46 protein-coding genes and 1 pseudogene are annotated in these 42,884 nt (G+C 41.3%); 6 read left to right on the top strand and 41 right to left on the bottom strand.

Going from position 1 to position 42,884, the window contains the following annotated elements:
- Positions 1-165: 165 nt before the first annotated feature.
- The 14 genes from FTV18_RS12480 to ureE form a co-directional block, all read right to left on the bottom strand.
- Entirely contained in the window at positions 166-879 is a 714-nt protein-coding gene (locus FTV18_RS12480) for an outer membrane protein OmpK (protein ID WP_004785842.1), read from the bottom strand.
- A gap of 121 nt (positions 880-1,000) precedes the next feature.
- Positions 1,001-2,356 (bottom strand): nucleobase:cation symporter-2 family protein, encoded by a 1,356-nt coding sequence (locus FTV18_RS12475; protein WP_180018255.1) that lies wholly within the window; start codon positions 2,354-2,356, stop codon positions 1,001-1,003.
- A gap of 34 nt (positions 2,357-2,390) precedes the next feature.
- On the bottom strand, positions 2,391-2,711 hold the full coding sequence (uraH, locus tag FTV18_RS12470; RefSeq protein ID WP_034704325.1) for a hydroxyisourate hydrolase: 321 nt from the start codon (positions 2,709-2,711) through the stop codon (positions 2,391-2,393).
- Positions 2,708-3,211: a 2-oxo-4-hydroxy-4-carboxy-5-ureidoimidazoline decarboxylase gene (uraD, locus tag FTV18_RS12465; protein ID WP_180018258.1), complete on the bottom strand. Its 504-nt coding sequence runs from the start codon at positions 3,209-3,211 to the stop codon at positions 2,708-2,710. Before uraD ends, uraH begins: the two co-directional genes overlap by 4 nt.
- Before the next feature lie 142 nt (positions 3,212-3,353).
- Positions 3,354-4,319: an allantoinase PuuE gene (gene puuE / locus FTV18_RS12460; RefSeq protein ID WP_180018260.1), complete on the bottom strand. Its 966-nt coding sequence runs from the start codon at positions 4,317-4,319 to the stop codon at positions 3,354-3,356.
- A 78-nt stretch (positions 4,320-4,397) separates the two neighbouring features.
- Complete coding sequence (locus FTV18_RS15760) at positions 4,398-5,519, bottom strand: hypothetical protein (RefSeq protein ID WP_179992542.1); 1,122 nt, start codon at positions 5,517-5,519, stop codon at positions 4,398-4,400.
- Between the two features lie 52 nt (positions 5,520-5,571).
- Entirely contained in the window at positions 5,572-7,272 is a 1,701-nt protein-coding gene (ureC, locus tag FTV18_RS12450) for an urease subunit alpha (protein WP_180018262.1), read from the bottom strand.
- Between the two features lie 33 nt (positions 7,273-7,305).
- On the bottom strand, positions 7,306-7,617 hold the full coding sequence (locus tag FTV18_RS12445) for an urease subunit beta (protein ID WP_005235571.1): 312 nt from the start codon (positions 7,615-7,617) through the stop codon (positions 7,306-7,308).
- Between the two features lie 9 nt (positions 7,618-7,626).
- Positions 7,627-7,929, bottom strand: a complete 303-nt coding sequence (ureA, locus tag FTV18_RS12440) for an urease subunit gamma (RefSeq protein WP_004785859.1) — start codon at positions 7,927-7,929, stop codon at positions 7,627-7,629.
- A 162-nt stretch (positions 7,930-8,091) separates the two neighbouring features.
- A complete protein-coding gene (locus tag FTV18_RS12435) occupies positions 8,092-8,967 on the bottom strand; it encodes an urease accessory protein UreD (protein WP_218945567.1) in 876 nt (291 codons plus the stop codon).
- A 43-nt stretch (positions 8,968-9,010) separates the two neighbouring features.
- Positions 9,011-9,577: a HupE/UreJ family protein gene (locus tag FTV18_RS12430; RefSeq protein WP_180018264.1), complete on the bottom strand. Its 567-nt coding sequence runs from the start codon at positions 9,575-9,577 to the stop codon at positions 9,011-9,013.
- Positions 9,578-9,590: 13 nt separating this feature from the next.
- Complete coding sequence (gene ureG, locus FTV18_RS12425; RefSeq protein ID WP_004785864.1) at positions 9,591-10,205, bottom strand: urease accessory protein UreG; 615 nt, start codon at positions 10,203-10,205, stop codon at positions 9,591-9,593.
- Positions 10,206-10,286: 81 nt separating this feature from the next.
- Complete coding sequence (locus FTV18_RS12420; protein WP_179992536.1) at positions 10,287-10,952, bottom strand: urease accessory protein UreF; 666 nt, start codon at positions 10,950-10,952, stop codon at positions 10,287-10,289.
- Positions 10,939-11,421, bottom strand: a complete 483-nt coding sequence (gene ureE, locus FTV18_RS12415; RefSeq protein WP_180018266.1) for an urease accessory protein UreE — start codon at positions 11,419-11,421, stop codon at positions 10,939-10,941. The genes FTV18_RS12420 and ureE overlap by 14 nt, the downstream gene beginning before the upstream one ends.
- Before the next feature lie 249 nt (positions 11,422-11,670).
- Between ureE and FTV18_RS12410 the strand changes: the two genes are divergently transcribed.
- A complete protein-coding gene (locus FTV18_RS12410) occupies positions 11,671-12,375 on the top strand; it encodes a phospholipase D family protein (protein ID WP_004785869.1) in 705 nt (234 codons plus the stop codon).
- Between the two features lie 61 nt (positions 12,376-12,436).
- Here FTV18_RS12410 and urtE read toward each other — a convergent pair whose 3' ends face one another.
- The 6 genes from urtE to FTV18_RS12380 form a co-directional block, all read right to left on the bottom strand.
- Entirely contained in the window at positions 12,437-13,135 is a 699-nt protein-coding gene (gene urtE, locus FTV18_RS12405) for an urea ABC transporter ATP-binding subunit UrtE (RefSeq protein ID WP_034705325.1), read from the bottom strand.
- An 11-nt stretch (positions 13,136-13,146) separates the two neighbouring features.
- Positions 13,147-13,965, bottom strand: coding sequence for an urea ABC transporter ATP-binding protein UrtD (urtD, locus tag FTV18_RS12400; RefSeq protein WP_005235559.1), 819 nt, complete (start codon positions 13,963-13,965; stop codon positions 13,147-13,149).
- Positions 13,962-15,035, bottom strand: a complete 1,074-nt coding sequence (gene urtC, locus FTV18_RS12395; protein ID WP_180018268.1) for an urea ABC transporter permease subunit UrtC — start codon at positions 15,033-15,035, stop codon at positions 13,962-13,964. Before urtC ends, urtD begins: the two co-directional genes overlap by 4 nt.
- Before the next feature lie 4 nt (positions 15,036-15,039).
- Positions 15,040-16,677, bottom strand: coding sequence for an urea ABC transporter permease subunit UrtB (gene urtB, locus FTV18_RS12390; protein WP_005235555.1), 1,638 nt, complete (start codon positions 16,675-16,677; stop codon positions 15,040-15,042).
- A gap of 94 nt (positions 16,678-16,771) precedes the next feature.
- Positions 16,772-18,058: an urea ABC transporter substrate-binding protein gene (gene urtA, locus FTV18_RS12385; protein ID WP_159123013.1), complete on the bottom strand. Its 1,287-nt coding sequence runs from the start codon at positions 18,056-18,058 to the stop codon at positions 16,772-16,774.
- A gap of 317 nt (positions 18,059-18,375) precedes the next feature.
- On the bottom strand, positions 18,376-19,143 hold the full coding sequence (locus FTV18_RS12380; protein ID WP_179992531.1) for an alpha/beta fold hydrolase: 768 nt from the start codon (positions 19,141-19,143) through the stop codon (positions 18,376-18,378).
- Positions 19,144-19,827: 684 nt separating this feature from the next.
- Here FTV18_RS12380 and FTV18_RS12375 point away from each other — a divergent pair.
- Entirely contained in the window at positions 19,828-20,109 is a 282-nt protein-coding gene (locus FTV18_RS12375; RefSeq protein ID WP_159123011.1) for a damage-inducible protein J, read from the top strand.
- Between the two features lie 34 nt (positions 20,110-20,143).
- Here the strand turns inward: FTV18_RS12375 and FTV18_RS12370 are convergent, their stop codons facing one another.
- The 7 genes from FTV18_RS12370 to FTV18_RS12340 form a co-directional block, all read right to left on the bottom strand.
- Positions 20,144-20,512 (bottom strand): hypothetical protein, encoded by a 369-nt coding sequence (locus FTV18_RS12370; protein WP_166135483.1) that lies wholly within the window; start codon positions 20,510-20,512, stop codon positions 20,144-20,146.
- Between the two features lie 15 nt (positions 20,513-20,527).
- The gene (locus tag FTV18_RS12365) at positions 20,528-20,893 is read right to left on the bottom strand and encodes a hypothetical protein (protein WP_034706678.1); all 366 of its coding nucleotides are present in this window, start codon (positions 20,891-20,893) and stop codon (positions 20,528-20,530) included.
- Positions 20,894-21,024: 131 nt separating this feature from the next.
- Entirely contained in the window at positions 21,025-21,627 is a 603-nt protein-coding gene (locus FTV18_RS12360) for a nitroreductase family protein (RefSeq protein ID WP_180018270.1), read from the bottom strand.
- A gap of 418 nt (positions 21,628-22,045) precedes the next feature.
- On the bottom strand, positions 22,046-22,537 hold the full coding sequence (locus FTV18_RS12355; protein ID WP_034707227.1) for a hypothetical protein: 492 nt from the start codon (positions 22,535-22,537) through the stop codon (positions 22,046-22,048).
- A gap of 337 nt (positions 22,538-22,874) precedes the next feature.
- Positions 22,875-23,048 carry a hypothetical protein gene (locus FTV18_RS12350; RefSeq protein WP_171431285.1) on the bottom strand — a complete coding sequence of 58 codons (174 nt, stop codon included), beginning with the start codon at positions 23,046-23,048 and terminating at the stop codon, positions 22,875-22,877.
- 236 nt (positions 23,049-23,284) lie between these two features.
- On the bottom strand, positions 23,285-24,679 hold the full coding sequence (fumC, locus tag FTV18_RS12345) for a class II fumarate hydratase (protein WP_180018272.1): 1,395 nt from the start codon (positions 24,677-24,679) through the stop codon (positions 23,285-23,287).
- 135 nt (positions 24,680-24,814) lie between these two features.
- Entirely contained in the window at positions 24,815-25,825 is a 1,011-nt protein-coding gene (locus FTV18_RS12340) for an NAD-dependent epimerase/dehydratase family protein (RefSeq protein ID WP_034706304.1), read from the bottom strand.
- A gap of 272 nt (positions 25,826-26,097) precedes the next feature.
- Between FTV18_RS12340 and FTV18_RS12335 the strand changes: the two genes are divergently transcribed.
- From FTV18_RS12335 to FTV18_RS12320, 4 genes are all read left to right on the top strand, one after another.
- Complete coding sequence (locus tag FTV18_RS12335) at positions 26,098-26,337, top strand: hypothetical protein (protein WP_180018274.1); 240 nt, start codon at positions 26,098-26,100, stop codon at positions 26,335-26,337.
- A gap of 117 nt (positions 26,338-26,454) precedes the next feature.
- Positions 26,455-27,096, top strand: a complete 642-nt coding sequence (locus tag FTV18_RS12330; protein WP_180003500.1) for a hypothetical protein — start codon at positions 26,455-26,457, stop codon at positions 27,094-27,096.
- A 224-nt stretch (positions 27,097-27,320) separates the two neighbouring features.
- Entirely contained in the window at positions 27,321-27,974 is a 654-nt protein-coding gene (locus FTV18_RS12325) for a hypothetical protein (protein ID WP_180003502.1), read from the top strand.
- A complete protein-coding gene (locus FTV18_RS12320; protein ID WP_180018276.1) occupies positions 27,943-28,428 on the top strand; it encodes a hypothetical protein in 486 nt (161 codons plus the stop codon). The genes FTV18_RS12325 and FTV18_RS12320 overlap by 32 nt, the downstream gene beginning before the upstream one ends.
- Before the next feature lie 71 nt (positions 28,429-28,499).
- On the opposite strand, the gene FTV18_RS12315 is transcribed toward FTV18_RS12320, so the two are convergent.
- The 14 genes and pseudogenes from FTV18_RS12315 to FTV18_RS12255 all read right to left on the bottom strand — a co-directional run.
- Positions 28,500-29,246, bottom strand: coding sequence for an N-acetylmuramoyl-L-alanine amidase (locus FTV18_RS12315; RefSeq protein ID WP_180018278.1), 747 nt, complete (start codon positions 29,244-29,246; stop codon positions 28,500-28,502).
- Positions 29,247-29,257: 11 nt separating this feature from the next.
- Positions 29,258-29,653, bottom strand: a complete 396-nt coding sequence (locus FTV18_RS12310; protein ID WP_034171137.1) for a hypothetical protein — start codon at positions 29,651-29,653, stop codon at positions 29,258-29,260.
- 86 nt (positions 29,654-29,739) lie between these two features.
- Positions 29,740-29,973 (bottom strand): hypothetical protein, encoded by a 234-nt coding sequence (locus FTV18_RS15755; protein ID WP_180011301.1) that lies wholly within the window; start codon positions 29,971-29,973, stop codon positions 29,740-29,742.
- Positions 29,966-32,053 (bottom strand): hypothetical protein, encoded by a 2,088-nt coding sequence (locus FTV18_RS12305; RefSeq protein ID WP_180018279.1) that lies wholly within the window; start codon positions 32,051-32,053, stop codon positions 29,966-29,968. The genes FTV18_RS15755 and FTV18_RS12305 overlap by 8 nt, the downstream gene beginning before the upstream one ends.
- Positions 32,054-32,071: 18 nt before the next feature.
- A complete protein-coding gene (locus FTV18_RS12300; protein ID WP_180018281.1) occupies positions 32,072-32,458 on the bottom strand; it encodes a hypothetical protein in 387 nt (128 codons plus the stop codon).
- Positions 32,455-32,721: a hypothetical protein gene (locus FTV18_RS12295; protein WP_180018283.1), complete on the bottom strand. Its 267-nt coding sequence runs from the start codon at positions 32,719-32,721 to the stop codon at positions 32,455-32,457. Before FTV18_RS12295 ends, FTV18_RS12300 begins: the two co-directional genes overlap by 4 nt.
- Complete coding sequence (locus FTV18_RS12290) at positions 32,722-33,966, bottom strand: hypothetical protein (RefSeq protein ID WP_180018285.1); 1,245 nt, start codon at positions 33,964-33,966, stop codon at positions 32,722-32,724.
- 54 nt (positions 33,967-34,020) lie between these two features.
- Entirely contained in the window at positions 34,021-35,637 is a 1,617-nt protein-coding gene (locus tag FTV18_RS12285; protein WP_180018287.1) for a hypothetical protein, read from the bottom strand.
- Between the two features lie 9 nt (positions 35,638-35,646).
- Entirely contained in the window at positions 35,647-37,611 is a 1,965-nt protein-coding gene (locus FTV18_RS12280) for a hypothetical protein (protein WP_180018289.1), read from the bottom strand.
- Entirely contained in the window at positions 37,601-38,020 is a 420-nt protein-coding gene (locus FTV18_RS12275) for a hypothetical protein (RefSeq protein ID WP_180018292.1), read from the bottom strand. Before FTV18_RS12275 ends, FTV18_RS12280 begins: the two co-directional genes overlap by 11 nt.
- Positions 38,017-41,751 carry a tape measure protein gene (locus FTV18_RS12270; RefSeq protein WP_180033307.1) on the bottom strand — a complete coding sequence of 1,245 codons (3,735 nt, stop codon included), beginning with the start codon at positions 41,749-41,751 and terminating at the stop codon, positions 38,017-38,019. Before FTV18_RS12270 ends, FTV18_RS12275 begins: the two co-directional genes overlap by 4 nt.
- An 83-nt stretch (positions 41,752-41,834) precedes the next feature.
- The gene (locus FTV18_RS12265; RefSeq protein ID WP_180018296.1) at positions 41,835-42,425 is read right to left on the bottom strand and encodes a hypothetical protein; all 591 of its coding nucleotides are present in this window, start codon (positions 42,423-42,425) and stop codon (positions 41,835-41,837) included.
- A 12-nt stretch (positions 42,426-42,437) separates the two neighbouring features.
- Positions 42,438-42,719, bottom strand: a complete 282-nt coding sequence (locus FTV18_RS12260) for a hypothetical protein (protein ID WP_180018298.1) — start codon at positions 42,717-42,719, stop codon at positions 42,438-42,440.
- 51 nt (positions 42,720-42,770) lie between these two features.
- Positions 42,771-42,884 (bottom strand): annotated as a pseudogene (locus tag FTV18_RS12255) (IS1595 family transposase); the annotation flags it as partial.

The following is a 42,884-nucleotide window of genomic DNA, read 5'->3' as shown; positions in this document are numbered from 1 at the left end:
AGTGATGGGAGAGAATGTTCAAGAGTGGATTCTAAATGTTCAGATAAAGACATAAAAAAATGAGCGTATTTACATACACTCATTTTTACTACATTTTACTAAAATTTGCTTAACTGACTGGCATTACTTATCAATAAGGGCTTTTAAATTTCTAATTTATTTTTCTTAGAAGTGATATTTCACTAAAGCACTCACGTTATTTTCATCTGCGTCCGGAATACCGTATTTGTTATTCCAGACCGAATGCTCAATACCGAGATATAAATTGGTATCTGGAGAAATGTGCTTGCCGACATTCCATTTCCACTGAGTCGTCCAGTTCATCTCGCTCGCATGATCATCTTCAGCAGTTGACCAGTCCAGGAAGCCATCTACCAGGAATTCTTCAGTACCCAATTTAAATGGCACACCATAAGTCAAGGTGAGCTGATAGTCATCTTCCATATTTTCGTTATTTACACGATAAAGATTCACGCTGGCATAATTGAATTTTGGAATAGCCAGGTCGAAACCTACACCGTACAGGAAGTTATCAAAACCTTCACCACCTTCCCAAGTCGTTGCCACCAAAACATCTTTCACTGGACCAAATGCCAGCTTTTGGCCTGAAACTTCACCCAGACTTAAACGTGGTGAAAATTCAAAATAGCTTGATTTAATATCATCGGAACCACGCATACGGTCAATGAAAAAGAAGACATCTGCATATTTAACTTTTGCAGCGTATTCAACAGTTAGGGTTGCCTGTTTTTCATCTACAACTTCATAGTTTTCCCCATAAAGCCCAGTAACGCTAAAATCCTGCCAGACTGGTTTTGCCTGTGCAGATGCTGCACCCAATGCAAGTAATGTTGCAGCAGCAACTTGAGTAAATTTCATAAATAAGGTTCCCCAATGGAATTAAAAATCTCATTCTGGATTAAGCAAGAACAAAGCCAACTTTTTTAATTTTTGATAAAAAAGCCCATGACTGGCATGGGCATATGGAGGAAATCAAACTTTAATGCAGCGTTTCTGCGACTTTTTCCGGAACCTCTGTTTTTGACTTAAACATTGGCAGATGATTAAACAGAATGTTTAAAAGGATCGCCATTAAACAGGTTGAACTGATGCCAGAATGGAACAGGGTTTGGAACCATTTAGGGAAATTGGCATAGAAAGAATAGTCAATAATCGGGATCATGCCTGCTGCAATTGAAGTTGCAACAATAATCAGATTTTTCTGCTCGTTATAATCTATTTTCGCCAAGGTGCGGATACCACTCGCAGCCACTGTACCAAATAGCACCAATCCTGCACCACCAAGTACCGGAACCGGAATTGCGGCGATTAGTCGGCCCATAATTGGAAGTAATCCCAAAACCACTAAAATCATACCGCCAGCAGCGACCACAAAACGGCTTTTAATCCCGGTAATGGCAACCAGCCCGACGTTTTGTGCAAAAGCACTTTGCATGAATGAACCAAAAATCGGTGCAACTGCACTTGAGAACATATCTGCACGCAGACCATTGGAAATACGTTCTGAATCTACTTTGGTTCCAACAATTTCACCTACAGCAATAATATCAGCCGTTGTTTCAGTCATAATCACCAGCGTCACGATCAGCATGGAAATGATTGCACTGAGTTCAAAAGTTGGCATGCCGAAAGCAAAGAAACTCGGAAATTGTACCCATGCACCATTGCCGACTTTACTAAAATCGCCAAAACCAAACAGATAAGCCAGCACTGAACCCAATACGATCGCCAATAAAATAGATAAGCGACGAATCGAGGCATTTCTGCTCAAGTTTAGACAGATCACAATAGCTAAAGTCATCACGGCCAAACTGATATTTTCAACGCTTCCCCATTCAGGTGCATTTTTATTGCCCCCCATCATCCAGCGAACGGCTACGGGTAAAAGTGATAAACCGATAATCGTGATCACACAGCCGGTCACGACTGGCGGGAAAAAACGGATAATTCTAGAAAAATAAGGCGCAAGGAAGAAACCAATTAATGAAGCTATGATGACTGCACCATAAACAGCTGATAAGCCGCCACCTGTAGTTACAATCGCCACCATCGTCGCCACACCCGCGAAGGAAACCCCTTGTACCAGTGGCAATTTAGCCCCGATATATTTCACTCCAATGGTTTGTAAAATCGTAGCCAGACCGCCAACAAACAATGCAGCCGCAATCAATAAACCGATTTGTGTAGCTTCCAAACCTGCGGCAGTACCCACAATGAGTGGTGGTGCGATAATACCACCGTACATGGTCAATACATGTTGCAAGCCATAGGCTGCACTTTTGCCTGCGCCCAGATATTCATGTTCTGGTGAAATGTTTGTGCTTTGTTCTGTCATTCTTTTTCTCTCCCTTAAAGCTTGAATAAAAAAATCAGCTTCCGCGATATGTGGAGTACGCGAATGGGCTGATCAGTAAAGGAATATGAAAGTGCTGAGAGGCATCTTTCACCTGAAAATGAATGACTGCTTTAGGAAAGAAAGTTTCTAGACCTAAGCCTTCAAAATAATCAGAAGTAGCAAATTCAAGACTGTATTTACCTTCCTCAAATTCGGTTAAACCAAAATCTGTGACTCGACCATCTGCATTGGTAAATGCTTTACCGAGTAAGGCACCTTCTTCATCAAAAAGTTTGATCAAAACGTGTGCTGCAGGTTTGCCGAGATGCGTGTCTAAAATATGAGTGCTGATCATGCTTGCAGCTCCTGTGACAGTCTTAATAAAGCGATTTCCGCCAGTTGCGTATGGACAATACCTTTTTCGGTTTCCGGATCATTAACTAAACGGTCTTTCAAGGCATTCAGCACTTCTTGGCTATTTAAACCAGCCGCTTTAATCAGGAAGATATAGCCGTATTTTTTTTCATACGCGATATTGCCTTCTAGCAAAGCTTGCTGAGTTGCTTCGTCCTGAGTTATCGCAGCCTGTTCACGATTGGAAAAGTTTTTTTCAACTTCGCTTAATTCAGCCTGTGCCTTTTTTTCACCAATACGTGGATGATTATCCAAAGCTGCTTTGATTTCGTCCCAGGTCCAGGTTGTAGCCTGTTGTCTGGCTATATTCAATACATCTTCAACAGATGTATAAGGACGCTTTGCTTCAATCTGGGTCGACCAGCTCGGTATTTGCACACAGTGCTTTAAAAAGGTAATGGCCTCTTCTAGAGATGCCTGATTAAATTCAACGAGTTGCACTATTAAATCGCCTGATGATATTCATTTTTTGTTCAGTACAGGTTTTGCAATAACAGTGCCAAATCGTCTTGATCTTATATTTTTATATGATGTATAAAGCAAAAAAAGAGAACTCAAGGTTCTCTTTTTTAATATATTTTTCTCAGTTTGGTGCGTGATATTTATACCAATGTGCTGCAATATCACCCCGTCGGCAAATCCACACCTTTTCATGACCTTGCACATAATCGAGGAACTTTTGTAGGGCTTTGAAGCGTCCCGGCCGCCCTAAAATACGACAATGCATCCCGATCGATAGCATTTTTGGTTCAGTTTCACCTTCCGCATAGAGCACATCAAAGGCATCTTTTAAATATTGATAGAATTGTTCCCCGCTATTAAAGCCGCCCGGTGAGCTAAATTTCATATCATTGCTTTCTAAAGTATAGGGGATGATCAAATGAGGGCGTGTTTCACCTGCCTGATTGGTTAATGTGCTCCAGAATGGCAAGTCATCTCCATAGTTGTCGCAGTCATATTGAATCTGAGAAAATTCAGCCAGTAATTGACGGGTATTTGGACTATCCCGACCGGTATACCAGCCAATCGGTGCTTTGCCGAACAAGGTTTCCAGTACGCTAATTGCCTGATCCATATACTGGCGTTCAAGCTCAATTGGCATATCCTGATAATGCACCCAGCGCTGACCATGTGACACTACATCATAATTGGTTTCTTTAATCGCTTCGACTATATAAGGATTACGGATTAAAGCCATCCCAACCCCAAAAATGGTCATCGGCAGATTACGCTTTTTAAACTCGTTATGAATACGCCAGAAACCTGCACGCGAGCCATATTCATACATGGAATCCATCGACATATGTTTGTCTGGAAAGCTGGCTGCGCCAATAATGTCAGATAGAAACTGTTCTGAACCGGCATCACCATGTTCAACGTGGTTTTCACCGCCTTCTTCATAATTCAGTACAAACTGAACTGCGACACGGGCCTGATTGGGCCATTCTACTTTAGGTACATCACCATGATAGCCAATCAAGTCACGTGAATAAGGCTGGTTTCGAATTTGATCTATGAGTTCTTGTCCGCGTAGATAGGTACTGGTCACGTTTAATCCCTGATGTATTATATCAAACAGTAAAATTGAATAAGCGTGACAAGCAATTTATGCGCCAAAAAGGATCATTTAATTTCTTCTAAATTCACCTATTAGTTTTGCCAACTGTTCCATACCATCAAATGTAGTTGGAATCTTATCGTCAGATGAGACAAGTGGAGAAAAAATAATATTCTCAAATTTTTCAAAACCTACTGAATTTTTCTTATGTAATGTCTCTGAATCCTCAGCATAATTATGAATAAACTGGCATAACGCCATACGGAGTTCAAGTTGCATCATTTGAGATTGAATAGCACGTTTATCCTGAAGAGAGATTTTTAGTAAATATAAAGTTATTAAAATCAGAGTAATAAATGGAATTGAAACTAACCACATATTAGAAGGTATTTTTCCATCAAAATAGAAGAAAGCTGCAACCAGGGCTACAAACTCAGCAAAAGGGATTGTGAACATTGTTGTTGCAACGAATCCGTATGTATTTTTTGCTGCTTTTAATTCATCCTTTTTTTGTTCGTAAAGCTGCTGAAATCCTTTATTTAAACCTAAAAAGTCATATGTTAATTTAGTTTCTGCTAATTTTTGCTCCAATTGAAAAACTGTATTTTTCTTAATTTCAAATGACTTTTCCCATTTTTCTAACAACTCACTTGCTTGTTTTAAATTGCTATTTAATTCAGTTAAATTTTTAATTTTACTTGAATGAAATAACTCTTTAAAAATTTGAAATGGTAAATCTCTTTCCGCAAATTTTACATATCTACCGAATTTGGGATGTTTTAAATATTTTTCACTTACAAAGGTGCTAACGCTAGATACTTCTATGGATATAGAACCATTTACTCCGCCTAAGATAAATGTAAGCTCAGAAAAATAAATATTGATGAGATTCAAACTCAGTTCAAATAGATAAAGGAGATCGCTATCTTGCTTAGTGTCTTTATAAACCTTAAGTGCTTTACCAATTTCTGATACGAAATTTGATACTGGTTGTTTTCTACTATATTCAATTATTTTATCGAATTCACTAAGATCAGTATTTATATTTAATACCTGCGCAGCAGACAAAAAGTGGATAGCTATATTTACAATTTCATTAGAATTATTTTCAGTTTCTATTATCTTCTTTGCAATTAATTCGACCTGTTCAAAGGTGGACTTAAATTCCTGACTTTCGAATTTAAAAGTCATCTTCACCCTCATGATATAGTAGTAAAGATGACATCTTGATCTATTTATTCAGTTAAAACAAGAAATAACGTTGAGCCATTGGCAGCACTTCCGCAGGTTCACAGATCAGATGCACACCATCTGCACGAACTTCATAAGTTTCTGGGTGCACTTCCATCACAGGGCAATAACTATTATGTTTCATATCCTGTTTAGTTACCTGGCGCGTCGCCTTACATGGTGAAATCAACTTTTTCAGACCTAATTTTTCATGTACGCCATTCTCAATTGCAACTTTCGACAAGAACGTAATACAGGTGTTATGTACACCACGCGGATAAGCCCCAAACATCGGACGGTAATGCACAGGCTGTGGCGTTGGAATAGACGCATTAATATCACCCATCGGCGCTGCTGCAATCATCCCGCCCTTAATAATCATGGATGGTTTGACTCCAAAGAATGCAGGTTTCCACAATACCAGATCAGCCAATTTACCTTCTTCAACAGAGCCAATTTCGTGGCTCAAACCATGAGTAATGGCCGGATTAATCGTATATTTGGCGATATAACGTTTGACCCGGTTATTGTCTTTATAGGCAGTGTCACCTTCCAAAGGCCCACGTTGCACTTTCATTTTATGCGCCGTTTGCCAAGTCCGTAAAATTACTTCACCGACACGTCCCATCGCCTGAGAGTCTGATGACATCATGGCAATCGCGCCCATATCCTGCAATATATCTTCTGCAGCAATGGTTTCACGGCGGATACGACTTTCTGCAAATGCCACATCTTCTGCAATCGCTGGATCGAGATGATGACAAACCATCAACATGTCCAGATGTTCATCAATGGTATTGACGGTATATGGACGGGTGGGATTAGTTGAAGATGGCAATACATTCGGTTGACCAATGGCTTTTAAAATGTCCGGCGCATGTCCGCCACCTGCACCTTCGGTATGGTAAGTATGAATGGTTCGATTTTTAAAAGCTGCCAAAGTTTCTTCCAGAAAGCCACTTTCGTTTAGTGTGTCAGTGTGGATGGCGACTTGCACATCGTACTGGTCGGCTACAGTCAGACAGCTATCAATCGCTGCTGGTGTCGAGCCCCAATCTTCATGCAATTTTAAACCCACTACACCAGCTTTAATTTGTTCTGCAATTGGCTCTGGCTGGCTCAAGTTACCTTTACCCAATAAACCAATATTCATTGGTAAATCATCAATCGCTTGTAGCATTGTGGCAATATGCCAAGGCCCTGGAGTCACGGTTGTCGCAGAAGTTCCAGCTGCCGGACCTGTACCGCCGCCGACCATCGTGGTTGTGCCAGACATCAGTGCCGTTTCAACTTGCTGCGGACAGATCCAGTGAATATGGGTATCAATTCCGCCAGCTGTTAATATTTGTCCTTCGCCAGCAATGACTTCTGTAGCCGCGCCAAGTGGAATAGTAATATTTGGCTGAATATCCGGATTACCGGCTTTACCGATTTTCCAGATTCGACCATTTTTTAAGCCTATATCTGCTTTAACAATGCCCCACCAGTCGACAATCAGCGCATTTGTAATGACAGTGTCAGCCACTTCAGATGACAAAAGTTGTGATTGACCCATACCATCACGAATGACCTTGCCGCCACCAAATTTAACTTCTTCACCATAAGTGGTGAAATCCTGTTCGACTTCAATGAATAATTCAGTATCAGCTAGACGAACACGATCTCCTACAGTCGGTCCAAACATTTCGGCATAAGCACGACGTGACATTTTCATGATTTATAAACCCTTATAATTCTGCTGCAATTTTTATGAATCGAGCTTGCCCATGATTCGCCCGGCGAAACCGTAAACCTCACGTTTACCTGCTAGTGCAACCAATTCCACATCACGTTTTTGCCCTGGCTCAAAACGAATCGCCGTACCAGCAGCAATATTTAAGCGAAAGCCTTTGGCCAGCTCACGATCAAATTGCAAGGCATCATTGGCTTCAGCAAAGTGAAAGTGTGATCCGACCTGAATCGGTCGATCACCAATATTAGCAACAGTTACCTTCAAAACTTCCCGACCGACATTCATTTCAATATCGCTCTCAGGCGTAAAAATTTCTCCTGGAATCATGTACTGCTCCTATACGATCGGTTGATGGACAGTGACTAGCTTTGATCCATCTGGAAAGGTTGCTTCAACCTGCACTTCTGCAATCATTTCCGGAATGCCTTCCATGACATCATCACGTGTCAATAAGGTCGTACCATAATGCATTAATTCACTGACCGTCATGCCATCACGCGCACCTTCAAGCAGTGCCGCAGAAATATAGGCAATGGCTTCCGGATAGTTCAACTTTAAACCTCGGGCTTTACGACGCTCTGCCACCAGACCCGCAGTAAAAATCAGCAGTTTATCTTTTTCTGTAGGGTTGAGTTCCATAACTGGTTCCTCATTGATATATATGTATTTCTAAGCAAAATATGTGCAAGATTCGATATTTGGTGTTCTCTCTCCCTTTGGGAGGGAGTTAGAGGGAGGGTTTTAATAAATGTTTAATCACCTCTCCCTAACCCTCTCCTATAATGAGAGAGAATTAAAGGATTACGTCCGCCAAATTCTCGGAAATGCTTCATCCAGATCGAACCAATATCGTCTTAAACGAGCGCGAATCGCGGCAAAGCCATCATGGCATTGACGAACATCATCTCCCAGAAAACGTGCGCTAACTACATCGCCAAGCAAGGTCAAGGTAATCGGAACATCCATCCGCATAATGAGCTCACGAATCAAATCGAGATGCTGTTCCAGATAAAAACTCGCACGGTATTTTTCAGGCGGTACAGCCCAGAAGCTGCCCATCACCGCATGTCCATTCATGCCTAGACACGAACTGAGCCAGCGGTCATTGCCTTTAAAATTCAAGGTATCTGCAACCAGCAATTTGTCTTTACGCCAAAGCTGAAAACGGTTTTGATAAGCCCCCTGTGCAAACTGTTCATCTCGTGCCTGACGGCCGATCACCAGCATATCCCAACCGATAAAACTGGCTGCCGCATCTAAATGGACGATTGTTTCGGAACTGGCATTAGCCCCATCAAATAGCATGGTTTCTTGAGGTAGCCATTCAAAAATCGCATTGTCATTTAAACGGATGTGAATATGCTGAAAAGCCTGCTTGCCATTGGTTCTATACCATTTACCTGCGCCTGGTGTGGTCACCAAGGCATGAGCATTGGCATCTACCTGCATATCAAAAGTGAGATGATCCCCACTGGCAATCCCTGCTGGCGGATGCACGATAATGGCATGACAGATTCCGTTAGATTCAGGCCATAACATTTTCTGGATGCGTACCGGACCATGATGCTTGCGGTGCTGCAAAATGGTTCGCGTAGTCTGTTGCTGCGCCTGAAATCCCATTTCCAGACGTGCATACCATAAGTTCTGCTGTGTGCTTTTTTCTGCCAGTTCATGCATCAACAAATCAACTCAATTTCATCTGAAAATGATTTTCCAGGCATTAAGCCAGGCCAATGACAGCAACAACTGCAGCTAGACCACCAACGATCTGCTTGCCATAAGGCACATATTTTTTTACGAATGCACCCAGAGCCAAGCCTGCGCCATAAATCAAAGCCATTGCTGAAACCATGCCAACGATTAATAGAGATACATGTCCGCCTTGTCCCAATTCACTTCCATGCGCCACGCCGTGGAAGCTGGCCAATAAGATTGCAGCGACAGGCAAAACCTTATTCGATTTAGTCCACAGCGCAACAGCTAAAATGACCAGTGAAGCGATGATGCCTGACTCAGCCAGTGAAGTTGAAAGCAGACCCTTGCTACCGAGCACAAAGCCTGCAACCATCGCTACTGCCAGACCGATGAGACCCGAAATTTTCCAGCGTTGATTTGCAGTCCACATCAATACACCAAAAGCAATTGCCATCATCAGGTGATCTAAACCGGTAAAAGGATGGACAAAGCCAGACCAGAATCCATTGTGATGGTCATGTCCCGCGTGAGCCATTGCCAACATAGGTAAAGCAGCAATACCTGCGACCAGTAACTGTTTGAATAGACGCATGATGAATTTCCCCTTAAGACTTAAATAAACCTTGTTTTTCGATAAAGCTGATAATCTCGTTCAAGCCATCTTGTGTTTTCATATTAGAAAATAAAAATGGTTTATCGCCACGCATCCGCTTCGCGTCCTGATCCATCACCTCCAGGCTGGCACCGACCATTGGCGCCAAATCTGTTTTATTGATAATCAGCAAATCCGACTTGGTAATTCCAGGACCACCTTTACGTGGAATCTTCTCGCCACCGGCAACATCGATCACATAGAGAGTTAGATCGGACAATTCGGGACTAAAGGTTGCCGCAAGGTTATCGCCACCACTTTCAATAATGATCAGCTCTAGTCCATCAAACTTTTCACACAAATCATCAATCGCAGCCAGGTTAATGGACGCATCTTCACGAATCGCAGTATGTGGACAACCACCTGTTTCTACACCGACAATGCGGTCTGGTGACATCGCTTCATGACGGGTTAAAAAGTTCGAGTCTTCTTTAGTGTAGATGTCATTGGTCACCACTGCCATATTGTATTTTTCACGCAGTGCAAGACATAAATTCAGGGTTAAAGCCGTTTTACCTGATCCAACCGGACCACCAATTCCAACGCGTAATGGGCTACGTTCTGACATGTTGATTTCCTTTTTTACAATTTCTTGGCACCAGTTTTAATGATGCTTTTCAATCTTTTTACTGCTGCTCTGGTCTGAAGATTACGACCGAAATAAGCGTGAATACTGGGTTTCATGCGACATGCTCAACATGGCATATTGCGGTAATGCGCTGCTGATTTCATAATCGTTCAAAGCTAATGCAGCCTGTACAGCTTCAGGAATTTCCTGATGTAATTGCCAAATAATCCGCTGCCCGCTCATTTGCCCGAGTGGAATGGTTTTTACTGCTGCCAGCACCTGATTTTCCAAAACCGTAAAGCTATAAGCAGTTAATACATCGGCAAGATCTAAACCCAGCTCACCACATAAATGTGCGTACACCGGCACAAACCCTAATTGCTTTTTTACGCTCGGCGGCTGTTTTAAAACATCCCTAATCCATGCATTCAAGGAAAATGCCAACTGCTGAGATTCAGCCAGTAATTCTTTGGATTCTCGGCTGGCCCGATAGAGTTCTGCCCAATACTGAAACTGTTCTGCATCATCAAAAGTCTCTACCAGACGCTTGAGTACTGGAAGCTCAAAACGCACCAGCAGCATTTCCAATACTTCTTGGAAATAGCTCACACAAGAGGCTTCATCATGCACCATGCCTTTTTCGATAGCGCTTTCCACCCCTTGTGAATAACAGTACGCTCCAATCGGCAACGCCGTTGAAGATAGAGTCAGCAAGCTGAGCAGCTGAGACGCATTAGTGATGGACATGATGTAACGCCTTGATTGGGCTTAAACGGTGGTCATGCTGATGCTGTGCATAAGCCCCACTTTCAGGTTCAAATGGGTGCATGACTTCCTGAACTTCAAGGCCTAAACCTTGTACCATTTCAGCCAGTACATGATCTGGTTCAAAGTACAATGCAGTAGGTGTGAGCATTAGAGGAACATGACGATTCCCCAGATGATAGGCTGCTTTTAATAAGTCAAAGCTATTGTCCGTAGTCACCTGAATCAATTTTTCAGGCTTCGCATCGACCCGAAGAATGTCGCCCTGTTCAGTTGCTATAAAAGAACCACTACGCAAAATTCCTGTACGTGGTAAATCTGCACCAATATCAACACCATTTTTTAAAGTTGCACGAAAACGGCTCTTTTGTCGTGTATCGAATGTGAGTTCAAGAGACTCAAAATCACTTTCTGGTGCAATGTTTTCCAAACGTTGCGTATAAATTTTCATAACTACCCTACTGATGCTGATAAATCCTGTATTTGTTCCAAATTGAAACCAAATAATTTTTAGCATTTAAAATTTGCATCAAAATAAAGCAGTTATCGTGCCAACTTGGTTTTTTAAAGATTCTAAAATTGAATGAAAGATAAAATCTCAAATTTTTTTGTTGAGCTAATACGTAAGTTAAATTATTTTCTTGATTCAAAAATTTAAGCTAATATCTCTACAATGATTAAATAAGAATATGAGAAATAAATGGCAAAATTTTTAAACACAAGCGGAACAAATTTCTTTCTAGAAGAACTTATTAAAAATGCCAAAGAGCGTTTAATTTTAATTAGTCCATATTTGCGTCTCAATGATCGTATTAAAGAGCTATTGGAAGACAAAGATCGGCTAAAAATTGATATCCGTATTGTTTACGGTAAAAGTGATCTGCATCCTGATGAAATTAAATGGATGCAAAAACTGGATTATGTGCGTCTAAGTTTTTGTAAAAATCTACATGCAAAATGCTATTTGAATGAATCAGAGTGCATCATTTCAAGCTTGAATCTCTATGAATTTAGCCAAGTGAATAACAATGAAATGGGGATTCTAATCCGCAAGTACGAAGATAATGATGTATTTAAAGAAGCTTATGAAGAAGCACAACGGATTATTCGAATTAGTGATGAAGTCCGTATTACTTTAGATGAGGTAAAAGCAGAGACCATCCCAACTGAAGAGAATAAATCAGAAGAAAATACAGCGTTCACGAAGCTGACCACAGCGAAGCTTGCAGCAAAACTAGGCTTAAAAACAGCAGACACTTTTGAGAAATTGATTGCCAAAGGTTATCTAACACTCAATGAAAATGGAAAGCATTTTTTAACAGATGAAGGTAAATCTGCAGGTGGAGAATTCCGAACTGGACAATATGGCATGTATTTTTTATGGAGTGAGAATACAGAGATTTAATTATATTTATAAATCCCTCCAAACCTCCCTTTGTAAAAGGGAGGCTTTAAAAGCAGTATGACTAAATTGCTACCAGATCCCGAATACCTTTTTCCGGCATTTCGCTTCCAATACCTTGAGCAATCACTTGCCCACGTGCCATGACGGTATAACCATCTGCCAGTTCTTCAGCAAAGTCATAGAACTGTTCCACCAGAACAATTGCCATTTCACCGCCATCAGCCAGCTTACGAATTACCCGACCAATATCTTTAATGATAGATGGCTGAATCCCCTCAGTCGGTTCATCCAAAATGAGCACACGCGGTTCAGATGCCAATGCGCGAGCAATCGCCAGTTGTTGTTGCTGGCCACCGGATAAGTCACCGCCGCGTCGATACTTCATTTCTTCTAATACCGGAAAAATCTCATAAAGATGTTCCGGAACTTTACGGGTTTTGGCTCCTTTAAATTTCGCCATGCCAATCAAAATATTTTCTTCTACTGTTAGGGTTGAAAAGATATCTCGTCCTTGTGGCACATAAGCCAAACCTGCCCGTACTCGCTGTTCAGGACTCAGTTTGGCAATATCTTTGCCATCTAAAAGGATCTGACCTGATTTGATGGGCAATATCCCCATCAGACATTTCAGTAATGTCGTTTTACCAACACCGTTACGACCCAAAACCACTGAGCACTCACCGACAGGCGCATTGAAAGACACATCACGTAAAATGTGACTACCGCCATAAAACTGATTTACATCTTTAACTTCTAGCATCAGTCAGCCCCTTAACGTCCAAGATACTTTTCAATGACCTCTTCATTGGCCTGTACTTCTGCCAATGTGCCCTCAGCCAGAATCGCCCCTTGTGCCAGCACCGTTACTTTTTCACTAATGGTATCGATGAAGCTCATATCGTGTTCGATGACCACCAGCGTATGATTCTTTTTCAGTTCCAGACACAGTTCAGCAGTCCGTTCGGTTTCGGCATCGGTCATCCCTGCCACTGGCTCATCCAGTAAAATGAGTTTTGGACGTTGCATGAGTAACATGCCGATCTCAAGCCATTGTTTCTGACCGTGAGATAAAAGTCCTGCAGGTTTGTGAATAAACTCCTGCAAGCGGATTTGCTGTAAGGATTCATCCAGCGCATTTTGTGCATCCGGATCGAGCTTGCTGAAAAAGCTTTTTTTAACACGTTTATCTTTAGGTGCAGCCAAGAGCAAATTTTCCATCACGGTGAAATTTTCAAACACCGTTGGTTTCTGGAATTTACGCCCGATGCCAGCTTCTGCAATTTCTTCAGTACTCATTTTCGCCAGATTATAGGTTTGGCCAAAAAATGCAGAACCTTCAGTAGGACGGGTTTTCCCGGTAATGACATCCATCAACGTGGTTTTACCCGCGCCGTTTGGCCCAATGATGCAGCGCAATTCACCTTCTTCGATATACAGCGATAAATCATTTAAGGCACGGAAAGCATCAAACCAGACACTGACTTTTTCCAGATAAAGTGCGATCCCATGGCTAAAATCTGGCCCTTGCTCTTTTGGTCGGCCATAGCCTTCAGAAGCATGGCCGCCATGAGGTTGTAAAATTTCACTCATTCGCTACGCTCCTTTTTAAAACGGTCAAATAATCCAATCACGCCTTTAGGCAGGAAGATGGTGACCACAATAAATAATGCCCCCAGAATTAATAACCAGGCTTCTGGATAGGCCACAGTAAAGTAAGTTTTAACTGCATTAATTAAGCCTGCACCCAGGATCGGACCGATCAAGGTACCGCGACCGCCAGCCGCTACCCAGACTGCCATTTCAATCGAGTTCACCGGATTCATTTCGCTCGGATTAATAATCCCGGCTTGTGGTACATACAGTGCACCAGCGATACCTGCAATCACAGCAGATAATACCCAGGCTGAAAGCTTGTACCATAAGATGCGGTAACCTAAATATTGCAGACGGTTTTCACTATCACGAATCGCGCCAAGCACACGACCATAAGGTTTATTCATTAAATGGCGTAGACCAACAAAGCACAGCAATAACACCAGAGCCGTGATAAAACATAGGCTGGCACGCATTGGTGCTGATGTGATGTCCATGCCTAAAATGGTTTTGAAACCGGTAAAACCGTTATTCCCGCCAAAGCCTGTTTCATTGCGGAAGAATAAAAGTGCTGCCGCAAAAGTCATCGCCTGAGTAATAATCGAGAAGTAAACGCCTTTGATTTTTGAGCGGAAAGCAAAGAAGCCGAAAATAAAGGCAATTAGTCCTGGTACCAAGACCACAAGTATCATGGCCCACCAGAAATGATTAGTCCCCACCCAAAACCAGGGTAATTCAGTCCAGCTCAGAAAACGCATAAAGTCAGGCAAACCATCACCTGCTGATTGACGCATTAGATACATCCCAAAGGCATAACCACCCAAGGCAAAGTACAGGCCATGACCTAAACTTAAAATACCGGCATAGCCCCAGACCAGATCAAGTGCTAAAGCCACCAACGCCAGGCACATGATCTTGCCGATCAAAGTGACCCAATAAGCAGACAGATGCAGGCTCGAATCCGCTGGCAATAAATGTAACCATGGCAAGGCCAGTAAAATAACAAAACAGATCGCAATTGCGAGTGCGCTATAAGGTTTATCTGAAAGTAATGATGTGATTTTCATAGGCTTACTCCACAAAGCGTCCTTTAATGGCAAACAAACCTTGTGGACGTTTCTGAATAAACAAAATCACAAGAACCAAGAGAATAATTTTTGCCAATACTGCACCCATACCAATTTCCAGTACGGTACCACTGACACCCAGTCCCAAAGCGGCAAGAACTGCACCCCATACCTGACCAACACCACCGACAACAACCACAAGGAAAGCATCGATAATGTAGTTCTGGCCCAAATCTGGCCCAACATTACCCACTTGAGCCAAGGCACAGCCGGCAAGACCGGCAAGACCTGAACCCAGACCAAATGCCATCATGTCAATCCGGCTGGATCGGATACCGACAGCACGAGCCATTTGACGGTTTTGCGTTACGGCACGGACAAATAAACCAAAACGGGTTTTATTCAGTAGATAAACAAGTAGCAGCAAGACAGCTACAGTAAAGACAATAATTGCAATACGGTTATAAGGCAGCATCAGGCTTGGAGTAATCGAGATCCCGCCTGAAAGCCATGAAATGTTAGAAACTTCGACATTTTGTGCCCCAAAGATCATCCGCACCACTTGCATCAGGATTAGGCTCACCCCAAAGGTTGCCAATAAGGTTTCCAGTTGACGGCCATATAAAGGACGAATCACGGTACGTTCGATCAGCATGCCAATCGCTGCACTGACAATAAATGCCGCAGGAATCGCTGCGATCAGATACCAATCTACCAAACCACTAAAATGCGATTTAAAGAAACTTTGCACTACATAAGTGGTATACGCCCCGATCATGATCAGCTCGCCATGTGCCATATTAATGACACCAAGCAAGCCATATGTAATGGCTAATCCTAAAGCCGCAAGCAATAAAATACTGGCAGTACTTAAACCGGAAAATACATGTCCAGCCCATTCACTGGCCTGAATTCGGGTTTTGATACTACTTCTGGCATCGACCAGCGCTGCTTTTAAATCAGGATGCAGATTTGGCTGAGCCAGTTCATTTTGAACCAGTGCAAGAACGTCTGGTCTGTTGGAATCTTTTAAAACTTTTGCCGCTTCTATTTTGGTCAGGACATTTTCAGATTGATAATCCAGACGTGCTTTTAACTGGGCAAAACGTGATTTAACCGTATTGTTTTTTTCATTTAAATACATCTGATTGATGGCTTTAGCATCAAGTTCGGACAAGTTATTTTCCAGAATATCAATCGCCTCAAGTCGCTGAGAGGCTTCTTCTGAATTTAATTTCTTTTTTGCTAAACCAAAGGTCAGTGCTTTATTTAAGGTATTTACCAGCGTAATTTGCGATAAATCAGATGGCCAGGTTTCCACGGTTTTTCCGTCAGGATAGCTAACCAGTTTGTCTTCTGCTTCCAGAATATAAGTATTGCCTGAACTGTCAGTATAAAGCTGATCTTTTTCAACAAACTCTGCCAGCTGATCAAGTTGTTCAACACTGGCAGGCCACTGGTTTAATAAAGCACGACGAGTGGCAAAGTCCCCACGAACAAACTGCTGAATAGCATCAAGTGACTGTTGAGATGATTGCGATACGGTTGTTTCGCTAGATTGAGTTTCCGCATGCACCATATTGAGACACAAACACTGACTCAAAATTAAAAAAATGGCCGCGAGATTTAGGCGAGTGGACATGAGTGCCCTCCCTATTTATATATTTAACGTTGTCCCGTCCGGGAGATGAAAAACCAGAAAGGCCTACTGCCGGAGCAGCAGGCTTTGGAGGAAATTATTTAGGAATGTATGGGCTCCATGGCTCAGCAGCGATGGTTTTCGGTGTCTTATAAACCACATCAAACTGACCATCACCACGAATCTGACCAATCATCACCGGCTTATGTAAATGATGGTTATTAGCATCCATTTGTAACTGATAGCCAGATGGTGCATCAAAAGTCTGACCTGCCATTGCTTCACGAACTTTATCCACCTCAGTAGAACCGGCTTTTTCTACCGCCTGTTTCCACATATTGATACCCACATAAGTCGCTTCCATCGGATCATTGGTCACAAACTTGTCTGCATTAGGCAATTTGTATTCCACAGCATACTGTTTCATCTTGCCGCTGAATTCGGTATTTTTCGGATTTTTCACGGACATGAAGTAGTTCCATGCCGCTAAATGGCCGACCAACGGCTTGGTATCAATACCACGAAGCTCTTCTTCACCTACAGAGAATGCCATAACTGGAATATCAGAAGCTTTAATGCCCTGGTTACCCAATTCACGATAGAACGGTACGTTTGAATCGCCGTTGATGGTTGAGATCACCGCAGTCTTTTTACCTGCAGCAAATTTTTTCACGTTACCGACAATGGTTTGATAATTACTATGACCAAATGGTGTGTACTCTTCCATGATGTCAGCATCAGCAACGCCTTTAGATTTCAGGAAAGCACGAAGAATTTTGTTGGTGGTACGCGGATAAACATAGTCTGTACCTAGTAATACAAAGCGTTCTGCTTTACCGCCTTCTTCACTCATCAGATATTCAACAGCAGGAATCGCTTGCTGGTTAGGCGCAGCACCGGTATAGAAAATATTTTTAGACTGTTCCTGACCTTCGTATTGGACTGGATAGAACAATAAGCCGTTTAACTCTTCAACCACTGGCAATACTGATTTACGTGATACTGAAGTCCAGCAACCAAAGATGACCGCAACTTTATCCTGAGTGATGAGCTGACGTGCTTTTTCAGCAAATAGTGGCCAATCAGATGCTGGATCAACGATAACCGGTTCAAGCTTTTTACCTAAGACACCCCCATTGGCATTGATTTCATTGATCGCCATCAACGCTGTGTCTTTTAATGAAGTTTCAGAAATGGCCATCGTGCCAGATAAAGAATGCAAAATACCAACTTTAATCGTTTCCCCACTAGTTGCAGCTGCTTTCGGCTCAGAGGTAGCGGCCGTTTTATCTTCAGGCGACTTTGAACAACCTGTTAAAGTCAGTATTCCCAACATTGCAGCAACAATTAAATTTTTAGAAAACTTTTTTTGTTCGACTTTCATGTACTTCTCTCCAACCTTAGTTAGGCTTTTTTAGAAAATTTGAGAGAAGCTATTCAAATACTGTGCCACTTTTAATTTATAATTTTAACCCACTGAATTTCATTATGATTATCTATTTAAAATAAAAATAGAGATTAAATTTTGCACCAATAAATACATGTTGCTCTAAAATAGAAAATAAAATCTGAGGCTGAAAATCAATTAATTAGCCTATAAAAACCTCAAAAAAGTGCAGCCTTTTAAATCAAAATATTAAAATGCTTACTAATGATGCATAAATAAAATGAGCAGAAAATACATCTGCTCATCAATATAATTTATTTTTCATCAATAAAATTTTGCATATGCTGCAAAACTTCCGCCGTCTTTTCACCATGTAGCCAGTGCCCTGCATTTTCAATCACTGCAATCTGTGCATGAATAAACTGCTGATTGATGGCTTCAAAATGTTCAGATTTAGAGATATATGATGAATTTCCACCTCTTAAGAATAACGCTGGAAGTTCATTTTTTTCTATCTTATTCCAAGCAGTAATATCTTCATAATGATCAAACAGTGCTTGCACATTAAACAACCACTGCCCTTTATTAAATGATTTTAAAAGAAACTGGATGACCATTTCCTCTTGAATATATTCACGCATAATTTTTGCTGCTTCATTTCGTGAAGCGACTTGCGCCTGTTGGACTGCAAACAAGGCTTTAAATATTTCAGAATGATGATTTTCTTGATATTGAATTGGCGTGATATCTAATACAACCAGTTTTTCAATCAGATCAGACGCCAGGTCTGCCAGCTTCATGGCAATTTTTCCGCCCATTGAATGCCCGACTGCAATAAATTTTTTAATATTTAAACTGGCTAAAGTTTCTAAAATATCTTCGGCCATGATTTGATAATTCACTTCATCAGAATGGCCAGATAAACCATGATTTCTGACATCAATTTGAATCGTAGTTGCCTGCTCTGAAAAATGTCGGGCTAACATACCTAAATTACTTAAACTACCAAATAAACCGTGAATAAATACCATTGGGGCTAAAGTTGATGTTTCATGGGTTTGTATTTGATAATTCAGGATCATTTGAGAATTCCGTGATTTCCTATGTTAGGTGTTAATAGTGGAGTTATATTGGAAGTTAATCAATTGCCAATGACATAATTTAAAATTTTGCTTAGGCTATTTTTATGGAAATAAAATATGCTTAGGCTAAATTGCAATATCTGCTCATAATTGAGTGTCACACTAGATCATTAATAAAAAAAATATTTTAAAATTTTTAGGAAATATACGAGTTTTAGAGGTTTATTTGGTATTAAGTTTTAGTTATGGGATATGGATTTTGCGAGAATAAATATAAAGTAGAAAATTGCTTAGGCTATTTTAGCGTGCAATGATTTTACCGCCCTTCGTTTGAGTAAAAAAGAGACATATAAATATTTAATATTTCTTAATAAATTTCAAAAGTAGCTGATATTTACCCGGTAAAATTTGTATATAAATAGATTTTTATAAAGTTTATTTAATGAATAATTTAAAAAGCACTGAAATCCATATGCTACGTATCAGAGTATTTATGCATTTTATAAACAAGCTGAAAGTCGAAAAAAGGGGCTAATTTTTTGGCCCTACCCTTTTTTATCCGTCTATACCTTTATCAAGATCAACATTCCTAAATAAGATATGAATATTTAATTTCATTAGCTTCTATATGCTTCATATCTGATAGTTTAAAGTAGTGTATAAAATGTATTCTAAGGCTATCTTATGAACAATTTAGTTAAAAAAAGCATTGAATTCTTAGTGGAACAAGATGTTGTTGAATCAGCAGAATGTGTAATAGCAGAAGCGGGTTTAACTCCAGCAGAATTGATCACGATAGTTTATGGTGAAATTGTTCGAACAAGTCAAATACCTATTATTCCTCAAGTAGGAACTAAGGATTTCAATATAGCTCGATTAACAGCAGCGAGTTCCTTTATTCCAACTGTCAAAGTTTCCACTCCGGAACAGAAGGATGCATTTTTAAATGATGATGGTGGCTATTAAAACTCAAGACGATGCTCTTGCTTTTATAGCTTAATTACACTTCCCTACTCTTACAAAATACTGCGGTGGTCATACCTGAATTATTCATGCTCTGTGCTTGTCGATCCAGAAAGCTTTTAGCAATCATCGCCATTGTGGACGCCATATTGAGTTCATGATTTTCTTCAGAAACTTTTTGAATCTCTTCATAAGCCGTTAAACGCTGGCAGAATGCCTGACGTTGACTTTGTGCATCAGCATTCTGATCTGGATCATCTAAAATATGTTTGGTTTCATTGACTATTTTTGTTTGCATAGCAATAAACTGATCATAATCCGCTTGTGAAAGCTTTTCGGCAAAAGCCATATTGTTCAATTGCATGCAAATAAAGAAAGTACATATTAAAGATGAGGATTTGATCATTTCGAAGGTCTTCTTTTAGTTTTCTTCTTTCCAGACATCTTCATAATCATCTGCATCAATCATGAAGCGGTAGCCCTGCTCTAAAGCCAGATAAGGTAAAACTTCAGGGGCGATATCCTGTAACTCACGCACAGTCATGGTTTCAAAAGCATCTTCATTTGAAGCCAGTTCACCACCATAAATATACCAGCTAATATTTTCTTCTGTCTCAGGCTTTCTACGGATTCCGACAATTGGATCCTGCTTCAGGGTATGTACAGCCACTGCAACGACATCATCACCACTTACTTCTACATAAGCAGAACCGACCTCTTCACACAGCAATTTCTGCTCTGCAATCAGTTCCTGTAATGGTGATAATTTCTGCGTGTTTTTCGACATTCGGTTTGACTCATTAAATTCTTCAAATACCGCTTTAGTTTAGCCTAGTTTTAAAAAATCTAATGCGTATTTTTATAAACAACCTTGAGATCTGTCCTTAAAAATGATTAAAGACAGATCGGAAATTAAGCTTATTGGAAAACTTTGAAGCGTTGATCATCTTCCAGATAATCTTTCGCACGCGCTTCGCCTTCAACTGAACCAAATACCAGTTGAGCACGAAGTTTCCAGTTTTCTGGAATATCCCACTCTGCATGAACCTGCTCATCTACAATCGGATTATAGTGTTGTAAAGATGCACCCAGGCCTTCAGTATGCAAGGCAGTCCAGGTAGAGAACTGAGCAATAGCAGTTGAATGTTCTGCCCAGATTGGGAAATTCTCGGCATAAGATGGGAATTGCTCTTGCAAGCCTTTTACTACATTTTGATCTTCAAAAAATAAAACTGTACCCGTACCAGCAGCAAAGGTTGCCATTTTTGCAGTCGTTTTTGCAGCACTTTCTTCATCTTTGGCATAGCTTTTTAATTTATCAGCGACAAAGCCCCAGAATTTTTCATGTTCGCTATTGAATAAAATAACGGCGCGAGATGATTGCGAGTTAAAAGATGACGGACTTTGCTTAATCGCATTTTGAATCAAATCAGTTAAATATTCAGGAGACTGTTCTACATTTTTACCAATGGCATAAATAGTACGGCGTTTTGTAATTAAATCTAAAAACTGATTCGACATTCGGTTAAATCCTTGGATATATCTTCGGGAAAACTGGAACCTTCACTTATTTTTATGAAGGAATTCTAATGAATAAGAATTCTGTGATTCATTTACTCACAAGTACTGATAGCTTAAAAAAATATGACTGGAATAGCTATATTATTAAAGTAATATCTTTATATATTCTTTTGATAAAGAATATTTTTTTAATTTATTTTTTATCAAACGATAAAATAAATGCCCTTTTCTGAGCCAATTTCTGTTTTAAAATAAGTCACCATGTTCAATGATGTAGCAGAAAGTTGTTTTGATGATAAATATAGAAATTTGCTTAGGCTATTTATTGTCATAAGGGAAATGTCAATCCTTAGAAATCGCTATAAAAAATCATCCCCCAATTTGGAGGATGAAATTGAATGAATCAGCTTAAATTTTCTTAGAATTTAGCATTAAGCACTTGAGCAGAGACTTTATTTTTCCAAAGATCACGTAAGGTTGGTAAATAGAATTTTTCACCTAGTTCTACCAGTTCAGCATCAATCAAGCCATGCACATCATGCATAAATAGATAATCCAGATCCACACTAGAAAGCTTAAGATGTTTCTTCTGATATTCTCTGCGTTTTTGCTGCGCCTCTTTCACCAACTGATCTGCAAATGTCTTATCTTTATACTGGGTGATCGCATTTAAACGCAATTCAATAATGCCCCACCCTGTTAATAACATCTGAAATGTCTCAAAGTCCTGAGTGGTTGATTCCCAGGTCATTTCATCAAGATTTTCATTTTCCGGGAGAACAGGTAAAAGAAGTTCCATTACACTTGGAAAAATCTTTTTAAAATTCAGAATAAATTTAACAGGATGCTCACCTGGATAATCCTTGAATTGAATCTTTTTTTGAACATCTGTTAAATAAATATCAAGCATTAAATTTTCCTTAAACAACCTGCCACTTTATGGACGTTTATTCATATGCTATAGAAACTCATGCGGAATAAACGACAAAACAGCAGTAAAAACGAACTGCATTTTAGCAGCTATATACGCTTATTCAATGTTAATTCGGTATGAGAAGTCATGAGGATAAGCTTTAGCACTAAAAAACTTCAATAGTTATCGCTAAATATCTTTCTAATACGGTTTGACCCGTAATTTTAAATTCTTTCTTTTATTTGCTCATGGATCTATAAAATTAAGAACTCCTGATGAGGAGAATAAAAAAGCCCACTCACAGAGCAGGCTTAATAAACAATTATGAGTTGAGTTAATCTATCTCACCAGTTTTTCCGGTTCCCATACATTTGACACACTGTTTGGCTTCCACAACGTTATAGCCGGTACCGCTACAGCTGCTACACTTCTTTTTTGTATAATCTGGATATAAATCCTCATCTGGATAGGATTCGTCCAAATCAAAATCATCATCAAAGTCAGTCATCACCCTTACCTCATTTTTCTAGTTATCAGGGAATTTCTATTAGTAATCCTTCATTGCATATCTGTCAAAACCTGAACGATAGATGGTTCATAGCATTTAAAAAACAAGCTCAATTGAATGAGAATTTTCCAGCAAAAACATGTGCTTGTATTTTATTAAAATTTGTATGAATAATCCTTAGATATTATAAAGCCCTCATTTAGAGGGCTTTATTACTTAACCATATTAGAAAAGACTTATTTTACGTTTGGAGCCACCATATTTTCAGGACGAACCACCTGATCAAACTGTTCTGCAGTCACCAATCCAAGTTCTACTGCGACCTGTTTTAAGGTTTTACCTTCTTTATAGGCAGTCTTGGCCACTTTAGCTGCATTCTCATAACCAATGACTGGATTCAATGCAGTAACCAGCATTAATGAATCATGCAGGAAGTGTTCAATCTTGTCACGATTAGGTTCGATTCCGACTGCACAGTTATCGTTAAAGCTGTTACATGCATCGCCAAGCAGTTGGATAGACTGCAACAGGTTATAAGCAATTACTGGCATAAAGACATTCAGCTCAAAATTCCCTGATGCACCGGCCACATTAATTGTCGTGTCATTTCCTAGAACTTGAGCAACAACCATGGTCATGGCTTCACTTTGGGTTGGATTCACCTTACCCGGCATAATACTTGAACCCGGTTCATTTTCAGGAATACGTAATTCACCAAAACCACAACGTGGTCCGCTCGCCAGCCAGCGAATATCGTTGGCGATTTTATTCAGGCTAACCGCTAAAGTCTTTAAAGCACCTGAAGCAAATACTGCTGCATCACGGCCGGCCAAAGCTTCAAACTTGTTAGGAGCAGTGACAAAAGGCAAACCTGTTAATTCCGCTAGAGTATCCGCGGCCTTAACAGCATAGTCTGGATGGGCATTCAAGCCTGTACCGACGGCGGTTCCACCTAGTGGCAATTCATATAACCCTTGCAAAGCCTGATACAGACGAACCAAGGCATGATCCAGTTGAGAGACATATCCACTGAATTCCTGACCTAAAGTTAAAGGTGTGGCATCCTGAAGATGGGTACGACCAATTTTTACAATCTCAGCAAATTCCTGAGATTTGGCATGCAAGGTATCACGTAAACGTGTCACTGCCGGTATTAACAGTTCATTAATCTGTAAGCTGGCTGCCACATGAATCGCGGTCGGAAAAGAGTCATTGGTCGATTGAGCGCGGTTGACATGATCATTTGGATGCACAGGCTTTTGTGCGCCTAAAGGATTGCCCAGTTTCTGGTTAGCAATATTGGCAATCACTTCATTACAGTTCATGTTACTTTGCGTGCCCGAACCGGTTTGCCATACCACTAGCGGGAACTGGCTATCCCATTGACCGCTGATCACTTCATCCGCAGCACCGATGATATAGGTCGATAACTCATGAGGAATCTGGTTTAACTCGGCATTGGTGATCGCAGCTGCTTTCTTGACCAAGCCCATGGCACGAATCATGGCGCGTGGCAAATGCTCATTGCCAATCTTGAAGTTCTGTAGACTACGCTGAGTTTGTGCGCCCCAAAGTGCTTCACTCGGTACAGCGACTTCTCCCATCGTGTCATGTTCAATACGTGTTTGCATGCTCAACCTCAATTGTTATTCCATGTTTTACTCATTTAGACAGCAGCTTCAATGCTGTACTCTATTCATCTTAATGAGTTTGATTAATTTTGCAAATGATAATTATTATCAATAATTAACTTATAGGATTCTTAATCACTGCCCTCTTAACGTATTCTGATAGAACAGCCATTCATCCTCTAACATTTTCCGTAAGGTATAGCGTGGCTGCCAATGTAACAACTGTTGGGCTTTATCCGTATTAGCACCCAGTTGATCCATTTCAGCATGCGGATATGGCAAAGCATCTACTGTAGGAACAGCGGATTGGGTGACTTCTGCAACCTGATCCAGCAAAGTCTGCATTGAGATCAGCTCTCCAGCGATATTAAAGGCTTCGCAAGTCCATTGTTGCTGTTGAGACAGCCAATGTAGCGACTTGAATACCGCATCACAGACATCCATCACATGTAGAAAACTACGTTCTACTGTATAGTCTTCGGTCTTGGCCTGACGGCGCAATTCCAGATATTCACGCTGCTTCGCACCCACCTGCATGGCCAGAGGCACAATATTCTTTGGTAAAGGTGGCACCCATTCACCTAAAATGCCATTTTCAAAAGCACCCGCGACATTGGAAAGACGTAACATCGCAATACGCCATTCATTATCCGTCTTGGCAGTATCCCGGATGATTTCTTCCACCATCTGCTGTGATTTAATATAAGGATTTGGATAAGTGTAATTGAAAGCCTGATCTTCTTTTAAATCCGTTCCGGAATGGCCATATACAGCCAATGAAGACAAATGCACCAGATTGCGTACTCCAGTACGCTGCATGGCACGCATCAAGCTCATGATACAGCTGACATTATCATTATAATATTCAAGTGGTTTTAAAACTGATTCTTCTAATGATTTAAAGCTGGCAGTATGAATGACAGCCTGTACTGAATTCTGTTCAAAAACTTTATTTAATGCTGGAGTGTTACGGATATCAATTTTGACAAAAGGCACATAGCGGCCGGAAATAAATTCAAGGCGTTCTAAGGTCTGTAGACTGGCATTGGCCAGATTATCGACCACAATGACCTCTAGTCCTTGTGCCATCAGACTTAAAGCAATATGTGAGCCTAAAAAGCCTAAACCACCCGTCACTAAAATCATTGTTTATTAACTCCGCTTTAGAATCAGTATCTTAAATTGATATGGTGTTTATTTGGTGCTTTCTCCGACTTATCCACAGGATCAAAAACGCAAAAACCGACCTAAAATTTCTTCTGAGCCGGCTAATCTGCTCAATAAGTATATTTTATTTTACAGGTCGAACAAAAGTTGATTGTTATGTAATGTATGGAATTCATGACAATGAATTAAGCCTCATCTTGAGAGCTTTTATTAAATTATAATCTTCAGTTATAAAACTAAAAGGTAAGAGTATGAGCTACAACTATCCACACTATATAAAGAAGAATGGAAGATATTTGGCCTACCGAATCCAGACTGATGAGAATGATTTCTTGGAAGTGTCAGACGTTGATGCTATGTATTCTGCTGGCTGGTATTGGGATAAGGATTTTGAGAAAGCTAAGCAGTTCTACAGTAAATATGAAGCGGAGAAGTTTTTGAGGGATAAACGTGGGGAATTTTGGGAAGGCGTGGAGATAACAAGACAATGAGAGCATGGACCTACTTTTATGTAGAGCATACGATAAAGAATGGGTAGATTTTTAGGACGGAAGCCGGATGGGCTTAAATTTGAAGAGTAATTATGTGTTTTTAATTGGGGTGAAAAGTTGAAAAGAATCAATCCATTGGCTTTAAGTGTCATTGGTGGAATATTTATATTGGCTATAGTTTACATTTTATTCTGGGTTTTATTACTATGTCTTGAGTCACCCAATGCTGCAAAAGAAGCTATAAATATTTTAGGCAGTTACTTTGGTGGGGTTGCAACACTATGGGCTGCTTTTATTGCAGCTTATTTATTTAATGATTGGAAGGATCAGCATAATAAAGGGATAGATGCTCAACTTTGCATGAAGGTTATGGATTCAGTTTATGATTGCGACTTAAACCTCCTTAGAATTAACACCTTCATGGTGGATTATTTGTCAACACCTCATAAAATTTCTTATCAGCAGGAGTTGAATATTAATCTAAAACAACTAAGGGATATTATAAATATTATGGCTTCATCTTTATGCATACTGGGTCATATAATACCAGAAGATGATTACAATCAAGAATTTTTACCCAACCTGCAAAGTGTTATTGATGATTTAGAAGAATATTATAAGGCAATAAATACCACGTTTAGGGGACTCAACACTCCTATGCCTATTGAGTTTATTCAAAGCTACAACACATTATGTGAAGGTAGTAGGATTAAGTATAGATCCGTAATTGAAAAATTACGCCGGTACTATAAGGCTTAACTCTCAAATCACCCCAATACATATTCTTTCATTCACATTCGTCGTAATCGAATGAGCTGTGCAGCCTAGTAGGATGCACAGCGTTAAAAAACTTAAATAAAGCTACTTTTACTTAAATTACAGCCAGTTAGTTTAAAAAAATATGGAATATACAGTAAATTTATTTGAATATTAATATTTTATGAGTATATTGCATTTACGAAATTATCATCAGATTTGAATATATGGCAATGAATATAAAAAATTTTTTACTATTAGGGATATTGGGATTTTTAACTGGATGTCAGGTTGTAGAAACTGCAGATGATAAAAAATCTGTTTCTATGCTACCACTGTATATTCCTAAAGAAGCGCGTTATTTAAATACTCCATCGAATGCACCCACCTCTGAAAAGTTGACGGCATATACAAATCAACTTGTTAGCCAAGAGCAAAAATATGCAACGATAAAAACTATTCCTTATACATTTTTTCAGGGTTCTGGCTCCCTTAGTGCGTACCCATATACCGTTTATACCTTTGATGGAAAACGCGTAAGATTTGTTGAGAATTCAATCATCAGCCCTTCTACTACAATGACTCGATTTGATTACTCGCAAGCAAAATTAAAACTACCGGTTGGTCAACATGACATTGTTTTTGTTAGCGGAATAGGTAACCATAGTTATTTCACTGAAATTAAAAATATAACCTTGGAAGAAAATAAAGATTATGTGATTGGTGTTGATCGTATTCCAGGCAGCAAGCCAAGAGTATTTATTGCTGAATATGAAGTGGATTCAAGATTTAAATCAAACGATCCAGACTCTATTGTAATTAAAAAACGAATTGTTGAAGATGTTGAGCATGCAAATCTCAAAAGTGTCAAAGTATATTAAAGAAACAGCTACTTTCGGATTATTGGCATCCTTAGCCCTATTACAGGGCTGCGTAAAAATGATCTTGCCGACTTCTGAAAGTGAATTAATCTCTAAGTCAATTGGCAAAGGTGGGTCAGTAGATGTTCCATTGGGATATGTAGATGCTTATGCGAATTTAAAGCAAGCGTATTTAAGATGTGAGCAGGTAAAAACTGCGAATTCATATGTATTAGTTGATGCAAATTTAGATCGGGAAAAAAATCTTGCCATTTTTTTTGGTAAAGCACCTTATGGCACCTATCTGTTTAAAACAACTATCACGCCATCTGATGCTAACAATTCTAAGCTTACTCTTCATTTGATGAAAGCTCAGCTATTAACGGAAAAAGCCAATCAAAATTTACTTCAAAAGCGTTTGGAGCGAGATAGACTACGTGCTTTAGGCCAAGACACTAAATGCAATAAAGATTAATTTTTCAAGCCAAGCATTATATTAAAGTTTTAAAAAAGCTGTGAACCCCAGGGTTGCACAGCAGTAAAATCTTAATTGCACTTTTCATAATCAATCAGCACTTTGGCCACAGCTTTTGCTGCAATCCAATAACGTGCCTGGTATGCTGCAAGCTCAGCTTCATTCGAAATAAAACCAAGCTCCACAATCAAACCGCCAGCATTCACGTATGCCAAGCGGCCACGTGCTGACTTAGATTGGTCAATCCAGCCATTATCGCCACGTAATCGGCTGCCCAATGCAGTTGCTACAGCTGCAGATAGATCCTGTGCCAATTTCTTATCTTTTGGCAAGGCAATTGTCTCTACTCCATTCGCTTGTCTCGAAGTCGCAGCATTCATATGGAATTCAACCGCAACACTAGATCCTTTGATCAACTTGATGGCCGATGAAAGCGGATCATTCTGTGATCCGGTACCATCATTTTTGACCTGAATGCCTGCCTCACGTAAATAAAAAGAAACCGCATTCCTGAAATTAGTCACCAAATCAGCTTCTTTAATTTTGCCATTCACTGCACCAGGATCAGAATTGCTATGTCCTGCCGTGATAGTGGCAAAACCTAAAGATTGCGATAGATTTGGCTGAGCCTTTTTACGGCCAATCAGCACCGCCAAGAACATCAAGCCCAATGAAGCAATCGTTTGATACGGTTCAGGCAAGACATTGGCGTTATACACTTCCTGCAAAACTAAATGTACGCAGGATAAAAAAAGCGCCATATAGGCGCCGTATTTTACTGAGTCAAACTTCCAAACACTTTCATTAATTAATTTCATCTTATCTCTCTTCACTGTTTGTTTTTTTGTTGATCAATCTGGTTCCGCATTGCTGCCAGGTCTGTATCCATGCGGATCTGCTTTGATTCGATAATGGCTAATTTTTGATTTAGTCCTGCATTTTCTTTAGCAAGTGCTGTACTCCCTTGAACTATCCATGAACCAAAGGCAATGAGTAGCCCAATAGCAGTTCCACCTAGGGCTTTCGCAAAGGTGAGCCCTCCTTTAGCCTGGTTCATATCCGCCTGAAGCAGATCAATATCCCGTCGGTTTGCCACAGCTTGTGACTGGTAATATTCATTCCGTTCAGTTAAGCGAATGACGTTGTTGTTTAATTCACCCATTTCCAAGCGCAGTTGATCTAATTTTTTCTCAACTCGCACCCCATACGTTTCGCTGTCAGGCATACGCCCCCCCTATTTTTTTGGCAATAAAAAAGCACCTAAAAAAGGTGCTGTCATTTGGTTAAGTTTAGACTTCTATTTCTGTAAGTTTAGACTTCTATTTCTGAATGCTGTCCAGTAGGTGCTGGCCTTAGGATCACTTGGTTTGAAATGAATACTCTAGTACCTAAATTGTAGGCTGTACCGGACGTACATAGTACCGGACCAGATCCACCGTCAATCTGTACCCGATACTCTGGATGTTTCACTGATGTAATGGTGCCAATGTATTCGGCATGGGTTGGATTCAAGAGCTTACGCAATTCAAATAAAGGATTACTCACGGCTGATGCGCTCCACGGTAATGGTTTCATTCACTTTTTCATGTGAGAAGCTACCTGAAACTGAGTCAATCACACCCCACCACTGGCCATTAAAAGCAATGGTTTTACCAGGTAGCATCTCACCTATTTCCTGACTGACCGGGATATCAGAGAATGTGTGCAGTTCCTGAATATTGGCTTTCACCAATGCATTCTTCCCATAGCTGGCACCTGACACCACATTGAATAGTGGACCAGTGACTGACTCAAGCGGCACATCACCTGAGGTACCCCGTTGCTGTACTTTCAGGCTCTCACCACTTCGACTATTTACTACAGTGATGGCATTGAAGTCAGCAATGTATTCATCGTTCTTCTTAATGTTCTGCTGCATGACCAGGCTTTCAGACAATAGAATATCGTAATCATCCACGGTCATCGTATCCCAATAGCCTTTCTGGTACCGGGGTAAAATAGTCAGTATGTTGCCTGCTTTCTGGCTATAGATAAAGCCACCGCCTGCATCAACCACCTGCTTGATTGCATCGATTGGCGCCAGTTCTGCATAGCTCAGGCTTTCAATCGGTACAATCCAACCCAGATCATCAATCAGTTTCCAGTCCAGAGTTGTACCGCTATTTGCTCGATCCAGTTCAGCCTGCACCAGCTGCACAGAGGTGCGTTCATTGTCCTGGATAAATGAGCGTGTTGGTCCGTATTTATCCGAGTTCAAAGCAGTAACACTTCGCCCCGGGTAAGTGTAAAGCACACTGGCAAAGCGTCGGGTTTCTTCGGGATCTTCCAGCAGAATATGATGCTCAAAGCCATTGATTATGACTTTAAGAATCAATGGCTGCCCATCGATCGGCTGTAGTTTATCTTTCTCGGTATGAGCCACTGTGATTGAGTAAGTCCAACACCACTGCGACCGGCTGGTGCTGTAGGTGCCATCCATGACTTTAATCTTCTCACCGGTATCTAAGCGCTCGGCTGTTAATGTATTCACGAGATACCACCAGTTCCTTTTCGGCAGTGCTGGAATACAGTCATCTGCACCAAAATTTAAAACAATATTGTGCGAATCGATGTCATGACACAGGCATACAAAGTTTAGATCGCCAGTGCCCTCATATTTGGGCGTTTCGGGCTTTGGCCAAGGTTGAATCGGATGCTTGCGATAATGAATCGCTTTGGCTTTATCCCATGGCAAATCTGACTTGGTAACAATTTCAAGCCCTTTATCCCATTCAAATGAAAACCGATGCTCAAAGACTTGAGCCACTTCATGTGAATAGGTAAACGTCTTACGACGGCGAATCATTTCCTGCCAGAGGGTTTCCCGGTTATGGCGCAGCTTGATGGTTTCTTCATGCAGATAACGCTGATGAATAAAGCGTTTATCACCCTCTTCCCAAATCACATATGCATCTGAACTTAAACCGGTTGCTTGCTCATGTATCGATCTAACCGCGCGATTCAATGACCCTGCTTGCTCATATTGAATATTTTTCTGATTGGAAATCACCAAACCCTGGTCATAAAAAAGAGCCTCATTTGAGACTCTTACTATAGGCTTGGCCCATGGTATTTCTGTGGTGCTCAAGGCTGCGATGGCTTTCTGATAGCGCATGTCAAAGCCGTAAGACACCCCGACAATATGATTAATATCAAACAGGGCTTTAACTTCGAATGAAAACCCAGTATCTAAAACCGTATCAATCGTGCACAGGTTTTCACTAAATACCGCTTCGATTTCAAAGTTAAAACTAGTGTCTAAGACTGTATCAATGTGCCCAATGACATCGGTGTTCTCTTTAAAGACTGCGACAACATCAAAGCTGAACTCAATATCAAGTACCGTGTCTATAACTGCAGTGTTTGCACCACTATCTGCATAGACTGCTGTGACTTCAAATGAAAACTCAGTATCAAGTGCTGTATCGATTACAGCAGAAACATCATCACCGAAATTGAGATTGGTTGATCCGTCGGCTAGATGCTCAAAATTAAGAGTGATGTTATGACTGTCAGTATTATCAGACTTAAAGTTCAGGTTTAAGTTGTGAGCATCAACGGTGCCGAGCTTATTTTTAAAATCCACATGAGCACCCTTTTTAAATTAAGGTCTGAGTTTTATCGAAGTGACTGACAACGTGCCGCCAAGCGCGAGATTGGTGTTGGCCAGAGAAATATCTGTACCTACTGTCAGATCGGCAGCCACTTCACCTGCACCATTATAAATACGTGCCCACGTTGCAGTGCCTGACTTGATCACTGTTGCGGTATCGGTTGGGTGAAACTCCACATAAGTTGCAGTGGTTTCTTTGATACATGGCTCAGGAAACGTGAGTGTCACCAAAGCACTGTTTGAGTCTGCTGTAACAGCAGGGCTGGCAGGCTGCACGCCTTCATAAAAAATAACGGTAGCACTTTGGCTACCGTTATCCATGAAATTTGCAAAGGCTTGAATCATGGCAAGCCGGGCATTAACTGATGTTTTACTCATTTTGGTACCACGTTATCTTGGATGACTGCATTAAACTGACGCTTTGGGTCGATAGATGTAATTGTATAAGCATTAATTAAAGGAATATTTACTCGATAACGACCATCAGCGTCGCTTTTCGTCGTAGCTATTAACATGCCATTGTTTCGGTTATAAATATTGACTTGTCTTGCCACCGGAATACCTAGCTCATATATGCGCCCAGCTATGACCGTCCATTTCTGAGCATGTATAGATAAATTAATGGGGGTTAATATATCCATTTACCTTTGCTCCAGTGTATAGCCATGCTTAATAAGAAGTATTGCTTCATTCATTGAGTAGCGCGTAACGTACTTGCCGATATTTGAAACCCCTTCCACATTAGATGAATTGGCAGTGCTCTTAATGAAAGGCAGATATCCAATATAATTATCACCAACTGTTAGCATAAAGGGGACAAAAAACACATTACTAGATGCAGATACGGAGGCGTTTTTATTGTTACCTTGCCCAAGATAGATAGACTGACCTGCAAGTTCGTAATTTGAACTTCCTGCCGCATCAAACCAGATAGCTGCATTTAAATATAAGCCACCATAAGCAGGTGTAGTGTTACCACCTAGCCTTACTCCAGACCTAGCGTGCGCAACAAGGTTATCACTCTCTTTAGCTCTTATTTGAACTCCAGCAGCCAGTAAAGCTAGATTTCTAGTATTATTCCTGGCATCTAAAAATTCGAGATATCCATATGTCTGAAAAAGACCTCGGTCACTGACAGTAACATCCAGAACAAAACCGTCAGCCCCCCCCACAAGTAAGAATTGTGAATTGACGGGGGTGGTTATCTGGGTGTTATCTGTTATAGTACTGGCTGAACCACCGTGATTGGCGGTTCGATAGTACCATTTTGCCCAGCCGTGATAAGCTCCATCCCACTCCCAATTGCTATTTGGTTTTGCGGGATCATACGGCATTTGTACACCAGTAATGTTGTTAATATCAGTCATACCGGACACCACGCCTACCTTTGCAAATTTTGCACCTGTTGCCGCAGCACCACTTACACAAAAATCATGTACCAGCAAAATTAAACCTAATGACTCAGGATCGGTAGAGCGATATGCACGTTTTGGTTCAATAGATTCAACTGGTGTTTGATATACAACCTCAAAATCAAGTGGCGCTGTAAAACAAGTTGCTGTACCCGAAATAACACTTGGATGTTCCGCTGTACATTCAATCGTGATTAAGCTAGTGTCAGCACTTAAAACCCTATAATCACCATCCCAGCCATTTGTTGAGCCGGTGATACGTACCACTTGGCGATCAATAAAACCATGACCACTGCCCAAGTGGATAGTTGCGGTAATAGCAGTAGGTGTTGACTTGCTTATGCTTATCACTGGCACATGATTAAAACCATTAACCAAGACCGCATCGAGTAAATTGATCATTGAACCCCAAGCATTAGATAGCTGAGGGATGCCCTTCATGGTATTTTGATAGTGCTTTACTAAACCTGCCATCTTTTTTACCTATAAAAAAAAGACCACACAAAGCGGTCATATTTAAATTAATGTTTACAGCACGCGGTCAATGTCGCCACGTAGCATGATTTGGAATTGATCTGACATAACAGTTGGCTCAGATTGCTTCACTGTACGAATCACCCAGACTGGGAAGTTTGCAGCTACAGTATTGAAGCGCAGCACGTTACCATTTGCCCAGCCCGCGCCCCAACCTTCTTTTTTCACTGTGAAATATGGCAAGCCTGTTACTGGGTTGATTGGAGCAAAATCCACATTCACACTCCCTGTGCCGATCTGCCCTGAGTATTCACCAACACAGCGGAATGATTGTGCATCAGTGAAGATCAGTGCCCATCGCTCTTGAATAGCGCCTTTATTCGTCACAGCAATTGGATATAACGCATCGTTATAGTTGGCTGAAATGCCGCTACCCGTTGGCTCATCAACCCATACATTACTCCACGAGCCTTGCACAAACTTGCGTGTGTAACGCGCCTGCATGTCACCAATCACTAAAGCAGATCCTACGATGGTATCCACCGCATCATAGTTATGTGTTAAGGGCTTGGTGAAAGTCAGCTGACCATTGATCTGCACATCACGTATCAGACCCATATCCTGATAGCGGTATTTTGTCACCAGTGGCTCAACCAGATTACCTAGCATAAAGTCACCACCGAGTGTCACACGGCCATAATCATAATCAACTGTGTACAAATCGAAAGCTACTTTCGTTCCGTTGGCATCTTCAAGTTCTGCCCATGAAATGCGCTGATCATTCAGATCGTACGTGGTTCCTGCAATTGCACTTGGTAATTCCTGAGCCTTACTTGAACTGACAATACCAATTCCACCAACCCGAAAGATCGGCACCCGGCCATCAATCGGCAAGCGTGTAGCAGACAGACCTAGAATTTCAGAGTCTAGTGGGATATAGGTATACGCCACAGCGTTATAGCGTACGGATGAAGCATCCACCCAGACTGGCACATTGATATAAGTATCGACTCCCTCCTGATATTCCAGCAGCGGGTCATACCAGTCGTTTGACTCAATTTCCGCTCGGTTGGCTTCGGTGATTTTGGTTTTGGTATAGAAGTAAATCGTGACAAAGCCATTTTCCCAATTCACTTGGCCATGCGCCCGGCTGGTTTCGATTACGCCATTTTCATCAGCGGTTAATGTCAGCTGACCAAATTCAGTGGTACCCACAACCACAGTTAAGGATTGTGGCCGGATCGGCATGATCGGCGCTCTAAAGCTGATCTTATTGACTGGCAACAAGTCGGTTGTGGTAGTTAAGGATTCCAAGGTAATCGTGTTATCTGTATTCGGTGTCCAGGAATCGATTTCAACGATCCCGGTACCGTATTGAATAACACCCGACTGAATCCCACTATTACTGGCTGGATTCACATTGCGATACAGCAAGCCAGTACGGTCCAAAAAGGTATCGGCGCCAACCTTAAAACGCGCAGAACCTGTCAAAATCTGCTCATCAAAGCCAGAAGATAAATCCAGTTTGAGCTTATTGGCCGTCACCATATGGGTTGCCGAGTTCGATCCTGATGTATCACGATATTTAATCTGAACATCTACAGCACCAAAGGCTTTCAGTTCAACCTGTTCACCAGAAATATTGGATGTTTGTGGAGAATAAAAAGACATATTTCCTCTCTATGCTGCGGCATAAGTGGCCATAGGTGTAAACGTGGATTTGAAGCGATGACCCACGCCCTGAGGTGTAACTTCAACCGCACCGGTAGCATATGTAATTGAACCTTGTACTTGACCACGCTCATTAACAAGATTGCCAATCGTTGCATTTACAGGTGTGTCGATCAGCGTCACAAAGCCAGCTACCATACCATCACTACTTTTAACCGGAATTCTTAATTCCACGCTATTTGGCTGAATTGCTGATCCCGTACCAATGGTAAAGGTCAGCTTTTGATTTACAGGAGTAACATCCATTTTGGTCTGCTCAAGTGAAGTGCCGTAGTTATAGATCACCGAAAAGACCGTACCTTTTTGTGGCAACTTATTCGGAATGATTTTGCCAATCCCGGTGGCATAATTAATTTCACCGGTGGCATCACCGGTAAATTTGCCCTGGGCATTGGAGGTTGCTGTTTTCTCTTCACCTTCAAGCATCCAGTTAATGGTGATGCCCGGTAATACACCCGGCCGACCTAAATCAAAATCAAAGGCAGCTTTTTCTACACTTAAATTTGATCGTACGAAGGTGACAATTGGTGTGCCCCAGTTCAGCAGAATTGGTGTATCTACATCTGGTAATGCACCAGTCGTTAATAGCCATGAGCCGGTTTCATAGTTGATCATACCCGAACCAAATGACGGACTGGCAGCCTTTAACTGCCCAGATCCATCATCTTTAAGTTCATAGAACTTGCCTTGTGACATATACGAGATGGACAAAGCGCCTGGTGCTGGAATCGGAATTAAAACACCGGACCAATTGCTACCTTGATTATTCTGAGTCACCGGAATCGTGTGGCTTTGATAATACTGGTTTGGTGCCGCAGCTGGTTTGAATGTGATATTTAGGCTAGTGGTTCCAGCAGGTGCGGATGATGTCCACTGAATCAAACCACGCTGATAATCAACTGTGCCGACCTGTGTGCCTTGAGTATTCTTGAGCAAGCCACCTTGATCGGTGATCTGCTGCCCCTGTAATGTAAACGCCACGCTAGATGGAATCACTGCTGAACCGATATACAGGTTCTGGCTCACACCAATCACCATATTCGGATAATTGACCGTGATGGTACCTTCATTACCCGCTACCAGTACCACGCTTTCACCTGCAGCGTTGACATCAATAATTGGAGTCTCTGTCTGGGCAGATGGGATCAGCTGTGCAAAGATGCTTTTAGCATTTACCGTAAATTCACCCACGTTTGCATCAGATGCCAGTGCTGTCGATGAATAGTAAAGCCCTGTGTCTGCAACAATGGTATCGCGGATAATGGTTTTTGAGGTATTGCCCGCGTACCACTGACGGGCTGAAAGGCCGACGAAATCAATTTCCAAAGCATCATTTAACGAATAAGTGGCAACTTTGTATTCAACACTCTTGCCATCAATGACCATGACTGCGGTACGCGTTTCAACTTTAGTAATACGTACATACTGTTCACGCTCTAAAGCTTTACCTTCATCACTGATCAGGACAATCGTATCCCCAACGGATGATTCAACCTCTTGCGGAAACATGGCCACCTGCAGCGATGCCATACCTTTCCAGTGCGTATCCAGTGGCGTACCAGCAATCTGCCCGCCTTTGGCCAGATAATTCTCTACCCGGTTCTGAGCCGACTGACGTTCATCCGTCCAGTTCTTGGTGCTAAACAATAATGCTGAGACATTTGGATCTTCTGGTAGCTCAGATACAAATACCGTTGCACCCATGAGTAAATCAGTGTCTTCAGTCGTAACTGCTGGAAAAACCTTGCGCATGGACACATCACCCATGGTTCGATCCATTTCAGATACATCATTGAACAGGTTATTACTAATGCCATCCTGCACTACAACACCAGAATATTTACCACCGCCATCCGAGTTATCAGTCAAGCGTTCAGACTTGTAAATTACTAAATCCTTAGTTTCAATCGCCATCGTCTAACTCCGTAAAGCGTAAGGTCACGTTGTAATAATCATCCAGTGATACAGCTGGAATTCCTTTCACCGGTGCAGCCTCTAAGGCTCCCTCCTGGTGGTTAAATTTGACTATGAATTCTCGGTTGTCATGAGGCTGCTCAAACTTCAGTTTGAAATTCTCTTCCTGCAGTTTTGACCATTCCAAAACAGTCCGCAGTTCACGTAGCTTGATCCAGCCCATTTCTTGGTCTGCTGGCTGCAAGGTGATTGGTCGGCCCGACTTCTTTTTGCCTTCCTGAATATGCAAAGTGCCATCCATTGCATAAGCCTGAGTTTGTTCGATGGGCTTCCAGGAGAATTCATCAGACCATAAAAAACCGTCCTCTAATGGGACGGTTTCTGATGTTGCTAAGCGAATGAGTTTCATGTTGATTTCGCTATACCTTTTAATTGATTTACCAGATTGGTCATTACATCCTTTTGGCTTGCATCACCTGTAAGGGATAGGGTTTGACCTCCGAATTGGATGTTGTAATTCACACTTTCCTTAATGCTTTGTGTAGCAGCATTTGATGACACAGAAGGAATTGATGGCGCATAATCACCCAAGTTGGCTGATCTACCACTTTTACCTACATACTGCTCCAACTTCTCAATCTGTTCCATAACATACATAGCATTACCTAAAGCCTTCTGGTTATCGTAAGCAGTAGTACCATACTTTTTCTTCACCCATTCATTGGAGGCTGATTTGTAATACCCCCCAGCCACCGGCTCGGCATCCTGAAAAAGTTGCTTGGCTTTTTGCTTAGTATCACCTTCATAACCAATATCCTTAAGTCTCTGTTCAATTTCTTCAACAGAAAGCCCATGTTTAGCAGTTGTTCCAGTTTTGGATGCCTTCATCTTGCCCTGAGAAGCCATAGCTGCTTCCGTTGCTTTGCGAGCTTCTTCCCATGCTTCAGTAGTATCGTTACCTGCTCTAACACCCCTACGGCCGAGATCATCGAAGCCATCACCTGCATTACCTGTGGCATTACGAACACGGTGTAAGCTTTCTTCCACAGCATTATTGGCTTTCACTGAAACTTGGCCGGTTTCACTGACTTGGATCGATAAACCTAGTGAAGCTGCTTTGGCATTTGCTGCTGCAATACTTTGAGCATCGCCCGAGGCATACGCCAGCTGAATTGTTTTTTCATAAGCCTTTTGCAGATCAGCTTGGGTGGCCTGACCGCTCTGGCGCACTGTTTCAAAATCCGCTAAAGCCATTTGAGCTGACAATCGAAGTTGCTCCTTAGTTTTAATACCAAGACGCTCGAAAGCCTTTCCTGTTTCATCTAAGACATCAGGTAGTTCCGATGTAGCTCTCTTTATTGCAACAACACCCAATTCAACCTGCTTAGTTGAGAACACTCCCTGTGCCTCAAACTCACGCATCTTGGCATTTGCCGCATCGATCTCCGCCTGGCTTTTTGCCTTACTAAGCCAATCCTCCCATGCTTGGTAAAGAACATCACCAGCTTGTTTACCTGTATACCCTGCCTCACCCAACTTGGTCTTAAGTCCATCCAGTTCATTCCCGGAACTACTGAATGATTTAGAAACCTTGTTTAGTGAAACATCCAGATCCACGCCAAACAACTTGGCAGCGGCAGAGGCTCTTGAATATGCCGTTTCAGCCACTTGGCCGGACCCGGTATTAGCTTTATTTAATTCAGCTATACGTAAGTCGCGGTTTTGGGATAGCTCAGCTTCTTTGGCATTGATGGCGGTAATGGACGCCTGAGCAGAAGCTAAAGCATTTAGATCACCAGTTTTCTTGGCTTGCTCAATCTGTTGTTCCAGAAGTGCACGTTCAACTGTAGCCTGTTTCTGATAAGCCAAATATTCCTCATCGGCTTTCTTAACATTCTCCTTGGCCAGCCTTAGAGCTTCTTCCTTTTTAGCAGCACTTTCAGCAGCCTGTTCTGCACTTTGACTTGCCTGAACACTAACCTTTCCAGCCTCATCGATGGTGACGATATAGCCTTTGGTTAATAGATCGGCCTGCATCACGCCGTCCATGACACCGCCATTGGCCTTGATAGCAGCCTCGGCATAATCCTGAGCAGAAGCCAGCATATCCTTATCTAATGTGGCTTTATTGGCTGCATGCTCCTTTTCGCGGCCCTCCAGTTCATTAGATTTCTGAATGATTGCATCAATGGTCGACTGGTTGCCATCCTTACGAGCCTGATTTAATTGCGCATTGATGGCCGCACGTTCGCCTGCCAATTCCTTGGACTTTAGAACGAATTCCTGGTCTTGTTTTATTAGCTCTGCAAAGGTGGCATTGTTATTTTGTAGGGATTCTTGGTTTTTCTGATCCTGAGTTTTTCCAATCTCTTGGATGGCTGCTATGCCCCTTGATTTAAAATCTGTTGCCCCATTTGAAGCCCGATCATAATATTCTTGGGCTTTCTTAGCCATTGCCTCCATGTCTGCAATAGCTTGGTCTTTAGCATCACCCCATTTAAGTTTAGCCTTAAATCCCTCCCATGCGGCACCAACGTCATAGAACACACCAGCAAGCAAATTAGAAACAATACTAATTGTCTCGAAACCATCACCGATAAAACCAAAGACCACATTAAGAGCCTGTAAAGCTTTGGTGAAGCCATTAGTTTTATCTGTTGCGGTATCTATACCACTATCAAAATTAAACATTGCTCCAAGGAGTGTATTTAACTGATCTACAGTGTTTCCAATTCCAGTCCCTAGAGTGCTAGCCATAGACTTTACAGTCTCATAGGCAGTACTTAATGCCTCTTTAAGTGCTTCAATTGTGGCTGGGTCAATCTTCTTAAGCTGATCCCCTACCCAGATAAATCCCTCGCCAATGTCCTTAAGTATGGTCTCTATTACATTCATGTTGTCAGCAAGGGTTACCAGCCACTGTGCTACTGTTGCAGATGCACCGTTTGCCTGATCCATTGTACCAATCAGGATCTGCCATTGTGTAGCGATACGCTGCAAGGCATTGCCGATGGTTGTTGGGAACTTAGCATAATCAGCTTCAATTGCTGTTGACTGCTGCTGTAGTGCCTGAATGACCTTCTCAGCTGAGAGTTCGCCATTCTCAGCCATCTTACGCAGTTCACCGGTGGTTACCCCGAGTGACTGAGCTAAAGCTTTAGAAATACCTGGAGCTTGCTCCATGATGGAATTGAACTCATCACCGCGCAATACGCCAGATTGCAGTGCTTGAGTCAGCTGAACAATTGCAGCCTCACTGGCAGCAGCATCTCCACCACCAGTTTGGATGGCCATATTGATGGTCTTAACTAGATCCAGGCTTTGCTGCTGGGTCATTCCCATCTGCTTGCCCACATCATTCACTTTTGTGAATAAACCTGCAGTAGCATCAAGACTAGTATTGGTCATCAGCGAAACTTGATGCACCCCAGCCATAGCTTGGGTAAAGTTTCCACCCTCACTGGTTGCGATGTTAATTCGTGCTGAAAGGTTGGTATAAGAATCTGCAGCTTGTGCAAGCTCACGAATACCCAGACCAATACCAATACCACCCATTACCCCGATAAGGGCGGTGTATCCAGTTTTTAGAGCTCCAATACCTTTTTGCGCCGTCTGAGCTGCTGTATCCGTATTTTCTAGACTTGTATTTGCTTTATTTACTTCTGCTTGAAAACCGTTAAATGCCTGGTCTGCCTGTTGAACTTCTTTTTCAAGCTGATCAACTTCTACCTGTGCCTTTTCAATATCTGCTGGTGAAGCTTTGGTTTTGGAAAATGCTTCAAGATTCTGCTTAGCTTGGGCTAAATCCCCTTTAAGCTGATCTAGAGCCTTTTCAGCCTTATTTCCAAAATCAGTAAAATTACCTGCTGTAGATTTTGCATTATCACCAGCATCCTTAATGATTCCTGTAGCAGCATTTAAGGATTGTGAAAGCTTGTCCGCTAACTCACTGGTTCCTTTTGGGATAATATTTCCCATCTCTTTAGAAGCATCAGTAGTCGCTTGTTTTAAAAGTTCTGATTCTTGTTTTATTGCATTGAATACTGACTTAGCCGCATCTTCAGACTGCTTGATATTGCCAACAAAACTTTTAGTGTCGGCATCCATGATTAATTTGAATGTTAAGTTTTTACCAGACATGCTGACCTCTAAATTTTAGGCATTAAAAAACCCGCCGAAGCGGGTGAAATTAGGCATCAAAAAAACATCCGAGGGTGCTTTTTTTAACAGTACTCTATTAATGCATTAGCATTTTCTTGAAAAATACTACTCGCATTTATAAATCCTGTGGATAGAATTTCGTTTTTCTGCATGAATTGCAAAAATCCATCAATCGCAAAATCATAGGATTTTAATAACTCTTGCTTTAATTTGACCTCGCAAGCTGTTTCAGTTGCTCGCCCCTCCAAATCTCGCTTGATTTGCTGCATGTCTTTCACCGGTTGAGATAAGGCTATTCTAGAGGTTGAATTAGCCACCTTAAAAGCATCACTCCATCTTCCCGCCAAGCCCACATAGAACGCTCTGCCATCCTTGCTCATTTCAGGTGATTCCACTACTTTTTTTGCTTCTAGGTAGTCCATTTGGTACTTAGATTGCAAATTTTTTATTTTAGAATCAACCTCAATCTTTTGGGCCTTTGCCTCCTCAGCCATCTTTAACTTATTCTGCTCCGCTTCCGCCTCTGCTTTCACCTTCTGCTGGTGAGCAATCTCCGCCTGCTTTAATCTTTCAGCCGATGCTTTATTACTTTGATACATAAAATAAAACATACCGGATGCCAGAACTAAAAGGCCAATGATTAAGTATTTCATTGGGCATCCCTCTTAAATATTACGCCATAAGATTTTCACAATTCTGTCGCGACATAAAATGATGGTGTATTCCTGCAAATCCACTTCTTTTACATACTCAGTAGCTGCACAATATAGCTTGCCATCATCAAGCACGTAGTGTCTTGGGCCTCTAACTTCTAATTTGTCTTTTAGAGATTGATGACTATCACCAATTTTTACCAGGTCACCAGATGGAGTACGAATACTGGTAGTTGTTCTCTCAGCAAAAGCAAACCCCGACACTAAACACAAAGCTAATAATAAATATTTCACATTTCACCCCTAAATTATTATGGCTCTAGACTAGCAGATTTACACTTAATTTTACCTAATGAGGTTCCACAGCTCAGTTGCTAACTCATTAGGTTCCCTCATCCAACGCCATTCAGTTTCTTTAAGATGATAATCAAAGTACTCTTTTGATATGCCGTTAAACTT

The organism is Acinetobacter sp. YH12241 (genome assembly GCF_013417535.1).
Classification (GTDB): Bacteria; Pseudomonadota; Gammaproteobacteria; order Pseudomonadales; family Moraxellaceae; genus Acinetobacter.
This window is presented reverse-complemented; position numbering and strand designations above follow the sequence as displayed.

Bases quoted from the DNA above. Each gene is read 5' to 3' on its own strand.
- FTV18_RS12480 (WP_004785842.1), bottom strand. From the start codon at position 879: ATGAAATTTACTCAAGTTGCTGCTGCAACATTACTTGCATTGGGTGCA.
- FTV18_RS12475 (WP_180018255.1), bottom strand. From the start codon at position 2,356: ATGACAGAACAAAGCACAAACATTTCACCAGAACATGAATATCTGGGC.
- uraH (WP_034704325.1), bottom strand. From the start codon at position 2,711: ATGATCAGCACTCATATTTTAGACACGCATCTCGGCAAACCTGCAGCA.
- FTV18_RS15760 (WP_179992542.1), bottom strand. From the start codon at position 5,519: ATGACTTTTAAATTCGAAAGTCAGGAATTTAAGTCCACCTTTGAACAG.
- ureC (WP_180018262.1), bottom strand. From the start codon at position 7,272: ATGAAAATGTCACGTCGTGCTTATGCCGAAATGTTTGGACCGACTGTA.
- FTV18_RS12445 (WP_005235571.1), bottom strand. From the start codon at position 7,617: ATGATTCCAGGAGAAATTTTTACGCCTGAGAGCGATATTGAAATGAAT.
- ureA (WP_004785859.1), bottom strand. From the start codon at position 7,929: ATGGAACTCAACCCTACAGAAAAAGATAAACTGCTGATTTTTACTGCG.
- FTV18_RS12435 (WP_218945567.1), bottom strand. From the start codon at position 8,967: ATGCATGAACTGGCAGAAAAAAGCACACAGCAGAACTTATGGTATGCA.
- FTV18_RS12430 (WP_180018264.1), bottom strand. From the start codon at position 9,577: ATGCGTCTATTCAAACAGTTACTGGTCGCAGGTATTGCTGCTTTACCT.
- ureG (WP_004785864.1), bottom strand. From the start codon at position 10,205: ATGTCAGAACGTAGCCCATTACGCGTTGGAATTGGTGGTCCGGTTGGA.
- FTV18_RS12420 (WP_179992536.1), bottom strand. From the start codon at position 10,952: ATGTCCATCACTAATGCGTCTCAGCTGCTCAGCTTGCTGACTCTATCT.
- ureE (WP_180018266.1), bottom strand. From the start codon at position 11,421: ATGAAAATTTATACGCAACGTTTGGAAAACATTGCACCAGAAAGTGAT.
- FTV18_RS12410 (WP_004785869.1), top strand. From the start codon at position 11,671: ATGGCAAAATTTTTAAACACAAGCGGAACAAATTTCTTTCTAGAAGAA.
- urtE (WP_034705325.1), bottom strand. From the start codon at position 13,135: ATGCTAGAAGTTAAAGATGTAAATCAGTTTTATGGCGGTAGTCACATT.
- urtD (WP_005235559.1), bottom strand. From the start codon at position 13,965: ATGAGTGAAATTTTACAACCTCATGGCGGCCATGCTTCTGAAGGCTAT.
- urtC (WP_180018268.1), bottom strand. From the start codon at position 15,035: ATGAAAATCACATCATTACTTTCAGATAAACCTTATAGCGCACTCGCA.
- urtB (WP_005235555.1), bottom strand. From the start codon at position 16,677: ATGTCCACTCGCCTAAATCTCGCGGCCATTTTTTTAATTTTGAGTCAG.
- urtA (WP_159123013.1), bottom strand. From the start codon at position 18,058: ATGAAAGTCGAACAAAAAAAGTTTTCTAAAAATTTAATTGTTGCTGCA.
- FTV18_RS12380 (WP_179992531.1), bottom strand. From the start codon at position 19,143: ATGATCCTGAATTATCAAATACAAACCCATGAAACATCAACTTTAGCC.
- FTV18_RS12375 (WP_159123011.1), top strand. From the start codon at position 19,828: ATGAACAATTTAGTTAAAAAAAGCATTGAATTCTTAGTGGAACAAGAT.
- FTV18_RS12370 (WP_166135483.1), bottom strand. From the start codon at position 20,512: ATGATCAAATCCTCATCTTTAATATGTACTTTCTTTATTTGCATGCAA.
- FTV18_RS12365 (WP_034706678.1), bottom strand. From the start codon at position 20,893: ATGTCGAAAAACACGCAGAAATTATCACCATTACAGGAACTGATTGCA.
- FTV18_RS12360 (WP_180018270.1), bottom strand. From the start codon at position 21,627: ATGTCGAATCAGTTTTTAGATTTAATTACAAAACGCCGTACTATTTAT.
- FTV18_RS12355 (WP_034707227.1), bottom strand. From the start codon at position 22,537: ATGCTTGATATTTATTTAACAGATGTTCAAAAAAAGATTCAATTCAAG.
- FTV18_RS12350 (WP_171431285.1), bottom strand. From the start codon at position 23,048: ATGACTGACTTTGATGATGATTTTGATTTGGACGAATCCTATCCAGAT.
- fumC (WP_180018272.1), bottom strand. From the start codon at position 24,679: ATGCAAACACGTATTGAACATGACACGATGGGAGAAGTCGCTGTACCG.
- FTV18_RS12340 (WP_034706304.1), bottom strand. From the start codon at position 25,825: ATGATTTTAGTGACGGGTGGTTTAGGCTTTTTAGGCTCACATATTGCT.
- FTV18_RS12335 (WP_180018274.1), top strand. From the start codon at position 26,098: ATGAGCTACAACTATCCACACTATATAAAGAAGAATGGAAGATATTTG.
- FTV18_RS12325 (WP_180003502.1), top strand. From the start codon at position 27,321: ATGGCAATGAATATAAAAAATTTTTTACTATTAGGGATATTGGGATTT.
- FTV18_RS12320 (WP_180018276.1), top strand. From the start codon at position 27,943: ATGCAAATCTCAAAAGTGTCAAAGTATATTAAAGAAACAGCTACTTTC.
- FTV18_RS12315 (WP_180018278.1), bottom strand. From the start codon at position 29,246: ATGAAATTAATTAATGAAAGTGTTTGGAAGTTTGACTCAGTAAAATAC.
- FTV18_RS12310 (WP_034171137.1), bottom strand. From the start codon at position 29,653: ATGCCTGACAGCGAAACGTATGGGGTGCGAGTTGAGAAAAAATTAGAT.
- FTV18_RS12300 (WP_180018281.1), bottom strand. From the start codon at position 32,458: ATGAGTAAAACATCAGTTAATGCCCGGCTTGCCATGATTCAAGCCTTT.
- FTV18_RS12295 (WP_180018283.1), bottom strand. From the start codon at position 32,721: ATGGATATATTAACCCCCATTAATTTATCTATACATGCTCAGAAATGG.
- FTV18_RS12290 (WP_180018285.1), bottom strand. From the start codon at position 33,966: ATGGCAGGTTTAGTAAAGCACTATCAAAATACCATGAAGGGCATCCCT.
- FTV18_RS12285 (WP_180018287.1), bottom strand. From the start codon at position 35,637: ATGTCTTTTTATTCTCCACAAACATCCAATATTTCTGGTGAACAGGTT.
- FTV18_RS12280 (WP_180018289.1), bottom strand. From the start codon at position 37,611: ATGGCGATTGAAACTAAGGATTTAGTAATTTACAAGTCTGAACGCTTG.
- FTV18_RS12275 (WP_180018292.1), bottom strand. From the start codon at position 38,020: ATGAAACTCATTCGCTTAGCAACATCAGAAACCGTCCCATTAGAGGAC.
- FTV18_RS12270 (WP_180033307.1), bottom strand. From the start codon at position 41,751: ATGTCTGGTAAAAACTTAACATTCAAATTAATCATGGATGCCGACACT.
- FTV18_RS12265 (WP_180018296.1), bottom strand. From the start codon at position 42,425: ATGAAATACTTAATCATTGGCCTTTTAGTTCTGGCATCCGGTATGTTT.